The organism is Asaia prunellae JCM 25354, from assembly GCF_000613885.1.
Classification (GTDB): Bacteria; Pseudomonadota; Alphaproteobacteria; order Acetobacterales; family Acetobacteraceae; genus Asaia; species Asaia prunellae.
The window spans coordinates 115,344-173,014 of sequence record NZ_BAJV01000005.1 but is presented as its reverse complement, the minus strand read 5'-3'; the positions used below and the strand labels follow the sequence as shown (position 1 = coordinate 173,014).

The window sequence follows — 57,671 nt, the reverse complement described above, 5'->3', positions numbered from 1 at the left end:
CTTCAAGCAGATGCAAAACACTTTGACCGCAACCTCGCTCTGTCAAAAAAGCGGCAAGACGCGCCGGAGTTGTTTCATCTGCCGAAAGGACCAGAAGCCGCCCCCCGGGCTGTATGAGAGGAACCAGTCTGGAAAGTGGCCGTCCACACAAGGAGACAAGACTGATATCCTGTGCAGACCAACCGAGACGTGAGCAGGCGAGAGTGAGACAGGATCGCCCCGGCAGGACCATAAGAGCATCACGCCCGAAATGCGCCATGAGCTGTGTTCCTGCACCGAAGCAGAAGGGGTCGCCTGAGGCCAGAACGACCACTCTCTTTCCACGATAAGGCTCAAGCGCACGCATGGCCTGTGCATAAGGAGAAGGCCAGGGCTGAAAAACGGCAGCACTGTGACCTTCGATCAGCCCGAGATGGCGTGTGCCACCCATGATAAATTCAGCTTCATTGATTGCCCGTTGCGCCTGACGGGAAAGCGCCTCAAATCCGTCTTCGCCAAGGCCTATAACGGTCAGCCATGGTGAAGGCGCTGAGAAGGAAGCAAGGGAGGGCAAACGATGCGAATCCTCATACTGGGGGGGACAAGCGAAGCGCGTCAGCTTTGTAAGGCACTGGTAGCGCAACACGCGTACCATATCATCTTTTCTCTGGCGGGAGTTACACACTCGGCACTTCCCGTACCCACCGAAATGCGTATCGGCGGATTTGGAGGCGTAAACGGTCTTGTCGCCTATCTTGAAACCCACCGGATCGAGGCGGTAATTGATGCAACGCATCCGTTTGCAGCGCAAATGAGCCGCCATGCGTCGGACGCAACGCTGCGATGCCGTATTCCGCTCCTGCGCTTCACGAGACCGGCCTGGGAAGCCCCACCGGGAGCGCGATGGCACTTTGTATCCGATATTGAACAGGTTCCCCATGCTCTCGGCCAGATACCGCGCAGAGTCTTTCTGACGACCGGGCGCAAGGACCTTGCACCATTCATGACTACACCCCATTGCTATCTTCTTCGTAGCATCGATCCCCCTTGCCTTCCGCTTCCTCCCCGGACGATCGTGATCCTGGCGCGCGGTCCCTTTGCACTGGACGACGAAATCGCCATCATGCGTCAGCATGATATTGGATGCCTTGTGACGAAAAATGCCGGATCGGATGCGACCGCCGCAAAGCTCGAAGCCGCAAGACAGCTCGGCCTGGATGTCGTTATGGTCAACCGTCCTTCTCTGCCACCCGCTAGGGAATGCACGACAATCGAGCTGCAATGATCTGGGTTCAGGGAACACGCCGCAATGTATAGAGCCAGGGGTTCTGACCCTGACGCTCGATCACTCTCGTATGGGCACAGCCAATCAGCACGAGCGTACTCATATCGGCACTTTCTCCCCTTGCCCTGGCCAGCGTCGTAATCTCGACCTGTTCGGCCGGACGTCCGATCGCACGGGCAAACGCGACAGGCGTGCCGTCAGCAAGCACCTCACGCAAGGTAGCAAAACCGAGATCGAGCTGACCCGGTCGTGACCGTGAACGTGGATTGTAGAGGGCAATCACAAGCCCTGCCTCCGCAGCAAGGCGCAGGCGTCTCGCGACCAGATCCCAGGCTTGAGATTGTCTGACAGCGAAATGACGCAGAAATCTCCGCCTAATGGCGCACCCAGACGGGCCGCTACCGACAGAACCGCCGTCACCCCGGGAATGATCCGGATATCAATATCTCGCCAGACCTCAGGTCCGCCCGCAACTGCTTCGAATACGGCACTCGCCATGCCAAACACACCGGAATCGCCACCGGAAACGACCACTGGTATCCGCCCCTGCATTGCAAGTTCAAGCGCATGGCGGGCACGGTCGAGTTCCTCACGATTGTCTGTCATGTGGATCGTGGTCTTTTCGGGTATCCCCAGAGCGATTGCACGTGTCACATACAGATCATAACCAAGCACATCGGTGCCCTGGCCAGTGCGCCCTGAGCCTCCTGCGTGATTTGTTCCATTGCACCGGGACCAAGTCCCACGACATAGAGAACCGGGCTCATCGGACGCGCCTGCGCCCGGGTACCAGAACCATCGAGAAATAAGGGGCTTTTTCCGGCGCCTGGTCGAGAGGCAAACAGACCTGTCCGGCCTGGGTGCCACGCTCGACATAGATCGCTTTCTCATGCCGTCCACAGCGATGCAGCACTGTACGCACCTTGGCGAAATTACGTCCAAGTTTCATGATTACATGGGCATCACCCCGGCTGAGCCAATGGGAAAGACTTTCCTCATCAAGTGTGGCAGGCAGCACACTCAGGACGTCATCACCATGCACCATAGGCAAATGTGCAGCCGACCAGCAGCCGCTCATACCGGAAATACCCGGCACGATCTCGCAACGATGGCCCGGGCTCAGCCTGTCAAACAGATACATGGCCGAACCATAAAGAAACGGATCGCCCTCACATAGCAAAGCTACCTGCAGCCCTTGATCAAGCTCTTCTGCCAGACTTTGTGCACATCTGTCGTAAAAGGCGGTCATTTCAACGAGATAACGCGGATCATCAACCGATACCCCCGTTGTAAACGGGTAATCAAAACGCACTTCCCGTGCGGTTTCCGGGATATGGGCATCCGCAATAACACGGGCATGACCGGGTCGGCCGCAGGCAGCAAACCACGCCACCACATCGGCCTGGGCCAGAAGGCGGACCGCTTTCAGTGTTATGAGTTCAGGATCACCCGGCCCCATGCCGAGAATCCGGCACAGCCCGCTCATTCTGTCTCGCTTGAGAGAGCATTCACGCAGGCCGCCGCCATGGCACTGCCCCCGAGCCGTCCCCGGACGATCACCCAAGGGATTTCATTGAAAAGAGCCAGAGCCTCTTTCGATTCCGCAGCTCCTACAAATCCGACGGGCATACCGATAATGGCCGCAGGACGTTTTCCTCCACGCCGGATCAGTTCCAGCAGACGGAAGAGTGCCGTCGGCGCATTGCCAATGGCTACCAGAGCGCCATCCAGATCACTGCCCCAGAGATCGACCGCAGCTGCAGAACGCGTATTGCCTATAAAAGCCGCAACCTCAGGCGTACGCGGATTACGCAAGGTGCAAAGCACCTGGTTTTCAGCAGGCAGTCTCGCCCTTGTGACACCATGAGCCACCATTTCCGAATCACACAGAACCGGCTTGCCTGCGAGAAGCGAAGCGCGCGCCGTTCGGACAAAATCCGGAGAAAAAGCCAGATGTCGTGTCACCTCGACCATACCGCAGGCATGAATAACGCGCACGGCAACCCGCGCCTCATCCTGCGTCAATCCGGAGAGATCGGCCTCTTCCCGGATGGTCGCGAAAGACTGCGCGTATATTGCCGCCCCATCGCGAATATAGTCATAGCTCTCCTCGGTCATGGGCGGCTTTCTTCCTTCCAGTCTCTCCGGCCTGTTGCACCCGGCGCAGACGCATTCGCACGTCCTTGACATCAAGACCAGTCTCTACCGGCATATCTGCCGTGCTTCCCTGCCAGATGAGATCATATCCCGCCTCACGCGCAACCAGCGTCACATCGCTTTTACCGTGTGAAGCACATCCCTTGGCGCATCCGGACACGTGCAGGCTGCGTCCTGCCAGCACCGGCGCGAGAAACAGAGCATGCTGCCGGGTCCTGCTCAGGGCCTGATGACACCCCCCTTCACCAGGACACGCAACCAGAAGCCGACGGATATCCTGCGGATCTGTCATGAGGTCGGGAGCTTCTACCGGCCTCTCAAGCACAAGCCCGCGCCAGGGGGTTACACGCACGTAGCCGCCTGCATCAGCCAGCCCGGCACAGGTGGTAGCTTTGATCTCGCCCAATACTGCGGTTACGCCGAAACATCCGGGTAAAAAAGCGCCAGCAAGCAACGGGAGTGTTCCAGAAAAGGCTGGAGCCTTGTGAAGCGCCCGTTCAGCTCCGGAAGACGCCCCCCTGGTCAGGAGATCGAGCAGAAGCGCCACAAGCTTGGAGCGACCAGGCGTGTAAACCTGCGAACCGTGATGGATCCTCCATATACCCTCGTCATGACGAAGCATAAAATCAGCACGCAAGGCTCCTGCAGGAATCAGTCCACCCCCATCGATGGCAATTCCGAATTTCTCTGGTGGTTGCCAGTTCCGGAGAGGTGACGTGAGAGCGGTTTGGATTTCACGTGCCAAAGCCAGGGTATCTGAGGCACAGGCTGGATCCCGACCAGCCAGAGGAGACATGAAAATCAGGCGGCGACGGGATTCCTGTTCCGGGTTGGCCAGACCCAGCCCTATATCAGACGCCTCTGCTGCAAAATCACGAGCCGCCCTCTCCCCGAGGCCACGCAATTGCAGATTACCGCGCATCGTGAGTGTGATACGTCCATTCCCCTCTTCTGCCGCTTTCCGGGCGAGAAAAGAGAGATGTGCCGAAGTCAGACCTTCCAGATCAGGTGTCACACGCACAAGCCAGCCATCATGCGTCTGCATGGGGGCGTGGAGGCTCGGACACCAGCCTTTACGGAGTGGAACGCGCGTCATTCCCGCTCTGATAGCGCCACTTTGGCAGCCCGCCCCATAAAAAAGGCTGCATGCCTTGCGACATGCAGCCTTTTAAATTGATCCCGGATAAGATCAGGGCAGTTTAGCAGGTGCCGACGGCAAAGGCGGCGCGACAACCAGCCCCTGACTGCGCTGTACCAGTGTGCTGGGGCAAACGCCCAGCAGAATGGTGGCGCAAGCCAGAACCGTAATAAGCGCGGCGTTGACCGGTGTAGGCGCTGTTACCTCGGCATGGGTTTCGCGACCGGCCGGAGCGGGCGTCAGCATGATCAGGATCATACGCAGATAATAGAACAAGCCAATCGTGCTGCTCAGGATCAGAACAAGCAGAAGCAGCGTGTGATGTGCGGAAACACCTGCCGCCACGATATAGAATTTCGCAAAGAAACCCACAGCCGGTGGAATACCCGCAAGCGAAATCAGCATGACAGACATGGCCAGAGCAGCTGCAGGCTTGCGACGGAACAGACCATGCCATTCGCGGATATCCGTTCCCTGAGGCAGTACACCATTCATGATGGCGAACACCCCAAGAGTGGATATGGCATAGGCTGCCAGATAAAATGCCGCTGAAGCCACACCGAACGGACCGGGTGAGAGAAAAGCAACCAGCAGATAACCGACATGGGCGATCGACGAGCCCGCAAGCAAACGACGCAGATCGGTCTGCACGACTGCCAGCAGGTTACCCCCAACCATGCTGAGCACGGCCACGATCATGATCTCGTTCACCTGCGCACTGGGCAGATAGAGATTGACCGAGGAAAAATAGCGCAGCATGGCAGCAAACAGAGCGATTTTCGACGTTACGGCAACAAGGGCTGCCACTGGCACGGAAGTTCCTTCCAGTACGTCGGCGAGCCAGAGATGAAACGGTACAGCAGAAAGCTTGAAGAACATGCCGGTCAGGACAAGGATCACGCCCATGATGCCAATGATGGGTTCAGGCGCCTGTGTCAGATCCGGAGCAGCAAAACGCAGAGATCCCGTTTCCGCATAGATCAGGGCAAATCCGAAAACCATTGTGGCTGATGCTACACCGGATAGCAGCAGGTATTTCATCGCAGCTTCGCCGGCATCCAGACGCTTGTTCTGGAAGGCGATGAGACCAAGCAGGGCGAGACTGAGCGTCTCGAGACCAAGAAAGAATGAGACAAAATGCACGGCGCCAGTCATGGCGACACTGCCGAGCGCCGTCAGTGTCAGCAGCAGAAAATACTCGCTGTTGACGGTCGGATCGGCGCTGATCGCGCCATGGCGCGACATGAGAACAACGGCAAGAACCGAAAGAATGATCAGGGCGCCTGCAAATGAAGCCCAGGTATCAGGGGCGAAAAGCGGCATCGCCCCCGTCATGATCAGAACGGTTGGCATCATAATCGAGGCAAGCGCGGCCACGAGTACGATGACACACAGAATGGCGTCACGCGCCACATGACGCCGCCAGGAAATGGCGGCAAGCTGTACCAGGCATCCGAGACAGAGCACCAGCACAGCATTGGGGAGGAACGAGAAAGACATTACTGTGCCTGCTCCTGAGCGATGCTCACGACATGGGGGCTGGCCGGGACTGAAAGGTTCAGGACCGGCTGCGGATAGAGACCCAGCGCGAGAAGAAGAAGGGCTGCCACACCAAGCACGGCGATATGCGGCACTGAGGCTGCGCCAAGCGGAGCAACAGCATCGGTCTTTTTCGGACCATAGAATACGCGAAGCATCATGGTGAGCGAATAGACCGAAGACAGGACAAGCCCGGCAGCCGCGAAAAACGTCATGACATGGCTGACCCGCCAGGTGCCAAGCAGGACAAGGAACTCGCCAATAAAGTTCCCAAGTCCTGGCAGACCCAGCGACGCGGCTGCAAAAAACATGGCCAGCGCCGAGAACCGGGGCATGGCGGGCCATAGCCCCCCCATCTTCGACATGTCACGGGTCCCGAGGCGATCTTCGAGCAGGCCGGCAATGATGAACAGTGCCCCCGTGCTGAGACCATGGGCAACCATCTGGGCAATTGCACCCTCCATACCGATACGCGTACCCGAGAACACACCCAGAAGAATGAAGCCCAGATGACTGATAGACGAATAGGCAATCAGTCGCTTGATATCGTCCTGCGCCACAGCGAGCCAGGCACAATAAAGAATACCGACAACACCCATTGTCATAGCGAGGGGGGCAATATGCGCAGCGGCTCCCGGAAAGAGCATGACCACAAAGCGGATCAGACCATAACCACCTGTCTTGGCCAGCACACCCGAAAGCAGGATGCTGACTGCAGCGGGTGAGGAAGCATAGGTGTCAGGCAGCCAGGCATGGAATGGTACCATAGGCAGCTTTACTGCAAACGCGATGAAGAAACCCAGCATCAGGACCGGAGCGACCGGCGCAATCAGGGCCGTCTGCGACAGTGCAAAATAGTCGAAGGTAATCACGTTCGTGCGCTGCGCATTGACGATGACCAGCCCCAGAATGGCCAGAAGCATCAACAGGCCGCTGCCCTGCGTGAACAGGAAGAACTTCAGCACGGCACGCTGGCGACCGGCATCACCCCAGATCAGGATCAGCCGAAGAGCGGCAGCAGCATCAGCTCCCAGAAGAAGAAGAACAGGAACAGATCGGTCGCCATGAACACGCCATTGATTCCGGCCACAGTGGCCAGAAGCAGGCAGTGAAACAGTCCGGCGCGGTCTGTCACGTTACGCGAGCTCAGCAATGCGCAAGGCAGTGAGATCAGCGCATTGAGCCAGAGCATGACAAGGCTCAGCCCGTCGAGATCAAACCGCAGATTGATGCCGAGCATCGGCACCCAGGCCATCGAGAAATGGGCGAACCATCCCCCTGTTCCTGCGCCTGAACCAAGGCTGCTGATCGTAACCTGAGCAAGAAGAACGATCATCAGGACGAGGGTAATCAGTGATGATACCCAGGCAGCACGTGAAGCGCCACGCAGCCCGACCAGCCAGGCAGCGAGCCCCCCGATGAAGGGAATAAGAACGAGAGCGGGAAGTGCCAACATCATCATACCGCCAGACAAAGAGCTGCAACCGTTCCTGCTGCAATCCAGCCTGCATAACGACGCACCTGGCCGCTTTGCAGTTTCGCAACAGCCTGACCACTACCCTGTGTAAGGGCAGCAATCAGATCATAGAAACGATCGATGAAATCACGACGGTTCAGGTGAGCAAGCACCATGAACGGCCGCACGAAGACCCAGTCATACAGCGTATCGAAGCCCCAATCGGCGCGCAGCGTCGCAATCGCGGGGCTTTCGGCTGCCACCGGTGCTTCGCCTTTGGGGCGCCAAAGCGTCCAGGCGATAGTCACACCGGCAATCGGCACGAGTGAACCGAGAATGAGCAGGCTGGTATTATGCTCTTCAGGCAGGGCACCCAGAACCGGAGCCAGCAGGTTGGAGAAGATATGCACGTGTGCAATCGCATCCGGCATTTCCATCCAGCCGCCGCCGATGGCGAGGACCGACAAAATAGCCATTGGCAGCGCCATGGCCAGACCTGACTTGCCATGAGCATGGGTACGATGATCGCCCCAGAATACGATAAACACACAGCGGAAAATATAGATCGAGGTGAGGAAAGCACCAAACAGCGCCCCTGCCCAGAAGATCGGGCTGAGGTCATAGGCGCTGCCCAGAATAAGCTCTTTCGAGAAATACCCTGCTGTGATCAGCGGCAGACCCGCAAGAGCCGCCGAACCGGCAAGAAACGCGGCGAAGACCCAGGGCATATCCTTGCGCAGGCCACCCATCTTGAAGATGTCCTGCTCATGATGAACACGCAGGATGATTGAACCTGCTGCCATGAAGAGAAGCGCCTTGAAAAAGGCATGGGTCACCAGATGGAACATGGCCGCATGCCAGGCACCACAACCGAGCGCCAGATACATGTAACCAAGCTGACTCATGGTGGAATAGGCCAGAATGCGCTTGATATCGGTCTGAACCAGCGCGCTGCCTGCAGCGAGCAGAATGGTCACGAAGCCGACAATGGCGCAGGCCAGCATGGCCAGCGGCGTCAGAATGAACAATCCATGCAGGCGCGCCAGAAGATACACACCCGCCGTGACCATGGTCGCAGCATGGATCAGCGCCGAGACAGGCGTCGGGCCTGCCATGGCGTCAGGCAGCCAAGTCTGGAGCGGCACCTGCGCCGATTTGGCCATGGCGCCACCCAGAAGGAGGAACATGCCAAGCGTCAGGGTGCGCGGGGCGGCATGGGGCCCGACAGCCAGAAGTGTTGGAATATCCAGCGAGCCGACGGCGGTTGCCATCAGCAGCATGCCCAGCAGGAACAGCGCATCACCGACACGCGTGACCACAAAGGCCTTGCGCGCTGCGATGGCATTTGCCTGTTCACCATACCAGAAACCGATGAGGAGATAGGAGCACAGCCCCACGCCTTCCCATCCGATAAAGACGCCCAGCAGATCGGACGCCAGAACCAGCAGAAGCATGGAGGCGACGAAGAGCGTCATATAGGTAAAGAAGCGCGCGATATTCTCGTCGTCATACATATAGGCGCAGGCATAGACGAGAATGAGGAAGCCAACGCAGGAGACGACCAGCATCATGACCAGCGAAAGCCGGTCAAGCGTAAGGGCAATCTGGGCATTGAAGGAACCGACATTCATCCAGTTCCACAGCACGACGTGCAGCGAACCCAGGGAATCTGGTCCGGAAAGGAAGCTATAGGCGGATACCACTGCAAACAGGGCGCACAGCCCCATTCCCGCGCCAACGAGCAGCGTGGTAGCCCGTGCGGGCAGCTTGCCCCCGGTCAGCATCAGAATGATGGAGACCGCCAGGGGGCAGAGAATGACAAGCGGAAGAAGCGAAGCCACGAGACTAACCCCCCAGACGGTTGCCGGTATCGGCATCAAGCGTGGAGCGTCCGGCAGCATGCATGCGCAGGATGATGGCCAGACCGACTGCTGATTCCGCAGCAGCAAAGGCCACAACCATCATGAACATGACCTGGCCATCGGCCATATGCCATCGACTTCCCGCAGCGATGAATGCGAGGCACGCGGCATTGAGCATGATCTCGGTCGACATCAGCATGAAGAGCAGGTTGCGGCGCACAAGTACGCCCAACGCTCCGAGTGAAAAGAGTATAACGGCGACAATGAGCGCGCCATTCGGATCGGCAGCAGTCATATCAGGAATTCCCCCCAATCCGGCGGCCGATATGATAGGCGCTTACCAGCCCTGCAAGCAGCAGGAAGGAGGAAAGCTCGACGGTCAGGATATACGGGCCATAAAGCGTAAGGCCGACCGCCTTGGGGCCGATCACGGCACCGACCGTACCTACCGCCATGGTGTTGTGGTTCAGCCCGTAGACCAAAAGGCCCATCAGCAGGATCGAGATCACACTGGGGCCGATCCAGGCACCACCAGCGAACCAGCCTTTTTCACGAAGCTGGTCGGGCTGGCCGAGATTGATCATCATGACCACGAAAACGAACAGCACCATGATGGCACCGGCATAGACGATAATTTCCAGCATGGCGGCAAAAGGTGCACCAAGCTGTTCGAACATGCAGGCCAGAGCCAGAAGGGACACAACGAGATAAAGCAGGCCGTGCACCGGGATTGTGCGGGTAATTGCCAACGCGGTCGCGCCGATGGCAATCAACCCATAGAGTTCAAGCATGATATTCATGATCAGGGCATCAGTGCATGGATATCGATAGGCTTGGCTTCATTTTCGGCTTCACCTTTGTTCTTGCCCGGGATCTTGAGCCCCGACACATTATAGAAGCTGTAATCATGTACCTTGCCGGGTCCGCTGATCAGGAGGTCTTCCTTCTCGTAAACCAGGTTCTGGCGCACATATTCGCTCATCTCGAAATCCGGGGTGAGCTGAATGGCGTAGGTCGGGCAGGCCTCTTCACAGAAACCGCAGAAGATGCAGCGTGAAAAGTTGATCTGGAAGAACTCCGGATACCAGCGTCCTTCCTTTTCGCCCTTTTGCAGGCTGATGCAATCCACCGGACAGGCTGCCGCGCATAGATTACAGGCCACACAGCGCTCTTCGCCGCTGGGATCGCGGGTAAGAACGATACGACCGCGATAGCGGGGGGACAGGTACGGTTTGACGTCCGGGTACTGTACCGTTTCATTACGATGAAACATGTGCAGGAACGTCAACCATATAGTGCGGAGAATACCGAGCATGGCGCGCTCCCTCTCAGACGCCCGCGCGCAGCAGGATGACTGCGCCGGTGACCAGAATGTTAAGCAATGACAGCGGCAGCAGCACCTTCCAGCCGAAGGACATCAGCTGGTCGTAACGGGGGCGCGGCAGGGCTGCACGCAGAAGAATATAGAAGCAGATCAGCAGGAAGACCTTGATCGCAAACCACAGAAAGGGTGGCAGGAAAGGACCATGCCAGCCGCCGAGATAAAGCGTGGTGATCAGAGCCGAGCTCAGGGCAACGCCTGCATATTCCGCAAGATAGAACAGGCCGAACTTCATGCCCGAATATTCGGTATGGAAACCGGCGCCGATCTCGTTTTCGCCCTCGGGAAAGTCGAAAGGCAGACGATGCGTCTCGGCAATACCAGCCAGCAGGAAGATGACGGCCCCGAGACATTGCGGGATAATGAACCAGCAATTTGTCTGGGCTTCCACAATATCGCGAATGCTGAATGAGCCCGCAGCCATGACAACGCCCATGACCGACAAACCCATGAAAACCTCATAGGAGATCATCTGGGCGGCGGCACGCATGCCACCGAGCAGGGCATATTTGTTGTTGGACGACCAACCAGCGAGAACCACCGAATAGACACCAAGACCCAGCATGCCGAATACGAAGAGCAGGCCGACATTCAGCTCGCCAGCCACACCCCAGATAGGCGTGATCGGAACAACGCCAAAGCTGAGCAGAACAGCCAGAAACCCGATGATAGGGGCAATGAGAAAGACCCATTTGTCGGCAAAAGGCGGTATCCAGTCCTGCTTGAACAGCATCTTCATCGCATCGGCGATGATCTGGAAGAGACCGAAAGGTCCGACACGGTTAGGGCCCGGACGATCCTGGAAGACGCCAAGAAGGCGACGTTCCAGTGTTGTCGAAAGCGCAGCAACGCCGAGCACGCCAAAGACGGTCACGACGATGACAAGAATTGGCCACACTATGGGCATCATACCGCGCTCTCCGTTTCAACACGCTCGGCAGGCGCCGTCATTTCAAGCGACACCCAGCCCGGAGCGGACCAGGAGCGCGACACCATGTGGGGTGGGCAGGTGGCTACCCCTTCAGGCAGTGTCGGATCAGACACGGCATCAACCGTAAAGACCTCGCCATTCAGCGACAGACGCACCTGGCTGCCCTTGGCCACAGCACCGCCGATACGCACCACCGCGGGGGCGGCGCGATCAGCGATCGGCTGGGCCATCATGCTCATCTCATCCGTACCGAATACACGGGCTTCAGGCAGAAGCATGAACTGGCCGACGCGTGGTACAAAGGCAGAAGGTACATCCATGGCATAGGAAGCAGCCGCGTTAGCAACCCCCTCGACCAGACGCACGCCGCAGTCACCACCGCGCATCTTGCCACCGATCTCCTGCTGGAAACGGTTCAGGGACTGCTCGGAATTCCAGCCAGGCACCTGATAGAATGGTACGAGCGTACCCGGCATATCAGTGGAATACGAACCTTCCATGGTCGAGTGCAACGGAGTGTCCGGCGATGCGGGCGGCGGAATATCACGTACGCTGATATTGGCCCGGATAGCTGTGCGACCACTCACCCGGTGGGTCTGACTCCGCAGCGGCACGCCTTCAAGCGTGTAGTCCGAGGCAGGAGCAGCCTCGGGGATGCGTGCAAAGACCGGCATGATTGTCGCGATCTCGGCAATCAGGTCGTCCAGCTTGGCCCAGGGCTTTACATGGGATCGTCCGGCTGCCTGTGCCATGTCGGCGATCCACCGCCAGGCGGCCTGCAAGGGTGCATCAGGATAGACCACCTGGAAGAAACGCTGCGCGCGGCCTTCAGCACTGATCAGCGTACCATCTGTTTCAGTATAGGCAGCCGAAGGGAACGTCACCTGCGAGCGGATCGCGGTCGGAGTGACCGAATGATCCAGCACGACCAGATTGGCCGCATTGTCGATCAGCGTATTGAACCGCACGGTATCGAGACGGCGGCTCAGATCATTTTCAAGAACAATAAGCGTGGCATCTGCCGAGCGGGAGACGATCTCATCCAGAGAAAGCCCCCCCATGAGGGCCAGCCCCATGGAGTTTCCTTCAGGCAGCACAAAGCTGACGAGTGGCGTCTTGCCCTTGGCCGCAAGTGCGGATGCAATATTGGCGGTTGCCTGAAGCAGGGCTGCCGAAGCGTATTGCAGTCCGGAAACCAGAAGCGGCTTCTCGGCGGCGAGCAGGGCCTCTGCGATGCGTGAGGCAGAGGCAGTTTCTGCCTCTGTCAGGTCACTGGCATCGGGCGCAGAGGAATCAATGCGATGGGCAATGGCAAAGCCGAGACGGGCCGCGTTTTCGGGCATGGCGCGGATCGCATCCTGCGCGAACCCGTCCAGATCGGTGACAGTCGGGGAAACCACGAAGAGCGGCGAGACCGTATCCTGACCCAGCGTACGCACCGAAGCGTCCATCCAATGAGGGACACGAGCCTGATCAGCGGCCTTGTTGAAAGCCGTACGCTTGATCTGACGCAGGGCAAGGCTCATGCGCGGCGATGTCGCCGAGACGTCCTCACCAAGGATCAGCGCACCGTCAGAGGTTTCCATTTCATGCATGGTAGCAATACGTGCCGGACTTGAACCCAGCAGCGAGACCGCCAGCTTGACCAGACTATGCTCGGGCTCGGCCATGCCGGTCGAGAAATTCTCGGCGCCGACGAGCTTGCGTAGCGCATAGTTGGATTCGAGCGAGGCACGCGGCGAGCCGATACCGACGAGCTTGCCGGTCGCGGCAATCTTGCCGAAATGATCAAGTGCTGCCTGTGCCGGAACCGGCGTCATGTCCCCGTTGATCACATAGCCGGCCGAACGCAGACGCGTGGGAGCGTTGACCCAGCCATGCCCGAAACGCCCGCGGTCACACAGGAAATAGCGGTTCACTTCATCATTGTAACGGTTCAGCGTACGGCGGACCTTGCCTGCCCGTTCGTTGATGATGGTGTTGCACCCCGTTGCGCAATTCGAGCAGACGGACGGTGCACCCCGCATGTCCCATTTGCGGCTGTACATCTTCGAGAACGGCTTGTCGGTAAACACGCCTGTCGGGCAGACCTCGATCAGGTTACCAGAGTACGGGCTCTCGAGCGTGCCACTTTCGTGACGGCCGAAATAGACGTTGTTATGGGCCGAAAAAACACCCAGATCCTCGCCACCTGCATAATCACGATAGAAGCGCACGCAACGATAGCAGGAAATGCAGCGGTTCATCTCGTGCTTCACGAAAGGACCGAGTTCCTGGTTGTTATGGGTACGTTTGTCAAAGCGATAGCGACGCTCACGATGACCGGTCATGACGGTCATGTCCTGAAGATGGCATTCGCCGCCTTCTTCGCAGACCGGGCAGTCATGCGGATGATTTGTCATCAGCCACTCGACCACTTCGCCACGGAATTCCTTGGCTTCAGGGTCATCGACCGAGAAAATTGCGCCTTCGGTAACCGGTGTCATGCAGGCCATGACAATACGGCCACGCTTGTCATCAGCATTGGCATATTGCTTGACAGCACATTGGCGGCAGGCACCGACAGAGCCAAGCTCGGGATGCCAGCAGAAATAAGGCAGGTCTTTTCCTGCCTCGAGACAGGCCTGAAGAAGGTTCACGTCAGTGCGTGCTTCAACCTCGCGGCCGTCGATTACGATTTTTGCCATCGAGCCGTTCCTCCTACGCCGCCTGCCCTGCGGCACCGCTTTCCACGGTACCGGGGGTGGACTTGCTAACCATTCGCTGGAAATCCTCGGCGAACATCTTCAGACCGCTGGCCAGAGGCGCGATCGCACCGGGGGCATGAGCGCAGAACGTGCGCCCCATCGGGCCGATCAGACGGGCAGCGTCATGGAGGCGTTCGATATCCTCCGGCGTGCCACGCCCTTCTTCAATGGCGATCAGAAGACGCTCAACCCAGGGCAGGCCGTCACGACAGGGCGTGCACCAGCCGCAGGATTCCTGCGCAAAGAAATGCTCGAGATTGCGGATCATCCCGATCGGACTGGTCTTGTCATCAAGCAGAATAGCCAGACCTGTGCCAAGGCGACTGCCTGCCTTTTCCGGCGTCGGGTAGTCCATGATGATATCGGCGTGTTCAGCACCGAGAAACGCTGTTGAGGCGCCACCGGGCAGGAATGCACGGAGCTTGTAACCATCCTGCATGCCGCCTGCGCATTCATTGAGGATGACACCAAGCGACGTGCCCAGAGGCAGTTCGAACACACCGGGGCGCTTGGCGCGACCGCTGACACCGTAGAGCTTGGTACCGCCATCGACACAGGCGCTGAGGCCCAGGTACCATTCCGTGCCATTGGCCAGAATATGCGGGATATTGCTGAAGGTCTCGATGTTGTTCACGACCGTCGGCGCGCCCCACAGGCCACCGATCTGCGGGAAAGGCGGCTTGGCGCGGGGATTGGCGCGACGACCTTCAAGCGCTGTGATCAGAGCCGTTTCTTCACCGCAGATATAACGACCGGCGGAGGGATGGACATGCAGATCAAAATCAAAGCCAGAACCAAGAATGTTCTCGCCCAGGAATCCGGCCTCACGCGCTGGATGACCGCCTGCTGAAGACGCTCCAGACCCAGATGATATTCACCACGCAGGAAGATGATTCCGTGCCGTGCCTGGATGGCATAGGCCGAGATAATCATGCCCTCGATAAGCTGAAGCGGGTTGCCCTCGACAAGGATACGATCCTTGAAGGTGCCTGGCTCCATTTCATCACCATTGGCGACGATATATTTGAGTCGGTCCTTCGAGGATTCCTTGGGGACGAAGCTCCATTTCATGCCGGTGCTGAAACCGGCACCGCCGCGACCGCGCAGCTTGGAGTCCGTCACTTCAGTGATGATCTCGGCGGGGCTCATGCCCAGGGCACGACGCAGACCGCGCCAGCCGCCCTTCTTGTCATAACCTGCCGGGTCAAGCGGCGTCTCGCGATTGACAAGCGCCAGAAGCGGCTGCTTTTCGGGATTCAGACCTGTCATCACTTCTTCCTCGCCCGAATTTCATCAATGATGCCGTCAATGTCTTCCGGACGAACGGGACCAAACAGATCCCTGCCGATCAGCATCGCCGGGGCGTGATCGCAGTGACCAAGGCAGACGATCGGCAGTACGGTGAATTCACCATCCGGCGTCGTTTCGCCCATTTTCACGCCCAGCTTCTTGCACAGGCGTTCGCGTGTCTGTTCAGCCCCCATGATGTAGCAGGAAACGGAGTCACAGAGCATGACCACGTTCTTGCCGACAGGCTTGCGGAACAGAAGATTGAAAAAAGTGGCAATCCCGTCCAGATCGGCCTGGGACATGCCCAGAACCCGCGCCGTATGAGCAAGATGCGCGTCGTTGATCCAGCCGAAACGCTCCTGCACCAGACGCAGCGCTTCGATGGCAGCACCACGGGATGATGCTCGTGAGCGGCCATGTCGATGAACGTATCGACGAGATCCTGTGGGAGTTCGGCGTCCTGCGCCGTAAGTTCAGCGGTCGACATCGGCCATCACAAAATCGATGCTTCCGATAATGGCGATCAGATCGGCAATCATGGTGCCGCGTGACAGCATCGGAAGCTGTTGCAGATGAATAAACGAAGGGGTGCGGATACGCGTCCGGTAGGACATCGTGCCACCATCGCTCACGAGGTAATACTGGTTCAGCCCCTTGGTCGCCTCGATGCAGGAACGCACTTCGCCCTGCGGAATGACCGGCCCCCAGCTGACGCCCACGAAGTGATGGATGAGCGTCTCGATGTCATGCATCGTACGTGGCTTCGGCGGCGGCATGGCCAGCGGATGCTCGGCCTTGTAGGCCCCGCCCGGCATGTTATCGAGACAGTAGCGGATGATACGCAGGCTCTGGCGGATCTCTTCGATATGCACCGCAGCGCGGTCATAGCAATCGCCATTGACGGCGGTCGGGATGTCGAAATCGATCTGGTCATAGCCCGAATAGGGTGCCTTGCGACGATAATCCCACTCCAGACCCGTGGCACGCAGCCCCGGCCCGGTTACGCCCCAGTCCACCGCTTCTTCGGTGTTGTAAACGCCAACGCCCTTGGTACGGGCCTTGAAAATCGGGTTCTTCATGACGAGTTCGTTGTACTCGTCCAGACGCTTGGGCAGATAATCGAGGAAGGCTCGAACCTCGCCATCCCAGCCCTGCGGCAGATCCATCGCCACGCCACCGATGCGGAAGAAGGCCGGATGCATGCGGAAGCCGCAGATCTTTTCGATGATCTCGAAACGCGCTCGCGGTCGGTGAAGATGTAGAAGACCGGCGAGAGCTGACCCAGATCCTGCACCATGGTTCCGTAGAACACGAGATGGCTGGAGATACGGAAGAACTCGGCCAGCATGATGCGAATAAGCTGCGCGCGCGGCGGTACGGTGATACCCGCCAGCTTCTCGACACCCATCACATAAGGGAAGTTGTTCATCACCCCGCCGACATAATCGATACGGTCGGTATAGGGGATGTAGCTGTGCCAGGTCTGGCGCTCGGCCATTTTCTCGGCACCGCGATGATGGAAGCCGATATCGGGCACAGCATCGACGATGAATTCACCCTCAAGCTGCAGCACGACGCGGAACACGCCGTGAACCGAAGGATGGTTCGGACCGAGATTGAGGAACATGAAGTCACTGTTGTCGGAATGACGCTTCATGCCCCAGGATTCGGGGTCGAATTTCAGGGCTTCCTGCTCGTGGAAAACCTGATCTTCTGAAAGGGTATAAGGCGGGCGTTCGGTCGCGCGGGCGTAGTGATCCTTGCGCAGCGGATGACCGACCCAGGTGGGCGGGGTCAGAATGCGCGAGAGATGCGGATGCCCCTCGAACACGACACCGAACAGATCCCAGGCTTCACGCTCCAGCCAGTTTGCATTCGGCCAGATATCGGAGATGGTACCAATATTCGGATCATCAACCGAGAGCGGCACCTTGAAGCGCACTTCGTCTATCGGGCCATTGAACGACTGGATATGATAGACAACCGTGAAGTCCGACGCAGGCAGGCCATCGCGATGAATGCGCTGGCGCTCGTCCACGCAGGTCAGATCGAGCAGCATACGCAGCGTGCCACCTGACTTCACCGCCTGCAGTACGGCGCGGATCTGTCCACGCGATACCCAGAAGGTCGGCACACCATCGCGCGTCGACTCTTCCATGATGATCATATGCGGGGGGAAGGCAGCGACAGCTGCACCCATGACGCCGGAACGGGTTTTTTCGAAAACTTCGCTCATTGCTGTCTGCTCCTCAGATCGTGTCCGGGGTGCGCAGCTTGGTGACCGCCATACGTTCTTCACGCTTGAGGTCGCGCATACTGGCCGGAGTAACCTTGGTCACACCCTGATCACCCACCATCCAGCTGAGCGGACGGCGCTGCTTGCCGATAGAGTCCTGCAGCAGCATCAGTCCTTCGAGCAATGCATCGGGGCGCGGGGGACAACCAGGCACATACACATCAACAGGAAGGAAGCTGTCGACGCCCTGAACGACACTGTAGATGTCATACATACCGCCCGAATTGGCACAGGATCCCATGGAAATGACCCAGCGCGGCTCAAGCATCTGGTCGTAAAGATACTTCACGATAGGCGCCATCTTGCGAAATACCGTACCGGCAATCACGATCAGATCGGCTTCACGCGGGGTGGCACGCAGCACTTCGGAACCGAAGCGGGCAATATCATAGCGACTGGTAAAAGCTGTCGCCATTTCAACGTAACAGCAGGACAGACCGAAATTGAATGGCCAGACCGAGTTCTTCTGCCCCCAGGAAATGAAGTCCTGCAATTTACCAACCACAAGATTACGACGCACATCCTCATGTGCCAGCAATTCTTCAGGTGATTGCAGACGAGGCTCGCCGACGGCGGAGGTAAGAGTCCAAGTCATCGTTATACGACCTCGCGCGTGGGGATTTTGACAAGTTCAACAGGGGAATTGGGCGGCACCTTGACCGGCATGCGGCGGTGCTCGGGACCCCATTCGAGGGCGCCGCTGCGCCAGAGATAGATGAGAGCCAAGGTCAGAAAGACAACAAAGGTCACGACCGTGATGAAGGCGGCCCAGCCAGCCTCGACCACAACGGATGCCCATGAGTAGATGAACACGCTCTCAACGTCGAAAATCACGAAAAACACGGCCAGCAGATAGTACTGTACCGGAAGACGGATACGCGCCGAACCTGTGGAGAGAATTCCTGACTCGTAGGGGATGCTCATGGAGCGCCCGCGCGCGGCACCCACACGACGAGGCCCAAGAGCAGCAGAAAGCGCCACCACGATGCAGAGGAAAACGACCGTAAAGGCCACATAGATCGCTAAAGCATGATCTGCGAGAAACTGAGACACTGGCGCAACCACCTATTCCCGACGGGACCAGTGGCTTAAGCACCTCCTAGACGACAAACACCCAGGATGAACTAAAAAGCCAATGGTCGAGAGGTTTTTTCTGCGCCACTGCCTAGCATCACATCAAGTCCCTGCCTATCACCTGAACGAGAATACACGGAGCCGTGATCAAACAGGTATTGATATAGTCCTCTTTTTGTTGATATTAATTATCAACTTCTGTGCCAACTTTCGGAGATTGTTAGCACATAAGTTGATACTGATTCTCAACTAGGTCGTTTATCCGGATATATTACCTGATTGAGATACTGACCTGCCCTGATAAGGGCCAGATGCGTAAAGGCCTGCGGGAAGTTGCCCAGATGCTCCCCGGCCGGCCCGATTTCTTCCGAAAACAATCCGACATGGTTGGCATAGGAAAGCGTCTTGTCGAACAGAAAGCGCGCCATCCGCAGATCGCCGGAACGAGCGAGACACTCGATGTACCAGAAGGAGCACATGGTAAATGTCCCTTCGCGCCCCTCCAGCCCATCTTCATTATCGCCTTCTGCAACACGATATCTGAAGACATGACTGTCATCGAGCAGCTGCTCGCCGACAGCGCGCAGGGTTGACGCCCATCTCGGGTCATGGTCACCGATAAACCCCATGAGCGGCATCAGCAGGCAGGAAGCATCGATGGCCGTCCCGCCCTTGTACTGAACAAAATACTGCAGTTCCTCATTCCAGAAATTATTCTGTATATCCATGTATATGGCATTGCGTTCACGTATCCATATAGCGATCCGCGCCGGGAATCCACGTTCGTCAGAAAGACGTATGGCACGATCGAGTGCAACCCAGCACATGAGGCGTGAGAACAGGAAATGTTTTTTCCCGCCCCTTACTTCCCATATACTTTCATCCGGCTGATTCCAGTTGACACAAAGCCAGTCTATACCCTCGGCAACAGCTTCCCATGCCTTCCAGCTTAACCGCTCGCAGTGACGATCAGCATGGTAGACCGCGTCCATCATCTCGCCGATAATATCAAGCTGAAGCTGATCTTCCGCCCCATTGCCGATACGCACCGGACGCGAGTCTCTGAATCCCCTGAAATGGGTGAGATCGGTTTCGGGGACAAACGCCTTGCCATCAATCGCATACATTACCTTGAGGCGCGCCTCCCCTGGGCGCGCTTCGAGACGACGCTCATGCAGCCATCGTATGAAAGCAGTGGCCTCTTCGGTATGCCCGGTCTTCATGAACGCATAGACCATGAATGACGAGTCGCGTATCCAGCAATAGCGATAATCCCAGTTTCTCACGCCTCCAGGGTCTTCAGGCAGACCAAAGGTCGCAGCCGCCACCATCGATCCATGCTCTGCCGAGGTGAGAAGTTTGAGTGCCAGGGTCGACCGCGTGATCTGATCATGCCAGCGCCCATGGTAGCTGGCACGGGCTACCCAATCGATCCAGTAATTGGCTGTCGCTTGAACGCAGTCGAAGTCCAGTGATCCTCGAGGCACAGATTCAGATCCGTTGTCAGACTATCGAGCATGAATGTTGCTGTCTCATTGAGCTGCAACACAAACTCGGCACAGGCATCACCATCAACCACAGTCATCGGGATGGTTGAGCTGATCCGCAGTAGGCAGATCGTCACGCATGGGTTCGAACAGGATAACCCTGTCGTTCAGAACACGTGCCTTGTGACCTACACGGGCATAGTCGAAGCGTGGCGCACAATGCAGCCGGAAGCTGAGAGTACCCCGTATCGCCTTTACGCGCCTGATGACACGTTGCTCGGGATATTCCGGGGCCAGTGTCATGAAATCGGAGATTTCGCTTACCCCTTCGGGCGACAATACGCGGGTCAGAAGAACATTCGTATCCGGCACATAGAACTGCCTGAAACGTCCACCTTCCAGAACCGGTGCCAGCTCGAAAAATCCTGCACTTGGCTCCAGAAGAGACGCAAAGACACTCGGAGAGTCAAACCGTGGCCAGCACATGAAATCAATCGAACCATTAAGCGCCACCAGAGCCGTCGTGCGCAAATCGCCGATCACGGCATGATTTTCAATTGCCATACTCATTATCAGTTCTTTCGACCCAGCCCCTGTATGAGAGACTTGTTTCTGGAAACCAGCGCGTCATAGTTCTGATTACCAGTTCTTGAGGAATGTATTGTTGTGGCGCTCATCCGACAGGCAACCAGCTGCGCCCATCCCGTGCAAGGAGGGAAGCTGCTTCATCCGGACCTTCCGAACCCGCCCGGTAAAAGGCCGGGGCTCCCGGTCTCACGATCGCATCGATCGCCGTCCAGGCCGCTTCTATGGTCGCTGCGCTCTGGAACAACATCTGATTGCCACTCATGCAATCATATAGCAGAGCCTCATAACCGACATTCGGAGCTTTCCGGAAGAAGTCGTCATACAGAAACCGGCTGCTCACAGGTGCAATTACCTCTTCAAGACCGGGTTGCTTGGCGTCGAAGTTGATCGACACGCCGCGCACCGGGTCGAGCAGAAAGCGAATGACATTGCCATTACGTGGATCGTCCATATCCTGATTGAACAGGGCATAAGGTGGCTTTTTAAAGACAACATTGATTTCGGTACGTCTGCCCGACATGCGCTTGCCGGTACGAAGATAGAAAGGCACACCACCCCACCGCCAGTTATCGACGAAAAGCTTCATGGCGACGAAGGTTTCGGTCTGGCTGTCAGGCGCAACGCCCGACTCATCATGATAGGCAGGAACTGTCGCACCTTCTATTTCTCCGGCACCATATTGTCCCCGTACATAATCCTCTTCGCCTATGGGGCGTATGGCCTGCAACAGACGGGTCTTCTCCTGACGCACTGCTTCTGCCGAAAGCGATGAAGGCGGTTCCATGGCAATAAGACTGAGCAATACGAAAAGATGATTGGGCACCATGTCACGCAACGCGCCGGTATGTTCGTAAAACGCGCCACGCTGTTCGACGCCGATCGTTTCGGCAGCCGTGATCTGCACATGATCTATATATTCGCGCCGCCAGATGGGCTCGAACAATACATTTGAAAAACGGGCGATCATGATGCCCTGATTGGCTTCCTTACCCAGAAAATGATCGATCCGGTAAATCTGGCTCTCCTGCGCCTGAGCGCGCAGAACGTCATCCAGCTCACGCGCCGAGGCGAGGTCATGACCGAAAGGCTTCTCGATGATCAGGCGCCTGTAACCACGATCTTCCCTGAGAAGGCCATTCTTTCCGAGCGATGCTGCGATACCGGCAAAAAACCGGGCCGCAACGGCGAAATAGAAGATGACATTGTCCCCACCCAGCAGCTTTTGCAGCGTGGCATAGACATCATCCTGCGTGAAATCGCCCGAGAGATAACGGGCATTGGCTGTTACCTTGTCCCAGACCGCGCGATCGAGATGAGGACAGGAGAACTCGGCAGAAGGATCTTTTGCATCCTGCTCGGCAAGAGAGAAAAGACGTGCAGCCCAGCCCTGGCCGGTCTGCTCCGCACGATCGACAGCAATGATCTGAAAATCGGCAGGCAACGAGCCAGCAACAGCAAGATCATAAAGCGAGGGCAGAAGCAGACGGCGGGTCAGATCACCGCCTGCGCCAAAAATGACAAGTTTGCAGGGCGGTGGCTCAGCCGATTTTCCGAAAACATTGCCAGGCTTGTCAGTGGTGATCGACATGATGCTCCTCCCTCTTGCTCGATGAGCAAGAAAGAAAAGCCTATCAGGCCGGATAGATCATCCTATTATTTCCGGAAATTCAAACAATCACGTGATCAGGCATGACGAGGACTATCGCCACCAAGCTGCCTGATTGTCGAATCTTCCGGTTTGTCTTGTGGAAATTGTGTCTCCCAGCCGCCGCCAAGCGCATTGTACAGATGGGCCAGATTGCTCGCGATAGTCGTCGTACTATCAGCGAGTTGAAGCTGAGCCGAAAGCAGATCGCGCTGCGCTGAGAGAACATTCAGATAAGTTGTCAGGCCGCTGCGATACTGCTCCTGAGCCAGATGCAAGGCACGTTGACCCGCATCCACTGCAGCTTGCAGACCGTCACGCCGACGCTGCTCGTCACGATAGGCAATCAGGGCATTATCCACGTCACGCCAGGCCGTCAGCACCGTCTGACGATAGGTGATGGCTGCCGCCTTCTGGGCATAACGATTGAGCATCAACTGACCGCGAAGACGTCCCCCCTGAAAGATCGGCAACGAGATGGACGGACCAATGTTCCACGCCCTTGCATTCCAGAATCCGAGATCACGGAAAGAGAGCGACTGGAGGCCAAAATCGGCATTGAGTGTGATCTTGGGATAGAATTCGGCCTCTGCCTCGGCGACATTGGCTACAGCGGCATGAAGCTGTGCCTCAGCCTGCCGAATATCGGGGCGACGCTGGGCAAGTTCAGAGGGCACACCAACCGGCACACGCGGCGGCACAACCGGAATACCGGCCGTGCGTGTCAGCTCGTCATTGAGCGTTCCCGGAGGCGATCCCAGAAGCAGGCTGATGGCGTTGATCTGCTGCTCGACACGCTGCTCGATCTGGGCAATTTGCGCCGTGGTCGAATCCAGCTGACTCTCGGCACTTGTCACGTCGAGCTCGGTCACGAGACCGGTCTTCTGACGCTCCCTGCCAATGACAGCGTCTGGGCCTGGGTGTCACGATTGGCTCTTGTGATACGCAACTGCTCCTGGAGCCCGCGCAGGGTCAGGTAGTCATTGGCCATATCGGCCTGCTGGGCGATCAGAATACCACGACGCTCTTCATCTGTGGCCTGAAGATCCGCCTTGGCCGCTTCGTATTGCCGGGCCACACGGCCCCAGAGATCAACCTCGTACTGGGCGTCGATCGAATATTTCCACTGATTCAATAGCGGGACGGTTGCATCGCCGACGCTCTGATCAAGCAGCGTGGCACGCTCCTGCCCAAGGGCCGTTGCATTGTTCTTGGCCACGCCGGAAAGAATGCGCTGGAGCGATTTGGTACTGTATTGCGAGCGGGTATACGATCCGCTGGCCGAAAGTCCCGGAAAACGCTCGGCACCAGCCATCATCAGCTGGGCGCGGCTCTGGGCCAGCTGGGCAGTGGCGCGCTGGATATCGAGATTCTGTGAGGCGAGTCTGGTCTCGAGCGAAGTCAGGGTCGGATCATTGAAGATCTTCCACCAGCTCGGATCAGGAGCGTCCGTCGTTGTCTGGCTACCAGCCTGTCTTGAGCGCGCATGCATATCGTACTGGCTTGGTGACCACAGATCAGGCTTGTGATATTTGGGCCCGACACAGCCCGGCAGGGAAAGAACCACGGCAAGCGAGGCGCCGCCCAGCATCAGCGCGCGCGGGGAACGGCCTGTCTTCACGGCATGGCTCCAGAAGGTCAAGAAATGCGTCATTAATGGGCTCCTCCGGCCGGGCCCTTTTTGGCTACCGGGGACAGCAGGAAACAGAACGGTACAACACAGAATGCCATGATGCCGATCACCATAAAGGTCTGGTTATAGGCCACCATGGAGACCTGCTGCATGAAGCTCTGATAATAGCTGTGCACTGCATATTGCTGGGCGGCCGAAGAGGTCATACCGGCGTCCACAGCAACCTTATGCACCGTGTTCAGATAATCCTGTCCATTGGGCTGATAATCCGAAGTCCAGTGCGCCATGAGACTCTGACGCACCTGCTTGGTCTCGGTAATCGCTGCAGTTGCCAGAGAAATAGCCAAGGAGCCTATGTAATTGCGCGACATACTGAACATGGCCGAAGCATCCGAATTCAGCTCCTTCGGCAGTGTTGAATAGGCAATGGTCGAAATCGGCACGAAGAGAAAGGCCAGCGCCGAAGTCTGCAGGATACGATATTCAACCAGATGGGCGTAGCTCGTCGTCGGCACGAGCTGTGCCGAATAGAACATGGCCACCCCCATCAGGAAGAAACCAAAGGCAATCAGATTGCGTACCTGCACAAACCCCATCAGCTTGCCGACAATGGGAATCAGACAGATGATTACCGCGCCACCCGGTGCCAGAACCTCACCTGAAATCGTCGCAGTGTAGCCCAGAACCTGCTGCGCAAATTGCGGGACAATGATTGCCGAGGCGTAAAGCAACCCGCCAACCATTGCCATCAGGAAGGTTCCGACCGCGAAGTTGCGATCCTTGAAGATTGCGAGATTCAGCAACGGATTTTTGGCCTTGAGCAACCAGATCACCGCACCGACCACACCAGCCACACCCAACGCAGCCATGGTGATGATAAAGGGCGACCCGAACCAGTCATCATCTTCACCGCGATCGGCCATGATCTCGAGGCAGCCCAGACCGAGCGAGATCAGACAGATACCGATGACGTCGACCTTCTCACGCTTCTGCTTTTCCCATGGCGGATCTTCCACAAGAGCCGAGACGCCAATGAGTGTCAGAATACCAAAGGGTACGTTGACATAGAAAATCCAGCGCCAGGAATAATTATCGACCAGATACCCCCCGAGAAGCGGACCGAGAATTGGGGCCACGATGGTCGCAATGGCCGTAAGGCCGAAAGCGGCACCACGCTTTTCAGGCGGGAAGGTGTCGAGAATAATCGATTGCTGGTTTGGCTGAAGACCACCACCAAAAAAACCCTGCATCAGACGGAAAATGATCAGCATGGGAAGGCTCGTCGACAATCCGCAAAGGAAGGACGAGACGGTAAACATGGCAATACAGATCAGGAAGTATCGCTTGCGTCCCAGCAACTTGCCGAACCACGCAGAAATGGTCAGCACGATACCGTTCGCTACCAGATAGGAAGTAAGCGCCCAGGTCGCATCGTCATAGGAACTGCCGAGCGCGCCCGAGATATGCGGAAGCGCAACATTGATGATAGTGGTGTCGAGCACCTCCATGAAAGCGCCCAGCGTCACCACCACAGCAATCAGCCAGGGGTTCGCTTTGGGCTTCCAGCTGGAGTGGTCGGTCTCGTCGCTGGACGCGTCGCTCATGGGACAGTCACCGTTGGCACGACAGAAACACCAAGCGGCAGCGGCACATTGGGATCGAGACCGCTATCGATCAGGATCTTGACCGGCACACGCTGGACGATCTTCACGAAATTACCTGTCGCGTTTTCCGGCGGGAAAGCACTGAAAGCGGCACCGGCTCCGAGCTGGATAGAATCCACATGGCCATGCAATGCAAGGTTCGGATAGGCATCAACCTCGATTTCGACCTTCTGGCCCGGACGCATCTTCTTGATCTGCGTTTCCTTGTAGTTCGCAACCACCCAGACTTCCGGCTCCACAATCGAAAACAGCTTCTGCCCCGTCTGGACAAAATCACCCTGCTCGACATTGCGCTGTGAAATCCAGCCATCATGCGGCGCACGTACTTCCGTCCAGCCAAGATTGAGCTGGGCCTGTACCAGATCAGCCTCGGCAGCCTTGAGAGCTGCGTTCTGCTGCTTCATCGTGGCTTCCTGGTTTTCAATATTCGGCTGAACTGGGGTTGATTGCTGCAATTCACCTTCTGCGCGCAGAACTTCCGCGTGGGCCTGATCAAGCGCAGCTTTCGAATAATCGATATCCTGCTGCGTTGTCGCAGCACGAGAAACACTATGCTGACGACGGTAATCAGTTTCGGCCTTGAAAAGCTGAGCCTGAGCCGAGGCAAGCGCTCCCTTGGCCGCAATCAGGCGTCCTGGGAAATTCTGCCTGGCGACTGCGACCATCTGCGTGGCCGCGGCAAGATTGGCCTCGGCCTGCGCGACACTGGCCTCGGCCTTGTGCAACGAGGCGAGATAGTCCCGGTCGTCAATCTTGACCAGCAACTGACCAGCGTGAACAAACTGGTTATCATTCACCAGCAGCTGCGTCACATAACCGTTCACATGTGGCGCAACCGCCAGCTTGCGCCCGGTCGTATAGGCATCGTCGGTCTCGATCTGATTACGTGTCAGCAACCAATATCCCAACCAGGCAACCGCCACGACAACGACAACCAGAACCAGAATAATCCGTTTCAGGGGGCTGCTTTTCTTGCCTCCCTTCTTGTCATCCTGCTTTTTCTTCTGCTCGCCATCACCCTGTGATGCGCGATTATCCTGCTCGTCGCCCTGCGCCATGTGCATCCTCTCGGCGTCGCCCCTTTTCAATAGGTGCAACGTGGTTTCTGGGTCCGTAAACCCGGCTCTGTACAGCCTGGTCTGAAAAATGACCGTTCGGTTCGGTCATGAACTAGCATAGCTGTTTGGGGCCTACAATCGCCTGTTTCAGAGAATGTCCTGCCTTGTGATCACTGACTTTCGTCCCGGCGGAAACAGCCCTGGTTTCAACCTGCTCCAATCAGTCAGGTTGCGCGAAAATCCGCTCCTCCCCAACCATCTCCCCTGCTGTTACGGGAAAGCCACAATTCCCTGACCCGGTTCTGGACAGACCAGTAGAATTGCCTACCGGAATGAAAGCGCAAAATAGAGGTCACGCCAGAGAAGCACCTGTGTCAGACTGACATGCCGCATACCCGTCGATAAGCACCATTTCTTTAATCCGCTAGTGCTCCACTATTTTTCAAGGCCGTTCATGAGTGATCTTCTGACCGTCGAAGCCGCAGAAAGACTGATCAGCGAGGCCCTGACGCCTTTTCCTGGTGAGACCATTTCCCTTGAGCACGCAGCCGGACGCATTCTCTCCCAACCAGTCAGGGCAGAGCGGTCACTGCCCCCCTATGACCGCGTGATCCTCGACGGAATTGCTGTCCGCTGGCAGGCTGGGGTCACCAGATACAGACTGGAAGGAACCCAGCCAGCAGGCCAGCCTCCCCTTTCCCTGGGCAGCGATCATACCGCCGCCATTGCTGTGATGACTGGCTCAGCCCTGCCTGAAGGCGCCGATACGGTCATCCCCCGTGAGGATTTTACCATCCGGGACGACAGCATCACCCTGTTGCCGAACGGAACAGCAAAGAGAAACCAGCATATCCATCCCGAAGGAGCCGACTGCGCCGCCGGCACCCTTCTTCTTGACGCCGGCACAAGACTGACCCCTCCTGAAATGGCCATACTGGCGGCCAATGGCGTGGCGCACCCTTTCGTCTCCGTCATTCCATCCATTGCCATCATCTCAACCGGAGACGAGCTGGTCGCCCCTGATGCACCAGTGCAGAGCTGGCAGATCCGTCGTTCGAATGAATATGCTCTTTCCGCCTCGCTTGCGCGTGCCGGCCTCACGCGACAGGCATTATACGTTGTTCCTGACGATCTGACCGTACTGAGTGATAGCCTTGCAACCTTGTTGCATCAGCATGACGTTCTGGTTCTGAGCGGCGGAGTTTCCATGGGACAGTTCGACTTCGTTCCGCAGGCTCTGGCAGCACTAGGCGTAAAATGCCTCTTCCACAAAGTGGCCCAACGCCCCGGCAAACCTTTCTGGTTCGGTCTCTCGGCCAAAGGTCAGCCGGTTTTTGCTCTCCCGGGCAATCCCGTCTCGGCTCTTGCCTGCTGCAGCCGCCATGTCATTCCTGCGCTTCTTCGGGCACAGGGTCTCGATCATTCTCCCTGTCTGTCAGGCTTGCTGCCCCCCTTTCACCTCTCTCCACCATGACCCGCTTCATTCCGGTACGCCTCGTTCACGACAGGCAGGGCGTCACTCTCGCCACGCCGCATCCAATGCCAACTTCGGGAGACTTCAACCGGCTCGGCCTGACAAACGGGCTAATTTCTCTCCGTCCGGGTGATACGCCCCTCCCTCCCGATACGGTCGTGCCTTTTTATGAATGGTAAAAAGACAGAACCGCCAAAGCCACGCGATCTTCTGGCACGCCCCTGGCACGATCTGCGTATTTCCGTGATGGATCGCTGCAATTTTCGCTGCCCCTACTGCATGCCGCAATCAGTCTTTCACGATGACTTTGCCTTTCTTGAGTCCGGACAACGCCTCGAATTTTCCGCGATAGAGCGGGTCGCCCGCATCTCGGCACGACTTGGTGTCACCAAACTGCGTCTGACCGGTGGGGAGCCCCTGCTGCGACCTGATCTCACAGCGCTCATACATCGTCTCACGGCACTGCCTGGCATAGATGACGTTGCGCTCACAACGAATGGCGTATTGCTCGACCGCCATCTTAATACCCTGCATGATGCCGGTCTTTCCCGGTTGACGATCAGCCTCGACAGTCTTGATCCGGTGGTTTTTGAACACATGAGCGGTGGGCGCGATAAGCTGGGGGCCGTACTGACCGCAATCGACAATGCTGCAAAACGTGGTTTTCCCGGCGGAATAAAGATCAACGCCATGATCCAGCGCGACGTGAATGAAGGGGATATTCTTCCCCTCGTCTCACGTTTTCGGAATACCGGCATCACGCTACGCTTTATCGAATTCATGGATGTCGGTACGCGCAACCACTGGAGACAGAGCGCTGTTGTGCCCTCTGCAATCATCCTGCAGCGGATCAACGCTCTCTATCCGGTCGAACCCCTTGCTCCTCTCTATCGTGGCGAAGTGGCACAGCGTTACCGGTTTACCGATGGCGGAGGCGAGATCGGATTCATCTCATCAGTAACGGCACCGTTCTGCGGCGATTGCTCCCGCGCGCGTCTTTCCTCGGACGGGCAGATCTATACCTGCCTTTTTGCCACTACCGGCACCGATCTGCGCCCTGCCCTCACCTCACCCGACGACGAGGCGCTTGAAGCTCTCCTTCGCCGGATCTGGCAAGGCCGCGCGGATCGCTATAGTGAGATACGCAACCCGGAACCGCAGCCAGATTCAGGCGAGCGGATTGAAATGTATTATATCGGAGGCTGAAATGGTGTCGCTGACCCATGTGGATGAAACCGGACAACGCCCCCATATGGTCGAGATCGGCGACAAGAGCGTGACCCGTCGCGAAGCCCATGCCCGCGCCATCCTCCGCTTTCCACCCGAAGTTGCGCAAAGCCTCGCTGCGTCAGGCTACATGACCAGCAAGGGAGCCGTGCTGACCGTGGCTCAGCTTGCCGGCATCATGGGCACGAAAGCGACCTCCCAGCTTATTCCGCTCTGCCATCCGCTTTCGCTTACCGGTTGCAAGGTCGAAATTACGATCGAAGGCTGCGAGGCCCTGATCGACTGCCGAGTGAAATGCGAAGGCAGGACCGGTGTTGAGATGGAAGCCCTGACTGGCGCTACCGTAGCCGCACTGACTCTTTATGACATGTGCAAGGCGCTGAGCCATGACATGGTCATCCATGATGTACGTCTCATAGGAAAAAGCGGTGGCAAACGCGATTTTGGCACGCCCTGACATGGCCCACCTGACCCTTGAATATTTCGCCCTGCTCCGCGATGAAGCTGGCTGCGCGTGCGAAGAGATCGAAACCGCTGCTCTGAGCCTTGACGCGCTTTATGAAGAACTGAAAACGCGCCACAACTTCACCTTGCCTGCCTCCCGTCTGCGCGTCGCGGTCAATGCAGCCTTCGCCCGATGGGATCATAGCCCCACTGACGGCGATCATGTCGTGTTCATTCCCCCGGTATCCGGTGGATGAGCACTTTCCTCCTGACAGAAGATCCGATTGATCCTGCGGCCTTCACGCTGGCCCTGCGCCGTGATGAAGCAGGCGGCTACTGCAGTTTCGAAGGCTGGGTCCGCAATCACAGTGATGGACAGGCTGTACTTGGCCTTGATTATCAGGCCTATCTTCCTCTCGCCGAAACTGAGGCTCTTGCTGTGCTCTCTGAGGCAGAGACCCGCTTCGACATCCTTGCAGCATCGTGCATCCATCGCATTGGCACACTGGCCATCGGCGACATGGCCGTATGGATCGGCGTTTCAGCCCCACATCGCGACGCCGCTTTCACAGCCTGCCGCTTCGTCATCGACGAAATCAAACGACGTGTACCGATCTGGAAACGCGAACGCTATGCCAGTGGCCATTCGGAATGGATCGCCTGCCATGAGATCATGGACGGGTCCTGAAAATACGCGCGGGGCTCTTGCCCTGTAGCACGTCAGACCAGACGCCAGCCAACAATGAACAGAACGGCAGCGAGAACCGTACGCTGTATGCGCTCATTCACCATACCAACGCAGAGACTGCGAGAATAATCCCTGGAATGGAGCCGCAGAGCAATGAGACCAGCATGGGAATCTTGACGGCACCAAGATACCAGTGACCCATGCCTGCAATCAGCGTCAGCGGCACAGCGTGGGCGATATCCGAGCCAACAAGACGCGCAGTGCTGAGAGAGGGATAAAGCAATATCAGTACGGTCATGCCGATAGCGCCAGCACCCACTGAGGACAGCGTGACCATGACACCCAGAACGGAACCCAGTACAACGGTGAGAATGGTCGCACTGCGGGGAGAGAGTTCTCCGGCATGGCGATGCGACCAGGCCTGAAGCTCTTTCCGGAAGAACACGCTGGGTGCGGTGATCAGCAAAGCCACACCAAGAGCCGTCGAAACCAGTCTGGTCGTGTCGTGTGACGGACTGCCGTACCAGTGCAGGAACAACAGGGCAATCAACGTGGCTGGAAGACTGCCCGCCAGCATACGCAGCACTACACGCCATTCGACCGCACCTCGATGCCCGTGCACCAGCGTACCAACAGATTTGGTAATGGCCGCATAAAGCAGATCGGTTCCCACAGCCGCCTGAGGATGAACCTTGAACAGCAGAATCAGCAAAGGCGTCATCAGGGAGCCGCCACCGACTCCCGTCATGCCCACAAGAAACCCGACCCCAAGACCGGAGAGAACGAACAGCCAATTCAGTTCGGCAAGCAGTGACATGAGAGAGCCTTGATGCGCTTCTTGGAGAATGAAACGAGACTAGGCCACACTTCTTCTCTTTAATCAACGTTCATAGTTGTTTGAATTTAATGAACGATCTCTTGTCGTTGTTATAGCCACACCGCCTTGCCTTCTTCATGCGTCCTGACGATAGTAAGGCACCATAAGATTATTGACCGGAAAGATTATGCTCGACATCCAGATCCAGGCACCGTTTCCAATCCTGAAAGGTAAAGGGGCCCCGGAATCGGAGCAGACCCTTGTCCTGCTGACCGGGCCTGATTTTGATATTGCCAATGGACCTTTGCCCATCTTGACGCGGCAACCGGCGGGGCTCTGCGTCGCGCAGCGGCAATCTCACGCTTCAAGGGACAGCGCGATCAGAACTGCGTTCTGCTTGCACCCTGCGCGGCTTTTGCACGGATCGTCCTGATCGGCTGTGGGCCGGAAGATGAGCTGGATATTCCGACCATGGAAGCTGCCGGCGGTCAGGCAGCCAAAGCCGTGCGTGACACAACCCATGCCGATCTCGCCTTTGCCGGACGCTGCGCCGCTTTTGCCGCCCACGCTGCCTATGGTGCTGCGCTTGGTCGCTACAGCTTCGACCTGTATCACACAGATGAAGCTGAAAATGCTCCCCAGCTGCAGCGCCTGCACCTTGGTGTCGAGCACCCTGAAACGGTGCAGTTAGAATGGGAGAGTCTGCGCGCTGTAGCGCAGGGGGTTTTCAGTGCGCGCAATCTCGTCAGCGAACCGCCAAATGTGCTGACGCCGCCCGAATTCGCACGACGTATCGAGGGGCTGCGTGATCTGGGTGTCGAGGTCGAGATTCTCGATGCCGCAAAATTGGCTGAACTTGGTTTTGGTGCGCTTCTTGGCGTAGCGCAGGGCAGCGATCAGGAAGCCCGCGTGGCGATCATGCGCTATCGTGGCTCCGAAGACGCGCCGCTCGCGTTTATCGGCAAAGGAGTGACCTTCGACTCAGGCGGCATTTCCATCAAGCCTGCGGCAGGCATGGATGAAATGAAGACCGATATGGGTGGAGCCGCGGCGGTTGTGGGTGCGCTGGAAGCTGTGGCCCGCCGAAAAGCCAGAACCCACGTCATCGGTGTGGTCGGACTGGTCGAGAACATGCTCTCGGGCAATGCCCAGCGCCCCGGCGATGTGGTGCGCAGCTATGCCGGCAAGACAATTGAAGTTCTCAACACCGATGCCGAGGGACGTCTCGTTCTGGCTGATGTCTTGGCCTATGCCAACAAGCGTTTCCAGCCACGGCTGATGGTCGATCTGGCTACGCTGACGGGTGCCATTGTGGTTACCTTGGCCATGTGCGCGCGGGGCTTTTCAGCAATAATAATGCTCTTGCCGCCGCACTTTTCGAAGCGGGCGAACAGACGGGAGAAGCCGTATGGCGCATGCCCATGGGTAAAGCCTATGATCGCCAGCTTCGGTCTGACATCGCCGATATGAAGAATATCACGGGCCGCCCCGGAAGCTCGATCACGGCGGCGCAGTTTCTGGCGCGCTTCGTGGGTGACACGCCCTGGGCCCATCTGGATATCGCTGGTGTTGCCTGGCGTGCGGATGCCGCACCGCAATGTCCCAAGGGGGCAACCGGTTTTGGTGTTCGTCTGCTTGATGCGCTCGTGCGCCACCACGAGGCGGAAGCTGCACAGGGTTGATGAGCGATATCGGCTTCTATCATCTGACACGTTCCACGCTGGAAGACGCCCTGCCGGCGCTCCTAGGCAGAACACTCGACGCGGGGCAACGCGCGGTCATTCGCTGTCGCGATGCCGCACAGGTCAAGCAGCTCGACGAGGCATTATGGAAAGCCAAGGCCCCCCTCTGGCTCCCTCATGGCAGCCAGAGCATGGGGCATGGTCCGCGCCAGCCCATATGGCTGACCAAGGGTGATGATGTGCCCAATGAGGCCCGCTTCCTTTTTCTGCTCGATGGCGGCCCTGACCAGGGGCTGGAGCAGTTTGACCGGATCTTTACCCTGTTTGACGGCAACGACGCTCTGGCTGTTTCCCGCGCGCGCGCGCTCTGGACGCGTGTGAAACAGGCCGGGCATAGTCTCGCCTACTGGCAGCAGCAGGAACGCGGATGGCAGAAAGCCGGGTGAGATTCGTCACGGTTTGTCTTGTTCATCACAACCTGATCATCCGCGTGATCCGGCTCGTTGCTTCTTCGTTACCTGATCACCCATCCGGACTGCGCATCGTGACGATATGAGGTGCGGCCCTCAGAGAGGATAAGTGATCATGTCACTAGATGGAAAAGTCGTGCTCGTCACTGGTGCAGCCCAGGGCATCGGACGTGGTATCGCCCTGCGCCTGGCAAAAGATGGCGCCGATATCGCCCTTGTGGACCTCAAGACAGACAAGCTGCATGGCGTCAAAAGCGAAATCGAGGCGCTGGGCCGCAAGGCCAGTGTTTTCGCGGCCGATGTGAGCGATCGCGAAACGGTTTATGCCGCTATTGACCATACAGAAAACACGCTCGGTGGCTTCGACGTGATGATCAACAATGCCGGTATCGCCCAGGTCAACCCGATCGCCGAGGTCATGCCCGAAGAAGTTGAGCGCATCATGCGTATCAATGTTCAGGGGGTGCTCTGGGGCATTCAGGCCGCCGCAGCCAAATTCAAAGCGCGCAAGCAGAAAGGCAAGATCATCAATGCCTCTTCCATCGCAGGCCATGACGGTTTTGCGATGATCGGCGTGTACTCGGCCACCAAATTTGCCGTCCGCGCCCTGACACAGGCAGCTTCGAGGGAATATGCCAGCGCTGGCATTACCGTAAACGCCTACTGCCCCGGTATTGTCGGGACGGATATGTGGGTCGAGATCGATGAGCGTTTTGCCGCGCTGACCGGCACCCCAAAAGGCGAGACCTACAAGAAATTTGTTGACGGGATTTCTCTCGGTCGCGCCCAGACGCCAGACGATGTGGCTGCACTGGTCGCTTTTCTCGCAGGCCCTGACTCAGACTACATCACAGGTCAGTCCATTCTCACAGATGGTGGGGTCGTCTATCGGTAAGAGATGGTGCAAAGGCTTCGAAAAAGGTCTTTCAGCACTCCGGCAGATTGACGGCGAGACCACCAAGGGATGTTTCCTTGTAACGGTGATTCATATCACGCCCGGTTTCGGCCATAGTCCGAATGACCTGATCGAGCGAGACCATATGGGTGCCATCACCGTTCAGGGCGAGAGAAGCCGCATTGATCGCCTTGACCGCGCCGAACGCATTGCGCTCGATACAGGGAATCTGAACGAGACCCGCTACAGGGTCACAGGTCATACCCAGATGATGCTCCATGCCGATTTCCGCAGCATCCTCGACCTGTTCGGGCGTACCACCCAGAGCAGCGGCCAGCCCCCCCGCAGCCATGGACGACGCCACACCAACCTCACCCTGACAGCCGACTTCTGCCCCCGAAATCGATGCATTCAGCTTGAAAAGTCCGCCAATAGCAGAGGCTGTCAGCAGGAGATCGCGCATGCCCTGCTGTGTTGTTGAGGCAGGCAAGGGCAGACAGTAGTCGCGGTAGTAACGCAGTACGGACGGTATAATCCCCGCGGCCCCGTTCGTAGGGGCCGTGACAACGCGCCCACCCGATGCATTTTCCTCATTCACTGCAATAGCGAACAGGCTGATCCAGTCCATGATACCATGGGCCGAACGCATATTGGCACCCTCGCGCGCACGAAGTTTCTCGTACAGGGCGTTTGCCCGACGACGCACTTTCAGGCGCCCCGGCAAGATACCCGTTTGCGTAATGCCTCGGTCAATGCAGGCCATCATGACCGCAATGACTTCATCAATATAAGCCATCACCTCATCATGCGGACGCAAGGCGCATTCATTTGCCATGACAATAGCGGCGATGCTCATATCATGCGATCTTGCCTGACTGAGCAGTTCAGCACCGCTGCTGAACGGATACGGCACCTCAGGCAAAGTATAACCTGCCGTTTCGGTCACACTTTCCGATACGATAAAGCCACCGCCTACAGAGCAGAAACGGGCACAATCCGTAATCCTGCCGTCTTCATCCAGCGCCTCGAATTGCAGGGTGTTCGGATGAACCGGCGGGATCGTCTCCTTGTCGAGCACCAGATCGAATGCCGAATCAAAAGGCAGGAGATGCTCTCCGAAAAGCACATGCTTTCTCAACTCGACCCTGGCGACAATATCGTCTGCAGCATCAGGATCAACGGTGTTGGGCAGTTCTCCACACAGGCCAAGAATAACAGCCTTGTCGGTCGCATGGCCCTGAGCGGTCCAGGCCAGCGATCCGTAAAGCGTTACCCGCAGGCGGGCCACGCCGGAAGGATCGGCCAAAGACACCATAAAGCGCTGGGCCGCCCGCATGGGCCCTACCGTATGGGAGGAAGACGGACCAATACCGACTTTGAAAAGATCGAACAGGCTGATCATGATAGTCCCGTCCTGACGCGATCGCAGGGAATGAAAACCCCGCACAGATCCTGGCAGGGAGAAGAGAAGATTGCCTGAGAGCTCTGGAAGGTTTCTGCCTCGAAAGCAACTCCGATCCAATCAAGAACGGTCGAGTATTCTTTTCATAATGACATGGTCCCGTCTTTTCAGAGACGAGACAGACTGGTGATCATCGAGACATCAACGCAGAGATGAGTGGCAATCGCCTCAGGTGTGGAAGCCGCCAGCCACTGAGGCAAGGACAGATCATGATAATGATCGGATCTGAAGATTTCCAGAATGCGCAGGGGCCTGTCTCCGTCATTGCGAATGAAATACCCCTCGGCTCTGGGAACATGGCTGACCACTCCGCTACCCAGTCGCCTGACCTGCTGGACTTCCCCCGCCGGGACACAGGTCACAGCACCTCTGCCATCAAGACAGATCTGCCAGACAGACGTGTTCAGGTGCCAGTGCAGATCAGTGCAGCAACCGGAATCAATCTCAATGAACGCGGCGGAAAGCGCATCAGGATCGCAGAACGCATCAGCCTCGATTACCCTGATATTCCCCCAATGTTTCGCCTCCGCCGCCTGATCAAGAAGGTGATGACAGAAGACGTCCTGTGATCCACCGGTTTCATGATGGCACCAGTCCTGACCAGGTTCACAAAGTGCAGCCTCTCTCCCGCCAACAAACATGACAACGCTGGCCTTCTCATCATCAAGGCCATGCAGCCAGGCTGATGCAGAAGCCGGTACACTCCAGACATCACCTTCGCTCAGGACCATGCGGCAAGGCGCCACACTTTTTTCATTACGCATCTCAAGCATTGCACGACCGAAAATAACCATTCCCCAGCCTGTTGCATCGTAACGCTCAAGCGGATCTTTTCCACCCCCACCGAGATCATGGCGTCTGACCTCTCCATCACGCGCCTTGGCCGGTACATCTGTTTTCAATCGCCGATCATCACCAGAAAATACGCTACGCATGGGGACAAGACGCGATCCCATTGTCCAGACGGAAGCCGTGCTCCGATTTTCGGAGACCGGGGCGGGCCCGTTCGCTTCGCCTGCGGTGAAAAAGCGCTGGAAAATGCGATGATCTAAAGACATTCTTTTCAGCCTCCTCCCCTGAAGCAGAAGCTGCCCTGAACCCTTGGTATGGTCAGCCTAACGCTGCCTGATCCTGCAAGAGGCAAAATTCACGTATTCGTGATAATTTATACACTTACAAGAACGAACGCAGCTCATGATCTGACGCTTCGACCTTCGGAATGAAAAGGAAATTTTCATGAAAAAGGTCCGTTTTGGCGATAGCGCCTCTGTTCCGGCACTGGGAATGGGCAGCTGGAATCTTGGGGATTCAACAGCTTCACGTAACGAGGAAATCGCCAGCTTACATATGGGGCTGGATGCAGGTCTGAGCGTGATCGATACGGCAGAAATGTATGGCAGTGGCCGTTCAGAGCACCTTGTCGGCGAAGCAATACGCAACCGGCGCAAAGAGGTTTTCCTGATCAGCAAAGTGCTGCCTTCAAATGCCAGCTTCTCAAAAACCCTGCGTAGTTGCGAGGCCTCGCTCGACCGACTCGGCACCGATTATCTCGATCTCTATCTGCTACACTGGCGGGGAAGCATTCCTCTTGAAGAGACTATCGAGGCACTGACTACCCTTAAGGCAAAAGGAATGATCCGACGCTGGGGCGTCTCCAATTTCGACACAGACGATATGAGGGAGCTGGATCTTCTGAGTTCCGACTGTGCCGCAAACCAGATACTCTATAATCTTGAGGCGCGCGGCGCCGAGTTCGATCTTCTGACGCGGGACAGGAACGCCGGGATTGTTTCGATCGCTTACTCTCCTCTTGGCCAGGGAGGTGATCTACTAGATGATCCTGTCCTGACTGATATTGCCAGGCATCATGAAACCGCGACGGGCCCCGCCAGCCCTGCCCAGATCGCTCTCGCCTGGACGCTCCGGCATCCCAACATTCTGGCTATTCCCAAAGCAGGTACCCGCACTCACATGCGCGACAATATTGCTGCCCTTGATCTGGAGCTGACCGGAAAAGAGTGCGAGCAGCTGGATAAGCGTTTTTCACCACCGCAGTACAAGACTCCCCTGGAAATGATCTGAACACTTCCCTTTCAGCGGACGAAAAGGAGTTGGCCTTTTCCTCATAGCTTCGGGGGCAGGCTCACTGTCATCAACAAAGCCCGGATCACAGGAATTGGGTCGGGATCGAAACTGCGGTAAGAAAATCTTCTCCGCTTTCCGTCATGTCAGGATGACTCCCTGTTTTCAGCCCTGCCCCTTGTTCTGCTGTTGAGCTGTCTTGTGCTGCGTCTTGCGACATCAAGACTGCCAGGCCCCTCCATCCCCCTTCTCCGACAGGCTGTTCTGGGCATTCAGGGCGTGGCGGGTTGCTGGGGTGCTCTGGCTTTGCATAAGGCCCATCTTGGTCCTCTGGCCCTTGATCCTCTCAACGCCTGCTGGATTATGCTCTGGACGCTCACACTGATAACATGCCGCCGTCATGTCGGACCGATTGGTGAGACACTTGGGGGCCTCGGCCTTCTGTGTCATGACGCTGCGCTGGCCCTGTTCTGCTTTCTTCTTTGTCTTGCCGAAGCGGCACATCAGAAAAACAGGGCGAAAAACGAACAACCTTTTCAGAACTGGCGACTGGGACTTCTGGCTCCTGCAGGATGCCTTCTGGCCATCCTCCCTGACTTTCCCGCCCTTTCCTTTCTGGCTCCTGCCGCGGGGCTGGCAACACTGCCCGCCTTTGCGGAAATGCCTCTGCTCGCCTACGCTCTTTTTGTTCCGCCCCTGATACAGGAACAGAGTGCTTTCTGGCCTGTGGCCCTCATTCTGCTTGGCAGCGGGCTCTGTCTGTTTCAACGCGTCGAAAGAACACTGGAATACTGGCCTGTCCTGCTTCTCGGTCTGATGCTCTGCGCCAGGGAAAATGGCCTGGCTGACACGGCGCTCGCCGGAGGCGAGGCCATGATACTGGCTTTGGCCCTGCAAGGACTCGATAGCAGGAACAGTGTCTTTCAGACACCCTTACCGCCTCTGGCCGGTTTTCTGCCATTCTGGCTTGGGCTGCATGTTATCAACGGCCTGAGCAGCCTTTCTCCCGCCTGGACAGCAGGAGCCGTGATCCTGAGCCTTCTGCTTGGCCTTCTCATGGTGCGGGGCTGGCTCGCAATCTGGCGCCATTTCACACAGGCTGTGATCGTGCACGATCACAGATTGCTGACGACGGTCACTGCTGGACTGTGCCTGTCAATCTGTCCCGGCCTGCTGCTGGGTATTCTCCATGATACGGCTCTCGACCTAGCAGGAGCAGGCCCGGATGTCTGGAGGGCCTGGCCGATCTGGTCTGTCGCCGGAGGAGACGGCTGTTTCTGGTATCCTGCTCTCGTTTTTCTGATACCAGCCCTCATCGCCCCTGCTTTCGTGACCTACCTGCCTCCATGACCAGCGTCCTGCCGCACTGGCCCTCGCCGGAACTCAGGCCTCGCCTGCCCTGGGGGATGAAACGGTCCCTGACCCGTCTGCGCGCTCGCGGGCTTGCCCTGCGTCATGGCATGCAACGCCTGACGACTGCGGGCTTGCCTTTCGAACCGGCCCTTCCGCCACGTCAGGCCACTTCTCCCCTGCTGCGTCAGACCCTGGCACTCTGGCTGCTTCTTCTCGCCGGAGCGCTGGCCTGGCTGGGCTGGGCTGCATGATTGTTTCCCTTGCCATTACGCTGGCCATCACACTGGGCCAGATGCTTTGCCTGGCAATCATCGCCCCGTTTCTGACTGATCTCGAACAGGGACTGCAGGGCCTTGGTGCAGGCCGGAATGGCACAGCTCCCGGCTGGCGCTGGCGGCATCTGTATCGGGGCTGGCAACGATACAGCCGTATTCCTGCCCTGTCCTGGTTCGGCTTGTGCGCCGTATGGCTTGCCATGGCCGGGCTACCCCTTGCCAGCGCACATTCTCTTTTCTCCTTTCTCTCGGAACCTCTTGCCTGCGGGGTCTTGCTGATCCTTTCCTGTATTCCTGCCTGGATAATGGCGCTTCAGAGCGCGCCTACCCGTCTGATCGCCCTGCGCGTTCGTGCCTCAATGAGTTGGCTGGGGCGCGACCTGCTCTTCCTCGTCCCCCTTCTTGCCCTGACCGGCACCCTGATCTCGATCGGCCTCCCCGGGGCCGGCACATTGACCGGATTGTTGCAACAACGTGTTCTGCAGCCCGCACCGGCTCTGCTCGGCGGACTGGTTTTTGTTGCAGCAGCCCTTCTGCTTGTGCTCAGCTGGCGCTTCCTGTGCGATAACTGGCATGAAGAACTGATTGCCTCGACCACGGGGCGTCACCGCGCCCTGCTCCGCTACAGCCATGACCTTTCAGCCTGTTGCTGGTATCTGCTGATCGCCGATCTAGTCTGGCCGGACTCAGTTGACACAGGGACCCATCCACCGGGGGGGCTGATCATGCTCTGGTGCATTGCCGCTCCGGCGAAACTTGCCTTCATGGCTGCTCTTGCTACCGGATGGCGCGCCTGTCGCCCCCTGCCTGCCGCGCGTCTGGCTCTGGTACTGAGCGGCGCTGCGATCCTGCTGGTTCTGGCAGGAAGACTCGCGGCATGACGGTATTGCTTGGACTTACCCTGCTGATTGCGCTCGGGGCTATCGGTCGTGACAGTCGCATCCTGCCTTTTCATGGCACCTGCGCTGCGGCCTGCGTCTCGGTCATCGGTCATGGCGCCCCGGCCGTGGCCGCGCTCATTCTGCTTCCCCTCCTCAATGGAGCAGGGTGGATGGTGCTGCGTTCCCATATTGCCTGGCGATCGGGGGATCTGCGCGAAAGGCGGGCCATCCAGCAAGCTGCGGGGTTCGCCCTGTGCGCTGCCATAGGGCTCATGCTGCTTACCGCACTGGCAGCGATACCAGGTCTGCCAGTGCTGATCTGTATCGGCATCGTTCTTTCCGGCCTATGCGCGGCAGCGCTCCCGGCACCATTGCTTCAACTTGTCGGGCTGCTCTGTGCCCTGAATGGCCTGTTATTGCTTGGTGGCTACAGCCAGAGCTGGCCGCTTGTTCTCGGGACGACACTGGTCTGGACAGGATTACTGGCTCTGGGAGGCTGGCTCATGCCGAAACTTGCCTGGCTCCGTACCGAGGGGTCGCGAAATGGCTGAGACCCTGCATCAGATCGCCGTCTTCCTGATTCCGACCTGGCCGCTTCTGGCAGCATGTCTCCTTGCTCTCATGCCCGAGGCACAGGCCGGGCGCTCAGCACGGCTCTTCGCGCTGTCAGGGCTCTTGCTGACCGTGCTGCTCGATCCGTTTCTGGCAGGACAGGATCTTCTGTCGCGCTGGACTTGCCTTCTGGCAGGATCCGTCCCGTTTCTTTCCTGGCAGGAACATGAAAAGCGCCTCGCTCTCTGCCTCAATTTTATGGCCAGTTTCGCCATTATGCTGGCGCTCAGCGTGCATACGCTTCTGCCGGTTACCTGCCTCACTGCCTGCGCCGCGCTGATACTGGCCCTGCGTGAAACACTGGTTACGACACGCGCCAGACAGGCCTGGGAATCAATGCGTCTGCGTCTTGCGGGCGTTGTTCTGGCCCTGCTTGGTACGAGCCTGACCACCCTCATTCCTGATCCGGCCATACTCCGTCTTGGTGATCTGTTTCTTTCTGTTGGCCTCTGTCTCATGGCGGGACTTGGTCTGCCCGTCACCACGAGAGAACAGTCAGGAATCAATGAACGCGGTACAACCCTTCTGGATATGCTGCTCTGCCTGAGCGTCGTGGCACTGATGCTCCGTCTTCCTGAGCGTGAAACCACTCATATGGTGCTGGTTCTTGCAGGATTGGCGGGACTTTGGCTGTGCATCATGACACGGCAGGATGGCCCCCGTCCGCTCGTGGCATTATCCATCATTGCCGCAACCCTGCCCAATGGGGTCTTGCCTGCACTACTCCTTCTGAGCAGCGGACTTGTTCTCGCCGCGCATCCGGCAATCGACAGATCCATGCGATGCTGGATCCTGTCAGGTCTCCCCCCCTGGCCGGGCTTTGCCGCATGTTGTGCGATCGTGAGCGGTTTGTTTGACACAGGTGCAATCCCGGCACTGCTGTGCCTTCTGGCACTCGGCCTTCTGGCCAGCCGTGCCCGTCTGGGCATTACTATCCCTGCGACATGGCAGGACAGGGCCATACTGGGCAGTCTGTTTGTACTCGGGCTGGCCTCGCCTTTTCTGCTGATGCTGCCCGTTTCTTTCTGGTCCCTGCACTGGAGAGCCCCATGAGCATGGTGCGACATATCAGGCAGGGCGAACATCTGGCCCCGCATCATTACGGTCTGGACGAGCCTCAGTGGCGCGCCATGATTAACGCCACCCCCGGCTGGTTCATTGCCCACTGGTGTGATGACAGCCGGGCCCATGCGCTGTTTCTCGACCAGGAAACACCGCTGCTGGTCAGCACGCCCCTTATAGATGGGCGGTATTTTGCCCTTTCCGCCACTATTCCCGCAGCCTCATGGCCAGAACGTATGGCCCAGGATCTCTGGGGCTGCCTTCCCCTTGGGGCTGCCGAAACCGAACCAGCGCTCGATCATGGTGGCTGGGCCAGCATTTCCCCCCTGTCACAACGCTCCGTTCCCTCAGATCATACCCCTCCCGATACGGGATTCCGTGAAGGGCTGCACAGCGATATGGCGCCTCTGGCCTGGGGGGCCAGAAAGATTATGCCTGGCGGCGCTCATACCGGTCTCATGCAGCATGTTCATGGCAGAAAACCAGAAGAGGCTCTGAAGATCATCGGGCGTAGTACTTCAGCAGCCTTTGTGTCAGCCCCACTGGCCTACTCCCGTGCCGTGGAACAGGCTCTCGGACTTGTACCTTCAGACGCGGTGCGAGATGCACGTACCATTCTGGCAGAAATAGAACGTATTACCGTACACTGCCGCGATATAGCCCTGATGGCACGTCTGACGGGATTTTCACTTCTCGACACGCATGCTTCACTCGCTGAAGATCTCTGTGCCGAACTCTGTGCCCAGCATGGCGCCTCACGTCGCCTGATCGATGCCATCAGTCCTGAAGGCATCGCAGCCGGAATTGATATCTGCCCTCTTGCCCATGCAGTTCATGACGCGATGATGCCGCGTCTGCCGATACTGGAAGGATTGCACGGCCAAATGGCAGAAATGCTGGAAGGGCTCGGTGTGATTACTGCCTCCACGGCCGAACGCTTTTGTCTTGGCGGACTGATCGGACGCGCCTCGGGTCGTTCTTTCGACCTGCGTCAGCTTGAGGACGACCGGCGCCATGTGCCGGGGCGGGCAGGATCACGTCTCGCCGGGGATGGCTGGGCCCGCCAGTCCCTGCGCCTCGACGAGATAAGGGACTCTTTGCGTCGGATAGAACGTATTGCCAGCCAGTTCGCTTCTCCCCTTCCCCTGCCCCCCCCACCCCGACCGGCTCCGGCGAGGGCATAGGTGCCGCAGAAGGGCCACATGGTGATCTGTGGTGCTGGGTGCGCCTCCAGAACTCCCGCCTTGAGAGCATCATGCTGCGCGATCCGGCTCTGGCAACGCTGTCTGTTCTTCCTGCTCTCCTTCAGAATAGGTGGGAAGACAGGCTGGTTCTGGCATCTCTCGGCTATGATCCCGGCGGAGCCGAACAGTAAGTCACGTCTCGACCGCAAGTTCTCTTTCTGCTGGCTTGGCTATCTGTTCGACAGCCGCTGTCCCGCTGGTTTCTTTCATCGGACGAAGAGAACAGCTGATGGCACGCCAGAGGCGTGTCACGAACATGACAGAACTGCTGAATACCGTGGCATAACAGGCCCCCCTGAGAGACCAGGCCGCTGTCAGCCCGTAGAGAACCGGAAAATAGACAAGTGTAATCCAGGTACGATTCGCCATCAGGAACCCGATCTGCCCCATAACGGTCAGAAGTGGTTCGAGCGGTACAACAAGCAGGGTCAGAACAGCCGAAACAAGCATGACCGAGATGTAATAAGTCGTCCCATGCAGATGAATATGCAGCATAAGCGCAAAAATGCGTCCGCCGAAAAACGCGGAAACAATCAGCAGCGCCACAGAAACCCCGCAAAGCATGGCGAAGATTTTCCAGGTCAGCCGCTTCAGACCGGCCCAATCCTGGCGATCACGCATCTTGACCAGCTCGGGATAAAGAACAGGTGACAGCATCTGGGCAGGCGTCACGATGCCATCAGCAATCTGGCGACAGATACGAAATACGGCCGCTTCAGCAGAGCCCAGAAGCGAACCGACCACCAGCGTACTGATATGTCCTGATACAGCCCCCAGAGTCTGATTGATGCTCGTCGAACGGGTGAATGCCCACATACCCGGCAACTGCCAGCGCCACCCCGTCAGTACATCACGCCAGTGCAGACGCAGGCCGATTTTCTGACGCAATGTCGCCAGCGCAAAAAACAGGAAGAGCCCGTAATCCAGCAAGACTGCACCGGCCCAGATCAGGACAAAAAACCCTAGATGGAGATGAAGGGCAAAACCCAGCGCTGTTCCTGCCGTGCGGAAAACAGCGGTTATCGTATCGCTGACCGGCACAAGATGAAAACGGTCTGTCAGACGCAGAACCCCGTTGCTCCAGCCCGTATACATGAACGGACTGACAAACGCATAACCATAGGCCAGCGAGGTAACCCAAGGGGTCCAGTGAGCAATATGGCTGTAGAGTGCAACGCTGATGAGACCGATTGAAACGGCAGCGACCGCCGAGAGCAGATCCAGCCTTATGCAGAACCCCAGAATCTGACGCAACAGAGCGAGATCATGAGAGGCGTAGGGCTCATTACCGAATCGGATGAGCGTCTGCCATGACTGCATACGCGAGAATGTCGACGCCATGATGCCCAGGGAATGGATCAGGATCAGCAAGCCGAACTGCCCCAGCCCGAGCCCTCGAACGGCAAAGGCAATATAGGCAAAGCTGCAAAGCGCCGTGGCGATGCGTCCCAGTGTCAGAAAACTGACATTATGGACGATCCGTCTGGCAGCTGAGATATGTTTCGGCATGAAGGGGTTTTGAACGCCCTGTCCGGAAATGGAAAGGGATGGGGCGCAAAAACCTGCGTCGTTTCCGGTTCACCCGGACTTGTGACCGCCCGAGAGGACGCTATCTCTGACAGGAGCCGGTCTCTCTCGTTGTAGTGATCCTGACAAACTGCCTGCATCCTCGAGGTCTCATGAATCTTCCTCTCCACCGCGCGCCTTTCCCGGCCTCCATGGCTGTCGAGGTGGATCCTGCCCGTTTTGCATCGCCTCATCTTGTCGCCCTGAATGAGGCTCTTGCCACCGAACTCGGCTTCTCGCCTGACTGGTTGAGATCGCCCGAGGGCGTGGCCCTTCTCAGTGGCCAGACGCATATCAAGGGTGTGCCAGCCATGGCACAGGCCTATGCCGGACACCAGTTCGGGCAGTTCGTGCCCCAGCTCGGCGATGGCCGCGCGCATCTGCTCGGCATTGTAACCGATCATGCAGGGCAGGTTCACGACATGCAGCTCAAGGGTTCCGGACCGACACCATTCTCACGACGGGGCGACGGACTGGCGGCACTTGGTCCTGTACTGCGGGAATATCTGGTGAGTGAGGCCATGGCAGCACTGGGCGTACCAACAACACGCGCACTGGCTGCCGTCACGACCGGAGAAACGGTCTGGCGGGACAGGCCGCAGCCTGGTGCGGTTCTCACACGTATCGCGTCAAGCCATCTGCGCGTTGGAACATTCCAGTATTTTGCTGCACGCGAGGACCGTGAGTCGCTGGAGTTTCTCTGCGCTCTTGCCATAGAGCGCCATGTCCCTTCAGCACATGACTGCGAAAACCCGATCCGGGCACTCTACGAAAGCGTGGTGGCCAGACAGGCCCGCCTCATCGCGCACTGGATGAGCCTCGGTTTTGTACATGGGGTCATGAATACGGATAACATGACGTTGTCGGGAGAGACCATCGATTACGGTCCCTGCGCTTTTCTTGACATCTATCGTCATGACAAGGTGTTCAGCTCGATCGACCATAACGGGCGTTACGCTTATGTCAATCAGCCACGTCTTGCAGGATGGAACCTCGCCCGTCTGGCAGAAACACTCCTGCCTTTTTTTGATCCGGATGAAAACCGTGCCCTGACTTGGGCACAGGAAGCGCTTGGCCGTTTCCAGGATCTCTATCAGGAAGCCTGGCTGGCACGGATGCGCCCCAAACTGGGCCTGACCGCCAGTGAGACACAGGACAAGGCACTGATTGAGACGCTGTTGCAGATCATGGAAAAAGACAGAATGGACTGGACGCTCAGCTTCCGCCGTCTGGCCCGAAACGACTCACTGGTCGAGCCAACGTCATCCGAGGCACTGCTGGACTGGATGATGGAGTGGCAGGCACGTCGTGATCGGGAACCTGTTCCGGCGGAGAGGCAATATGCCCTGATGCGTCAGAGCAACCCTGCCGTGATCGCCCGCAATCATCGTGTAGCTGAAGCCATTACCTCAGCCGAGAACGGTGATTTTACTGTTTTCGAGAACCTTCTCCAGCGTCTGCGCCACCCATTCGCAGATGACAGCACCTATGAAATGCCTCCCCTGCCCGAACAGATCGTGCATGCAACATTCTGCGGCACCTGATCGAGTGTTCATTCACCCTGCTGGCGCCCCGTTCACGGTTCTTTGAATTTATAAGTAACAAACTAAATATAATAATAATTTATGATTCGACTCCAGAACGGAGTCAATTTATGAAAGTTTTTTGCAGTAATTGGTTCTATATATACGGGATATTATCATACCTTTTTCTTCTGTGCTGGTTTTCAGGTCTGGCCCTGAATCCTCCCGCACAGCCTGAACGCCTATGGTACGTCTGTTTATGGATTGGTACATTTTTAGTGGCATTTCTTACATGTTACCGCCCTTGCTCACCAAAAAGAACATTTCTCCGCTGCCTAACCCTTGGCGGTTCTGCGCTCTGGCTGGCACAAGCGACCTTGCCAGGTGTGTCTTCGGGACTACCAGCTCATACACGCTGGCTCAGGACTGCAGAGGTCTGCCTTGTATTAATCTGTGAAGGTACCATTCTGGTTGCCATTCTGCGCGTGAGCTTTGGCCGTGATTGCGATCCACGTTCTCTTGAAGCCCATGGTATCCCATCGGTCCTGGCTCGCCTCATGATTGCTGAAGCCCGTTTTTGGCGACATGTCCTGAGAAGACTGAACAGAAAATGATACCTATGCCTGCTTCGGTCAGGAAAAAAGGAATACGCCTGATTATGAGATATCGTCCCTTCGGCTTCATACTTGCATTCTGTGTGCTTTCCTCTTCTGAAGCCCATGCAGAAACACACATGACAGCCGCCCCAGCCACGCAGGCTTTTTCAATCATCATCGAAGGACACGGGCCGGATATCATTCTCATCCCGGGACTGGCATCGTCTCGTTCGGTCTGGCGTGATCTCGCAACTCGGCTCAAGGCGCATTACCGTCTACATCTTGTGCAACTGGCTGGCTTTGCAGGAGAACCCACACAAAAAGACGCTTCTGATCAGGTCATGATACCCGTTGCCTCTGCCCTGTCGCGTTATATCGCTACCCGGCATCTTCAGGCGCCGACAGTAATCGGCCATTCCCTCGGCGGAGCTCTGGCCCTGATGGTAGCCAGCGAACACCCGGATCAGATCGGCAAGGTCGTCATAGTCGATGCCCTGCCCTTCTACCCCCTGATCTATAATCCTCTGGCGACGAGGGAAACAATGCTGCCGCAAGCCGAAGCGTATAAACGCGCAATAGTGCAGGAACAGCCTGAAAGCCAGCGTGAGGCCATCGAGAAACAGACCATCGCGAGACTGGTCAAGACCGAAGCTGCCCGCCCGGCGCTGGTCGAGGCAGGGCTGAAATCAGACAAAAAAACCGTAGCCAACGCACTTTATGACGACATGACAACCGATCTGCGGCCTGCATTGTCGAAAATCACCGCGCCGGTAAGCGTGATTTATGCCTATGATTCGAGCTACGGAATCCCGTCTTCGATGGTTGATACGCTTTATCGCACGGCCTATGGCACAACGCCTCATGTCCATTTCGAACGCATTGATGGCAGCTATCATTTCGTCATGATCGACCAGCCGGAGAAATTTGGCCACGCCGTTGAGGCGGCTCTTCAGGCAACACCCTGAAAACCGCCTATTCCGAAACGATACAGACGGGTCAGGCGAGTCCGATCCGTTTGCGCAGTTTACGGATCTCACGTCCGGCCTCGATCATCAGGCCATGCGGCGACAGGACAGTTTTCTTGATGTCGAACAATGTCACGTCACCTGCCGCCGAGAGCGTGTGCATACCCTCGATATAAGGCGAAAAATGAGACGCTATCGGAAGTGCCGGGCCGGTATGGGTGACAACATGTTCGGGCGTCATGGCATCGAACCATAGCGGGCGGATGGCGCCGCCATAGGTCTTGGCGCAATCCTGTACCGGCAGCATCAGCCTGCCATCGATTTCGACAGGCGTTCCCCCGGCGCGCGCGCTTGAAGGGTCAAGCCGGATCGGATTCTGCGTATGTCGCGTCCATGGTCCTCGCAAACTTCTGGCATAGGCCAGATGCAGTCGGCTCGGCGCTTTCTTGGCTGCTTCAACCGGCGTGTAGATAAGCCACCACAGATTATCGCGAAAACACAACGTGGCATCCACGGCGATTTCTCCGCCCAGATCAATTTCGCAGTCAGGCACCCAACGATCGGGAAAACGCTCTGCGCGATAAAGGGTCTGTGTGCCGGAGCGATGTGCCTCAGGCAGCATCCAGAAAGAGCCCTCGGACTCCATGATCTGTGGATAGGAAAGATGCCAGGGCTCGCGTAGCACGATCTCGTTTCTGATCAGATGCCAGGCACGATCATAGACGAGGAGTTCGATCTCGCCGATGCGATTGCGATAATCGTAGATCTCAAGAAAAACATGGAGCTTGTCGTCGTGCCATACGCCGAACGGATCGGCACGGAACTGGAAGGCACGCGGCATGTCAGGCAGGAAATGGCAGGGGATCTGCGACCAGTCAGGCATTGCCAGCAGACTGGTCAGAGGCGCTTCGAGAATGCCTGTTCGCCAGATATCCTTGCGCAAACTCATGACTTTCTCCCTGTTTCAATGGGCCGTGGTTACACCACCTGCATCCGCTTTCCAAAACAGGGAGCACGACAAAGTCATATGACCTGGCAATCAGCGCAAATCGATACGAATCCTCCCTTTGGGAAAGGAAGGATCGGTTTTTGCCTCGAGCTGGACCTGACTGACTGGTGCACCGGAAGAGACAATCTGGTCTGCTACTGCCTGACCATCCTGCTCTGTGAGGGTCCCGAGTGCCTTGACCTGGGCGGCAGGACTACCTGCCTCCGGCGATAGAACAGAAACAACAAAAATAATGGTCGATTTACGCGACAAGGCCAGCTTGACGCTGCGTGTCACAGCGGGAGCCCATTCTGATTTCGGTGTCCCTGCAACAATCTGCAAAAAGGGCGCTGGCGGCGGTTTGGATGGTGGCGGCGGCGGAATATAGGGTTGGGGCGGTTTACCCGCATTGGGGTTGAACAAGCGCTGATCTGGCGGTGTACACCCCCCCAGGCGCCCGAAATCAGGCACAGGCCCGTAGCTGCCAGAAAGCGGAAATTCAGCGGACCACGATTTGTAGCATTCGTCATCGTCATGACCTTGAGACCTTGCAGGTAGAACTGACACACGCAAGAGAGCGGGAACAGAAAGAACAGTTTTCACGAAAATATCGGTAAGATTTTTGAGCGCCCCCCTCGTCTCTTCTTACAGGGATGCTATGGTTTCACCTCTTATAACGAAACCGCCTACTGGCCGGGAGACTACAATGGCTGTGAAAATCGCGATCAACGGTTTTGGACGTATCGGACGTCTGGTGCTGCGTGGTATCATCGAAAGCGGACGCACGGATGTCGTGCCGGTCGCCATCAATGACCTCGGCTCGGTTGAGGAAAGTGCCCATCTGCTGGCTTATGACAGTGTTCATGGACGCTTCCCCGGCACAATCCGCGTCGATGGCACCAACCTGATCATCGAAGCCAATGGCCGTACCTATGGCCCGATCCGTGTTTCTGCCGAACGCGACCCCACCAAGGTGCCTTTCGACGGCGTTGATGTGGCCATGGAATGCACGGGCCTCTTCACCAGCAAGGAAAAGGCAGCAGCCCTTATCACGGCTGGCGCACGCAAGGTGATCATTTCCGCTCCCGGCACCGATGTCGATGCAACCATCGTCTATGGCGTAAATAATGCCATGCTGACGAAGGACATGACCGTTATCTCCAATGCGTCCTGCACCACCAACTGTCTGGCACCTGTCGCCAAGGTGCTGGATGAGCCTTCGGCATCGATTGCGGCTACATGGTCACGATCCATTCCTACACAGGCGATCAGCGCACGGTTGACACGCATCACCGCGACCCCCGCCGTGCACGCGCTGCCGCGCTGAACATGATCCCGACCTCGACGGGTGCAGCCAAGGCGATCGGTCTGGTCCTGCCGCATCTCAAGGGTCGTCTCGACGGCACCTCGATCCGCGTCCCGACGCCCAATGTCTCGGTCGTCTCGCTTGATTTCATCCCTAACCGCGCTCCGGCTTCGGTTCAGGAAATCAATGACGCCGTGCGCGCTGCCGCAGAAGGCGCACTGAAGGGCGTGCTGGACTATAACGAAGCCCCGCTGGTCAGCACCGACTTCAACCATTCCTATGCCTCGTCCACGTTTGACGCCACACAGACCGCGCTGATCAATGGCGGCAAGATGGTGCGCATCTGCTCGTGGTACGACAATGAATGGGGCTTCTCGAACCGCATGTCCGACACGGCAGCTCTTTTCGGCAGCCTGTAAAAACCCCCAGTAACGGGAGAAAAGAGCATGGCCAGTTTCCATACGCTCGATGATCTGTCTCCTGAGGGAAAGCGCGTTCTTTTACGCGCTGACCTCAACGTGCCCGTGCGCGAAGGGGCCATTACCGATACGACACGTATCGACCGCGTGATTCCCACGATCTGCGAACTTGCCGACAAGGGCGCACGCGTGATCGTGCTGAGCCATTTTGACCGTCCAAAGGGGCAGGTCGTGCCCAGCATGTCGCTTGCTCCGGTGGCCGAAATGCTGGAATCCAAGATCCAGCACAAGGTTCACTTTGTTTCCGACTGCGTTGGGTCGAAGGCAGAAGAAGCGGTCGCCAATCTCAAGGATGGCGAGGTTTGCGTGCTTGAAAACACGCGCTTCTATGCCGGCGAAGAGAAGAACGACCCCGAATTCACCGCCATGCTCGCCCGTCTGGGCGACGTGTATGTGAATGATGCCTTCTCGGCAGCACATCGTGCCCATTCCTCAACCGAGGGTCTGGCCCGTCATCTGCCTGCCTATGCAGGTCGCCTGATGGAAGCCGAGCTGAACGCGCTTTCAGCCGCGCTCGAGCTGCCCGATCGTCCGGTCGGTGCGCTTATCGGCGGTGCCAAGATCTCGACCAAGCTCGACCTGATCGGCAACGTGCTTGGCAAGGTCGATGTATTGTTCATCGGCGGCGCCATGGCCAATACCTTTCTGGCGGCGCAGGGCGTTTCTGTCGGCAAGTCGCTGCAGGAAGCCGAGATGCATGAAACGGCACGCAGGATCATGGCACAGGCCAGTGATGGCAAATGCGAGATCATTCTGCCGATCGATGCCGTGATTGCCCGCGAATTCCGCGAAGGCGCGCCTTCGGAAGTCTGTGACATCAATGCTGTCCCGGCTGATGCATGATTCTCGATGCCGGTCCCAGAACAGTTGCGCTGATCGAGTCCAAGCTCGAAGAGCTCAAGACACTGGTCTGGAATGGCCCTCTGGGCGCATTCGAGATCAAGCCGTTCGACGCAGCCACTGTAGCCGTCGCCCAGAAAGCAGCAAAGCTGACCAAGGCTGGCGCTCTGAAGACCATTGCCGGTGGCGGTGACACGGTGTCCGCCCTGCGTCACGCTGGCGCAGCCGACCAGATGAGCTATGTCTCGACCGCTGGCGGTGCCTTCCTTGAATGGCTCGAAGGCAAGCTGCTTCCCGGGATTTCGGTACTGACCGACGCAGCCCACAACGCGTTCCCGCTCTGATCCTGCCAGACAGGCTGGTTGCATCACGTTTCATGTCTTCGTGATACAATCGGCCTGTTATGATTGCTTTCCTTTTTTCCGCACGGATACAGTATTTGCATCCGGAAACGTCCGGCCTGCGATAATTCCCGTTGAAACCGGAAAAAAGGAACGCTTTCTTGCGTGTTCTTCTTGCTATCGGTCTGCTTGCCAGTCTTGCATCTCCTGCTGCGCTGGCCGCAAGCGACGGGCCCTCATCACAAAGGTCCGCCGCCAGAAACTCCTGTTTTACCGCTCAGGGTCTCAAGTCGAATTCCTCATACTCGCTTGAGCCCGTCACAACCGAAGAGCCTCTCATCCGTCAGGCTTCCCTGACCGTCAGGGCCCCTGCCGCAGCAAGCAAGGATGGCTTCACCCAGGCCCCCCTTCCGGATGATGAAGTCGAGGCGCCCAGAATGCCCAATACAGATCGCGATACGAGCCTGAAGGCTGATTTTTTCCAGCGTAATCATCATCAGGTTGGCGATGCCCTTGCCGGGGGTGCTGCAGTCAACGATCAAAGGCGCGGCCACGGATCCATGGCGGCCGGCCTCGCCGTGGCTATTCCACTGGATTGACACGGCACTTTACGTCAGCGTCAAAACCCCGCAATCAGATTGAAATCACAGAAAATACCGCGACTCCCCCGACTGGCTGCCCGTCTCAGACGCCATCCTGCGTCGACCGTCGCATTCAGCGTGCGATTGATCTTGCTGTTCAGTTCCGCGCCCAGACTCGACAAGGTCACCACACGCGCCCTATCCCGGCAGGATGAACCTGCGAATTGTCGCCCCAATCCCAGAAAACGCCAGCTGTGTTGGTATCTTCCAGCTGACCTATGCCAAGCGTCTTGCCGAGCGAGAAACCCGGCGTCGTGATTTCCTCACTGAATGTCAGGGCGCGACTGCCGAAGGACGTATTGACGTAGTACCCACGCACCGTACCCATACCGCCAATCATGAGCTGCTCGCTGTACAGGAGATTGTGAGTCGCGCCCTGCCACGAGAATTTGGTGTTGGCCTTGAATTTGCCCGGCAAGGCGATGGCGCGGTTCAGCGCAAGGCGGTCATAGACATAGTTCGGCTTTGCATTCGGAAAGATCGTCTCGTACCAGCCACGCTTGTTGTAGGCGGAAATGCCGGGTGGCCCGTAGACGATCTGATTATTGATCTCGGTTTTTCCCCACGGGTCCTGTACGGAACCGATAAAGCCCAGAACGAACTGGTTGGTTTCGGCATTTGCCAGAATCAGGGGCACTGCTGCGCTGAACTGGTCGGAAATGGTCGATTTCCAGTCGAACCCGGCCTGTACGGTGCCATCAATGCCCAGACGTGGTCCGACAGCTAAATGAGGCAGCATATGCAGCCAGCGCAAGGAGGCCTGACCAGACACGCCCTTATTGGTCAGGGGCTGATCAGCAACGGGATAGGAGACGGAATAACTGCCATAGACGAGCAACGCATCGCGCGATGTAAGCGGAATTTCCCAACTGGCATTATGCCCTGTAAAACGGCCGGAAACACTTCGCTGCAGCTGATAGGTAAGAATATGCCCCAGATTGAAGGCATTTCCCCATGAAAGCCCGATATCCCAGTTCAGACGCCCAAGGGTTGGATCAAGCTGGTTGTTATACGCCCCATAGACATAAAGTGGCAGACGATCTGCCACTCTGAGATCGACATTGGTAAGACCGGGGGACCGGCCGGGCCGATAGACCATATCGACCGTGCGAAACGGATTGGTATTGAGCCAGCTCAGATCAGTCTGAAGGGTATTAAGCGAGAGCGTCTGCCCCGCCTCAAGACCACTCTGGTTACGTATGGTACGCGCCGAAAACCAGCGATTGCCTACAACCTGAATGCTGCCAACACGATATTCCATCACATCCAGATGCAGCACGCCTTCATGCACACGCTGCGGCGGGACCGTTACCGTCACGAAAGCATGGCCCTTTGTCCGGTAATATCCCGTAACCTGATTGATCAGTGTCTGCATCTGACCGAAATTCAGGGAATGCCCGATGAAGGGCATCATGAGACGGGTAAAATCCGGGGAGCTCAGCAAGGCCAGACCCTCGGTACTCAGCACGCGTGAGCCGGTCTGTGCGGCTGTCTTGCCAGCGGGTTGAATGATGATCGCACGAAGTAAGGGCAGAACCTGACCGGATGAACCGAAAGGCTGAGGCGCAAGGCCGGGCGATTTGATCGCCGGTGCCATACGAGCAGGTAAAGCCGCCTCTCCTTCATCCATTCCGGGCCGCAGAATGGTATGAGCCTGAACGCCCAGAGGCGCGAGCGCGAGAAACACAACAAGAGAAAGAAGCAGCCTCATCTGACTGCGCCCTGATGCGCCGTATCGATCTGAACGAGCCGTGGCGCTGCGTTGTCCGGCTGTGCTACAGAAAGCATGATATCGCCATCAGCAAGCGTCGTGGCCTGCGTCGCTTCCTTCATACCGTCGCGGTTACCCGCCAGCGCAAAAGCATTGCCTCCCGCCGAAGCCAGTGAAGCGGCTGCATCGTTGATCATTGCCTGTCTGTCCGAGCCGCTCTGGCGGCAGGGAACAGGCAGGACATAGACTCCTGCGGGCCCGAACGAAGCATTCATGGTCGCGGCGGGCTTTAACGGGACATGCGCCCCATTACCCGCTACGCCGGCAGGGCGCTGGTCCGTCACGCCTATCATGACGGTTTCACTTTTCCTGGAATTTGTCCCCGCGCCGCCATTGCCACGCAAAGCGGGCTCGGCTGGTGCACCACCTGCCACAAATTGCCCTTCGGCAAGAGTATCCGGTGCCGGGCAGCCGCCCGATATGGCCTTTCCGTCAGGACCGATCACTGTCGCCTGAGGGGTAACGCGATAAACGGCTCCTCCAAGGCTGACTTCTTTTTTCACAGGAGAAGGGCGATTGCCTACCACACTGTCGAGCGTCGCATTGGCCGAAGCCGAAGCACGCGCACCGGGCGAAAAACCGCCAGCCGCCTGGGCGTTTTCAGCCCGCTGGGCATGGGCGGCCTGTATTGCTGCGCAGAGCAGAAGAACACAGGACAGGGTACGAAGGGAGGCTCGACAAGCGGGAAATGTAGCAGACAGATTACGCATGGAATCCGGAAGGTTAAAGACAGTTCCGGACAAGATATCACACAACCGTGACCATCAGACCGCGTTTTCGTCTGCCCTGCGCCATTAACCTGATGTGAACAGGAAGGCGCATGATAGGGACATGGCGCCTTCCGCTGCACGCTGCGGAGAAGCGTGCAGGTAAAAGGATCTGACGATCAGAAGCTGACACCCGCCTGAAGGAAGGCATAACGACCGACAATCAGACTGCCATACTGATAGATATTGGTATTGGTCGCCGCATCCATGACGAAAGGCGGCTTCTTGTCGAACAGGTTGCTGACACCGGCTTCAAGATTCCAGCGATTCAGGCGATAGCCGAGCGTAATGTCATGGGTGAAGATACCAGGTGTCTTGTATTGTCCAGCCGTCTTGGCCGTCAGATCGGTCACGCCGTTATTCCAGACCATACCGCCGATGTAGCGCATCATATAGGTAAAGCTGAAATCGTCATGCTGCCATGTCGCCTGCGCGTAATCGCTCACGCGCGGCTGACCGCTACCCCCTGAATAGAACAGACGACCGGTATAGTTGTACCACTGACCATTCGGCACGTTCTGCTGCAGATAGCTGACAAGCTGCTGCATGTTGTTGGAGAGGTTGAGCGAGTCATGCGCAGTCACACGCACATGATAGTCGAGATCGAAATCGATACCGCTCGTACGGATCCCACCAAGATTCTGATAGAATGCATTGACCGACGTAAGCTGCTGCGACGAGGAGCGTGCGGCAATCGCACCGCAATTGCTGGTATCTGCACCTGTATAGCACTGGTCGAGAATATACTGCGTACCCAGCGTGCTGATCGTGTTGTTCAGCGAGTAATGCCAATAAGTCACCGAAGCCGACAGGCCCGGCACCCAGCGCGGCGTTACGACCGTACCGATCGTATAGGTGCGACCGCTTTCGGGCTGCAGCTTGGCGTTACCTCCTGAAATCGTCGGCACCTGTCCGGTATTCTGCGGCACGAAGGTCGCGGTGTTGATACCTTCACCCGCGCAACGTGCCTGCACAGCAGCCGCCTGCGCCCCATAGCTCGAAACCGCGCTGCAGGGATCGTAAGCCGAGGGATAACCGAGGCTCTGACCACCATAGAGTTCGTACACATTGGGCTGACGATAGGACGTGCCCAGCGTGGCGCGGAAGCGGATATCGCGCACCGGTGCCCAGTTGATCGACACCTTCCAGTTCTTGGTAGAACCGAACGTGTTGTAATCAGACCAGCGGCCCTGACCGTCGATTGTCAGATCTTTTGCAAGAAACGCGTTCTGCAGGAGCGGGATCTGTCCTTCGGCATAGACCTCGTTCACATTGAAGCCGCCGCCGCTATAGCTTGACGCGTTACCCGTCGAGTCACCGCTCACCACAATCGGATCAGGCTGCTGCTCAGCTGTTCGCTGCGATGCTCCATGCCGAAGCTACGCCGACATTGCCGCCATGCTCGTAGGGCATCTTGACCAGTTCGCTGTTATTGATGCGCAGGTTGAAGTCGCGCAGCTGGTATTCAGCGTGGTCATGCTGGGTGAATTTGCCATAGGCCGCAGCCTCGGGCGATAGCGGCGCCAGCGGATTGGACAGCACGCAGCCCGGCTGGCTGGTGCAGACCGTCGGATCATAAACGATCTTGCTGCCCGGATTGGTGGGATCGAGCTGGCGCACACCGGTCATCTGGAGCAGATGACGGTAATTGCCCATATTCTGCGTATTGGCTGTCCAGCGACTCTGACCATAGGTCATTGAGGCATCGTATTCCCAGCTGCGCCAGATCTTGCCCTTGGCGCCACCAATCACAGTCCAGGTATCGGTCGCGTAATCCATCTTGCGCGGGCCGAGATCGTTCATACGACGCGACATGACCGCGTCCTTGCCCCAGATATTATAGGGACTGCCTGCGGGAATGGTCCATGACGAGAGCAGAGGCGACGGCTTGATACCACCAGAGACCGGTGAAGCCGCCATCTGACGCGCCGTGGTCGTATGGCTGTAGCGCACATTGGCGTAAGGCTTGAAATGGCTGTCAACGTCGTAATGCGCATCACCTGACAGCGC

At 57.4% G+C, this 57,671-nt stretch carries 51 protein-coding genes and 8 pseudogenes (2 of these 59 cut by a window edge); 23 read left to right on the top strand and 36 right to left on the bottom strand.

Going from position 1 to position 57,671, the window contains the following annotated elements; translation table 11 throughout:
- On the bottom strand, nt 1-553 hold the start of the coding sequence (locus JCM25354_RS05830) for a bifunctional cobalt-precorrin-7 (C(5))-methyltransferase/cobalt-precorrin-6B (C(15))-methyltransferase (protein ID WP_025885321.1). 683 nt of this gene lie to the left of the window's left edge; only the first 553 of its 1,236 coding nucleotides appear in the window; its start codon is at nt 551-553; the stop codon falls past the left edge of the window.
- A gap of 3 nt (nt 554-556) precedes the next feature.
- Between JCM25354_RS05830 and JCM25354_RS05825 the strand changes: the two genes are divergently transcribed.
- Nucleotides 557-1,264: a cobalt-precorrin-6A reductase gene (locus JCM25354_RS05825; RefSeq protein ID WP_025885320.1), complete on the top strand. Its 708-nt coding sequence runs from the start codon at nt 557-559 to the stop codon at nt 1,262-1,264.
- 7 nt (nt 1,265-1,271) lie between these two features.
- Here the strand turns inward: JCM25354_RS05825 and cobJ are convergent.
- The 24 genes and pseudogenes from cobJ to JCM25354_RS05710 all read right to left on the bottom strand — a co-directional run bounded on the left by cobJ (nt 1,272) and on the right by JCM25354_RS05710 (nt 27,210).
- A pseudogene (gene cobJ, locus JCM25354_RS17015) lies at nt 1,272-2,031 on the bottom strand (precorrin-3B C(17)-methyltransferase).
- On the bottom strand, nt 2,028-2,750 hold the full coding sequence (locus tag JCM25354_RS05815; RefSeq protein ID WP_025885319.1) for a precorrin-2 C(20)-methyltransferase: 723 nt from the start codon (nt 2,748-2,750) through the stop codon (nt 2,028-2,030). The pseudogene cobJ and the gene JCM25354_RS05815 overlap by 4 nt, the downstream one beginning before the upstream one ends.
- Complete coding sequence (locus tag JCM25354_RS05810) at nt 2,747-3,382, bottom strand: precorrin-8X methylmutase (protein ID WP_025885318.1); 636 nt, start codon at nt 3,380-3,382, stop codon at nt 2,747-2,749. Before JCM25354_RS05810 ends, JCM25354_RS05815 begins: the two co-directional genes overlap by 4 nt.
- Nucleotides 3,363-4,517 carry a hypothetical protein gene (locus JCM25354_RS05805; protein WP_025885317.1) on the bottom strand — a complete coding sequence of 385 codons (1,155 nt, stop codon included), beginning with the start codon at nt 4,515-4,517 and terminating at the stop codon, nt 3,363-3,365. The genes JCM25354_RS05810 and JCM25354_RS05805 overlap by 20 nt, the downstream gene beginning before the upstream one ends.
- A gap of 93 nt (nt 4,518-4,610) precedes the next feature.
- The gene (locus tag JCM25354_RS05800) at nt 4,611-6,059 is read right to left on the bottom strand and encodes an NADH-quinone oxidoreductase subunit N (RefSeq protein ID WP_025885316.1); all 1,449 of its coding nucleotides are present in this window, start codon (nt 6,057-6,059) and stop codon (nt 4,611-4,613) included.
- Entirely contained in the window at nt 6,059-7,093 is a 1,035-nt protein-coding gene (locus JCM25354_RS17010) for a complex I subunit 4 family protein (RefSeq protein WP_369345734.1), read from the bottom strand. The genes JCM25354_RS05800 and JCM25354_RS17010 overlap by 1 nt, the downstream gene beginning before the upstream one ends.
- Nucleotides 7,094-7,098: 5 nt before the next feature.
- Nucleotides 7,099-7,572: a hypothetical protein gene (locus JCM25354_RS23350; RefSeq protein WP_369345732.1), complete on the bottom strand. Its 474-nt coding sequence runs from the start codon at nt 7,570-7,572 to the stop codon at nt 7,099-7,101.
- A complete protein-coding gene (gene nuoL, locus JCM25354_RS05790) occupies nt 7,557-9,395 on the bottom strand; it encodes an NADH-quinone oxidoreductase subunit L (protein ID WP_025885315.1) in 1,839 nt (612 codons plus the stop codon). The genes JCM25354_RS23350 and nuoL overlap by 16 nt, the downstream gene beginning before the upstream one ends.
- Before the next feature lie 4 nt (nt 9,396-9,399).
- Nucleotides 9,400-9,711 carry an NADH-quinone oxidoreductase subunit NuoK gene (nuoK, locus tag JCM25354_RS05785; protein ID WP_025885314.1) on the bottom strand — a complete coding sequence of 104 codons (312 nt, stop codon included), beginning with the start codon at nt 9,709-9,711 and terminating at the stop codon, nt 9,400-9,402.
- A 1-nt stretch (nt 9,712) separates the two neighbouring features.
- Nucleotides 9,713-10,216 carry an NADH-quinone oxidoreductase subunit J gene (gene nuoJ, locus JCM25354_RS05780; protein WP_025885313.1) on the bottom strand — a complete coding sequence of 168 codons (504 nt, stop codon included), beginning with the start codon at nt 10,214-10,216 and terminating at the stop codon, nt 9,713-9,715.
- Nucleotides 10,217-10,218: 2 nt separating this feature from the next.
- Nucleotides 10,219-10,731, bottom strand: a complete 513-nt coding sequence (gene nuoI / locus JCM25354_RS05775; protein ID WP_025840347.1) for an NADH-quinone oxidoreductase subunit NuoI — start codon at nt 10,729-10,731, stop codon at nt 10,219-10,221.
- A gap of 13 nt (nt 10,732-10,744) precedes the next feature.
- Nucleotides 10,745-11,707, bottom strand: a complete 963-nt coding sequence (nuoH, locus tag JCM25354_RS05770) for an NADH-quinone oxidoreductase subunit NuoH (protein WP_035446830.1) — start codon at nt 11,705-11,707, stop codon at nt 10,745-10,747.
- Nucleotides 11,704-14,415: an NADH-quinone oxidoreductase subunit NuoG gene (gene nuoG / locus JCM25354_RS05765; RefSeq protein WP_025885311.1), complete on the bottom strand. Its 2,712-nt coding sequence runs from the start codon at nt 14,413-14,415 to the stop codon at nt 11,704-11,706. The genes nuoH and nuoG overlap by 4 nt, the downstream gene beginning before the upstream one ends.
- Before the next feature lie 13 nt (nt 14,416-14,428).
- Nucleotides 14,429-15,744, bottom strand: a pseudogene (locus JCM25354_RS17005) (complex I 51 kDa subunit family protein).
- The gene (nuoE, locus tag JCM25354_RS05755; protein ID WP_243443931.1) at nt 15,744-16,133 is read right to left on the bottom strand and encodes an NADH-quinone oxidoreductase subunit NuoE; all 390 of its coding nucleotides are present in this window, start codon (nt 16,131-16,133) and stop codon (nt 15,744-15,746) included. Before nuoE ends, JCM25354_RS17005 begins: the two are co-directional and overlap by 1 nt.
- A 105-nt stretch (nt 16,134-16,238) precedes the next feature.
- Nucleotides 16,239-17,917, bottom strand: a pseudogene (nuoC, locus tag JCM25354_RS17000) (NADH-quinone oxidoreductase subunit C/D); the annotation flags it as partial.
- 97 nt (nt 17,918-18,014) lie between these two features.
- Nucleotides 18,015-18,656: an NADH-quinone oxidoreductase subunit B gene (locus JCM25354_RS05745; RefSeq protein ID WP_023979422.1), complete on the bottom strand. Its 642-nt coding sequence runs from the start codon at nt 18,654-18,656 to the stop codon at nt 18,015-18,017.
- 2 nt (nt 18,657-18,658) lie between these two features.
- Nucleotides 18,659-19,114, bottom strand: coding sequence for an NADH-quinone oxidoreductase subunit A (locus JCM25354_RS05740; RefSeq protein ID WP_025885309.1), 456 nt, complete (start codon nt 19,112-19,114; stop codon nt 18,659-18,661).
- A 266-nt stretch (nt 19,115-19,380) separates the two neighbouring features.
- Complete coding sequence (locus JCM25354_RS16995; protein ID WP_199899914.1) at nt 19,381-20,622, bottom strand: glycoside hydrolase family 15 protein; 1,242 nt, start codon at nt 20,620-20,622, stop codon at nt 19,381-19,383.
- A gap of 84 nt (nt 20,623-20,706) precedes the next feature.
- On the bottom strand, nt 20,707-21,192 hold the full coding sequence (locus JCM25354_RS21620) for a trehalase-like domain-containing protein (RefSeq protein ID WP_199899913.1): 486 nt from the start codon (nt 21,190-21,192) through the stop codon (nt 20,707-20,709).
- 103 nt (nt 21,193-21,295) lie between these two features.
- Nucleotides 21,296-22,798: a glucose-6-phosphate dehydrogenase gene (gene zwf, locus JCM25354_RS05725; protein ID WP_025885307.1), complete on the bottom strand. Its 1,503-nt coding sequence runs from the start codon at nt 22,796-22,798 to the stop codon at nt 21,296-21,298.
- Between the two features lie 95 nt (nt 22,799-22,893).
- Nucleotides 22,894-24,446 (bottom strand): annotated as a pseudogene (locus tag JCM25354_RS16990) (efflux transporter outer membrane subunit).
- 62 nt (nt 24,447-24,508) lie between these two features.
- Nucleotides 24,509-26,092, bottom strand: a complete 1,584-nt coding sequence (locus tag JCM25354_RS05715; RefSeq protein ID WP_025885306.1) for a DHA2 family efflux MFS transporter permease subunit — start codon at nt 26,090-26,092, stop codon at nt 24,509-24,511.
- Nucleotides 26,089-27,210: an HlyD family secretion protein gene (locus tag JCM25354_RS05710; RefSeq protein WP_025885305.1), complete on the bottom strand. Its 1,122-nt coding sequence runs from the start codon at nt 27,208-27,210 to the stop codon at nt 26,089-26,091. Before JCM25354_RS05710 ends, JCM25354_RS05715 begins: the two co-directional genes overlap by 4 nt.
- A 454-nt stretch (nt 27,211-27,664) precedes the next feature.
- Here JCM25354_RS05710 and JCM25354_RS16985 point away from each other — a divergent pair, with 454 nt between their 5' ends.
- Genes JCM25354_RS16985 through JCM25354_RS05685 form a run of 6 tightly spaced genes read left to right on the top strand, consistent with a single transcriptional unit; the run spans nt 27,665 to nt 31,043 of the window.
- Entirely contained in the window at nt 27,665-28,684 is a 1,020-nt protein-coding gene (locus tag JCM25354_RS16985; RefSeq protein WP_148301412.1) for a molybdopterin molybdotransferase MoeA, read from the top strand.
- Nucleotides 28,681-28,863 (top strand): hypothetical protein, encoded by a 183-nt coding sequence (locus JCM25354_RS21020; RefSeq protein ID WP_148301411.1) that lies wholly within the window; start codon nt 28,681-28,683, stop codon nt 28,861-28,863. The genes JCM25354_RS16985 and JCM25354_RS21020 overlap by 4 nt, the downstream gene beginning before the upstream one ends.
- Nucleotides 28,853-29,890: a GTP 3',8-cyclase MoaA gene (moaA, locus tag JCM25354_RS05700; protein WP_025885304.1), complete on the top strand. Its 1,038-nt coding sequence runs from the start codon at nt 28,853-28,855 to the stop codon at nt 29,888-29,890. The genes JCM25354_RS21020 and moaA overlap by 11 nt, the downstream gene beginning before the upstream one ends.
- 1 nt (nt 29,891) lies before the next feature.
- Nucleotides 29,892-30,368 carry a cyclic pyranopterin monophosphate synthase MoaC gene (gene moaC / locus JCM25354_RS05695; protein WP_025885303.1) on the top strand — a complete coding sequence of 159 codons (477 nt, stop codon included), beginning with the start codon at nt 29,892-29,894 and terminating at the stop codon, nt 30,366-30,368.
- Complete coding sequence (locus tag JCM25354_RS05690; RefSeq protein ID WP_243443923.1) at nt 30,340-30,612, top strand: MoaD/ThiS family protein; 273 nt, start codon at nt 30,340-30,342, stop codon at nt 30,610-30,612. The genes moaC and JCM25354_RS05690 overlap by 29 nt, the downstream gene beginning before the upstream one ends.
- A complete protein-coding gene (locus JCM25354_RS05685; protein WP_025885301.1) occupies nt 30,609-31,043 on the top strand; it encodes a molybdenum cofactor biosynthesis protein MoaE in 435 nt (144 codons plus the stop codon). The genes JCM25354_RS05690 and JCM25354_RS05685 overlap by 4 nt, the downstream gene beginning before the upstream one ends.
- Before the next feature lie 32 nt (nt 31,044-31,075).
- Here JCM25354_RS05685 and JCM25354_RS16980 read toward each other — a convergent pair.
- Nucleotides 31,076-31,860, bottom strand: a pseudogene (locus tag JCM25354_RS16980) (sulfite exporter TauE/SafE family protein).
- A gap of 303 nt (nt 31,861-32,163) precedes the next feature.
- On the opposite strand from JCM25354_RS16980, the pseudogene JCM25354_RS16975 reads away from it, so the two are divergent.
- The 3 genes and pseudogenes from JCM25354_RS16975 to JCM25354_RS05665 all read left to right on the top strand — a co-directional run.
- Nucleotides 32,164-33,542, top strand: a pseudogene (locus JCM25354_RS16975) (leucyl aminopeptidase); the annotation flags it as partial.
- Complete coding sequence (locus JCM25354_RS05670) at nt 33,542-33,988, top strand: DNA polymerase III subunit chi (RefSeq protein ID WP_025885300.1); 447 nt, start codon at nt 33,542-33,544, stop codon at nt 33,986-33,988. The pseudogene JCM25354_RS16975 and the gene JCM25354_RS05670, both read left to right, overlap by 1 nt.
- 139 nt (nt 33,989-34,127) lie before the next feature.
- Nucleotides 34,128-34,907 carry an acetoin reductase gene (locus JCM25354_RS05665; protein ID WP_035446828.1) on the top strand — a complete coding sequence of 260 codons (780 nt, stop codon included), beginning with the start codon at nt 34,128-34,130 and terminating at the stop codon, nt 34,905-34,907.
- Between the two features lie 31 nt (nt 34,908-34,938).
- Here the strand turns inward: JCM25354_RS05665 and JCM25354_RS05660 are convergent, their stop codons facing one another.
- Together JCM25354_RS05660 and JCM25354_RS05655 are read right to left on the bottom strand one after the other, a co-directional pair.
- Nucleotides 34,939-36,309: an L-serine ammonia-lyase gene (locus JCM25354_RS05660; RefSeq protein WP_025885298.1), complete on the bottom strand. Its 1,371-nt coding sequence runs from the start codon at nt 36,307-36,309 to the stop codon at nt 34,939-34,941.
- Nucleotides 36,310-36,476: 167 nt separating this feature from the next.
- Entirely contained in the window at nt 36,477-37,427 is a 951-nt protein-coding gene (locus tag JCM25354_RS05655) for a cupin domain-containing protein (protein WP_025885297.1), read from the bottom strand.
- 178 nt (nt 37,428-37,605) lie between these two features.
- Between JCM25354_RS05655 and JCM25354_RS05650 the strand changes: the two genes are divergently transcribed.
- The 8 genes from JCM25354_RS05650 to JCM25354_RS21335 all read left to right on the top strand — a co-directional run bounded on the left by JCM25354_RS05650 (nt 37,606) and on the right by JCM25354_RS21335 (nt 44,009).
- Nucleotides 37,606-38,451, top strand: coding sequence for an aldo/keto reductase (locus tag JCM25354_RS05650; RefSeq protein ID WP_025885296.1), 846 nt, complete (start codon nt 37,606-37,608; stop codon nt 38,449-38,451).
- Nucleotides 38,452-38,640: 189 nt separating this feature from the next.
- Nucleotides 38,641-39,801: a hypothetical protein gene (locus JCM25354_RS05645; protein WP_025885295.1), complete on the top strand. Its 1,161-nt coding sequence runs from the start codon at nt 38,641-38,643 to the stop codon at nt 39,799-39,801.
- Nucleotides 39,798-40,055 carry a hypothetical protein gene (locus tag JCM25354_RS05640; protein WP_148301410.1) on the top strand — a complete coding sequence of 86 codons (258 nt, stop codon included), beginning with the start codon at nt 39,798-39,800 and terminating at the stop codon, nt 40,053-40,055. The genes JCM25354_RS05645 and JCM25354_RS05640 overlap by 4 nt, the downstream gene beginning before the upstream one ends.
- Nucleotides 40,052-40,960, top strand: a complete 909-nt coding sequence (locus JCM25354_RS05635) for a hypothetical protein (RefSeq protein ID WP_025885293.1) — start codon at nt 40,052-40,054, stop codon at nt 40,958-40,960. Before JCM25354_RS05640 ends, JCM25354_RS05635 begins: the two co-directional genes overlap by 4 nt.
- Entirely contained in the window at nt 40,957-41,511 is a 555-nt protein-coding gene (locus JCM25354_RS05630; protein ID WP_025885292.1) for a hypothetical protein, read from the top strand. The genes JCM25354_RS05635 and JCM25354_RS05630 overlap by 4 nt, the downstream gene beginning before the upstream one ends.
- A complete protein-coding gene (locus tag JCM25354_RS05625; protein WP_025885291.1) occupies nt 41,504-42,625 on the top strand; it encodes a hypothetical protein in 1,122 nt (373 codons plus the stop codon). Before JCM25354_RS05630 ends, JCM25354_RS05625 begins: the two co-directional genes overlap by 8 nt.
- On the top strand, nt 42,622-43,818 hold the full coding sequence (locus JCM25354_RS16970) for an NADH-quinone oxidoreductase subunit D-related protein (RefSeq protein ID WP_051537242.1): 1,197 nt from the start codon (nt 42,622-42,624) through the stop codon (nt 43,816-43,818). The genes JCM25354_RS05625 and JCM25354_RS16970 overlap by 4 nt, the downstream gene beginning before the upstream one ends.
- Nucleotides 43,819-43,856: 38 nt before the next feature.
- Nucleotides 43,857-44,009 carry a hypothetical protein gene (locus tag JCM25354_RS21335; RefSeq protein WP_159103458.1) on the top strand — a complete coding sequence of 51 codons (153 nt, stop codon included), beginning with the start codon at nt 43,857-43,859 and terminating at the stop codon, nt 44,007-44,009.
- A gap of 1 nt (nt 44,010) precedes the next feature.
- Here JCM25354_RS21335 and JCM25354_RS05615 read toward each other — a convergent pair whose 3' ends face one another.
- Nucleotides 44,011-45,387 (bottom strand): lipopolysaccharide biosynthesis protein, encoded by a 1,377-nt coding sequence (locus JCM25354_RS05615; RefSeq protein ID WP_025885290.1) that lies wholly within the window; start codon nt 45,385-45,387, stop codon nt 44,011-44,013.
- A gap of 170 nt (nt 45,388-45,557) precedes the next feature.
- Here JCM25354_RS05615 and JCM25354_RS05610 point away from each other — a divergent pair, with 170 nt between their 5' ends.
- Nucleotides 45,558-46,988: a protein adenylyltransferase SelO gene (locus tag JCM25354_RS05610; RefSeq protein ID WP_035446874.1), complete on the top strand. Its 1,431-nt coding sequence runs from the start codon at nt 45,558-45,560 to the stop codon at nt 46,986-46,988.
- Between the two features lie 637 nt (nt 46,989-47,625).
- Nucleotides 47,626-48,528 (top strand): alpha/beta fold hydrolase, encoded by a 903-nt coding sequence (locus JCM25354_RS05600; protein ID WP_025885288.1) that lies wholly within the window; start codon nt 47,626-47,628, stop codon nt 48,526-48,528.
- 31 nt (nt 48,529-48,559) lie between these two features.
- On the opposite strand, the gene JCM25354_RS05595 is transcribed toward JCM25354_RS05600, so the two are convergent.
- Both JCM25354_RS05595 and JCM25354_RS16965 read right to left on the bottom strand, forming a co-directional pair.
- Nucleotides 48,560-49,477, bottom strand: coding sequence for a glucosamine inositolphosphorylceramide transferase family protein (locus JCM25354_RS05595; protein ID WP_025885287.1), 918 nt, complete (start codon nt 49,475-49,477; stop codon nt 48,560-48,562).
- 90 nt (nt 49,478-49,567) lie between these two features.
- Complete coding sequence (locus JCM25354_RS16965) at nt 49,568-50,119, bottom strand: hypothetical protein (protein ID WP_025885286.1); 552 nt, start codon at nt 50,117-50,119, stop codon at nt 49,568-49,570.
- Nucleotides 50,120-50,222: 103 nt separating this feature from the next.
- On the opposite strand from JCM25354_RS16965, the pseudogene gap reads away from it, so the two are divergent.
- The 3 genes and pseudogenes from gap (at nt 50,223) to JCM25354_RS19990 (ending at nt 53,081) form a co-directional block, all read left to right on the top strand.
- A pseudogene (gene gap, locus JCM25354_RS16960) lies at nt 50,223-51,241 on the top strand (type I glyceraldehyde-3-phosphate dehydrogenase).
- Between the two features lie 27 nt (nt 51,242-51,268).
- Nucleotides 51,269-52,485: pseudogene (locus JCM25354_RS16955) on the top strand (phosphoglycerate kinase).
- 158 nt (nt 52,486-52,643) lie between these two features.
- Nucleotides 52,644-53,081: a hypothetical protein gene (locus JCM25354_RS19990; protein ID WP_025885285.1), complete on the top strand. Its 438-nt coding sequence runs from the start codon at nt 52,644-52,646 to the stop codon at nt 53,079-53,081.
- Nucleotides 53,082-53,101: 20 nt separating this feature from the next.
- Here the strand turns inward: JCM25354_RS19990 and JCM25354_RS21330 are convergent, their stop codons facing one another.
- The 5 genes from JCM25354_RS21330 to JCM25354_RS22255 form a co-directional block, all read right to left on the bottom strand.
- Nucleotides 53,102-53,254, bottom strand: a complete 153-nt coding sequence (locus JCM25354_RS21330; RefSeq protein ID WP_159103457.1) for a hypothetical protein — start codon at nt 53,252-53,254, stop codon at nt 53,102-53,104.
- Nucleotides 53,248-54,834, bottom strand: a complete 1,587-nt coding sequence (locus JCM25354_RS05565) for a ShlB/FhaC/HecB family hemolysin secretion/activation protein (protein ID WP_025885284.1) — start codon at nt 54,832-54,834, stop codon at nt 53,248-53,250. Before JCM25354_RS05565 ends, JCM25354_RS21330 begins: the two co-directional genes overlap by 7 nt.
- Nucleotides 54,831-55,604: a hypothetical protein gene (locus JCM25354_RS05560; protein ID WP_025885283.1), complete on the bottom strand. Its 774-nt coding sequence runs from the start codon at nt 55,602-55,604 to the stop codon at nt 54,831-54,833. The genes JCM25354_RS05565 and JCM25354_RS05560 overlap by 4 nt, the downstream gene beginning before the upstream one ends.
- A gap of 176 nt (nt 55,605-55,780) precedes the next feature.
- Nucleotides 55,781-56,986 (bottom strand): TonB-dependent receptor domain-containing protein, encoded by a 1,206-nt coding sequence (locus JCM25354_RS22260; protein WP_051537241.1) that lies wholly within the window; start codon nt 56,984-56,986, stop codon nt 55,781-55,783.
- 22 nt (nt 56,987-57,008) lie between these two features.
- Nucleotides 57,009-57,671: the 3' portion of a TonB-dependent receptor plug domain-containing protein gene (locus JCM25354_RS22255; protein WP_243443922.1), read on the bottom strand. Its footprint extends 903 nt past the window's final position; 663 of the gene's 1,566 nt are visible here — the last part of the coding sequence; its start codon lies beyond the right edge, outside the window; the stop codon is at nt 57,009-57,011.

What these genes read in the sequence shown, in the direction of transcription:
- JCM25354_RS05650 (WP_025885296.1), top strand. Translation starts at nt 37,606, where the DNA reads ATGAAAAAGGTCCGTTTTGGCGATAGCGCCTCTGTTCCGGCACTGGGA.
- nuoH (WP_035446830.1), bottom strand. Translation starts at nt 11,707, where the DNA reads ATGATGCCCATAGTGTGGCCAATTCTTGTCATCGTCGTGACCGTCTTT.
- JCM25354_RS05660 (WP_025885298.1), bottom strand. Translation starts at nt 36,309, where the DNA reads ATGATCAGCCTGTTCGATCTTTTCAAAGTCGGTATTGGTCCGTCTTCC.
- JCM25354_RS05825 (WP_025885320.1), top strand. Translation starts at nt 557, where the DNA reads ATGCGAATCCTCATACTGGGGGGGACAAGCGAAGCGCGTCAGCTTTGT.
- JCM25354_RS05745 (WP_023979422.1), bottom strand. Translation starts at nt 18,656, where the DNA reads ATGACTTGGACTCTTACCTCCGCCGTCGGCGAGCCTCGTCTGCAATCA.
- nuoI (WP_025840347.1), bottom strand. Translation starts at nt 10,731, where the DNA reads ATGCTCGGTATTCTCCGCACTATATGGTTGACGTTCCTGCACATGTTT.
- JCM25354_RS05625 (WP_025885291.1), top strand. Translation starts at nt 41,504, where the DNA reads ATGGCTGAGACCCTGCATCAGATCGCCGTCTTCCTGATTCCGACCTGG.
- JCM25354_RS05610 (WP_035446874.1), top strand. Translation starts at nt 45,558, where the DNA reads ATGAATCTTCCTCTCCACCGCGCGCCTTTCCCGGCCTCCATGGCTGTC.
- JCM25354_RS05635 (WP_025885293.1), top strand. Translation starts at nt 40,052, where the DNA reads ATGATTGTTTCCCTTGCCATTACGCTGGCCATCACACTGGGCCAGATG.
- JCM25354_RS05670 (WP_025885300.1), top strand. Translation starts at nt 33,542, where the DNA reads ATGAGCGATATCGGCTTCTATCATCTGACACGTTCCACGCTGGAAGAC.
- JCM25354_RS05615 (WP_025885290.1), bottom strand. Translation starts at nt 45,387, where the DNA reads ATGCCGAAACATATCTCAGCTGCCAGACGGATCGTCCATAATGTCAGT.
- nuoJ (WP_025885313.1), bottom strand. Translation starts at nt 10,216, where the DNA reads ATGAATATCATGCTTGAACTCTATGGGTTGATTGCCATCGGCGCGACC.
- JCM25354_RS21620 (WP_199899913.1), bottom strand. Translation starts at nt 21,192, where the DNA reads ATGAGTATGGCAATTGAAAATCATGCCGTGATCGGCGATTTGCGCACG.
- JCM25354_RS05715 (WP_025885306.1), bottom strand. Translation starts at nt 26,092, where the DNA reads ATGAGCGACGCGTCCAGCGACGAGACCGACCACTCCAGCTGGAAGCCC.
- moaC (WP_025885303.1), top strand. Translation starts at nt 29,892, where the DNA reads ATGGTGTCGCTGACCCATGTGGATGAAACCGGACAACGCCCCCATATG.
- JCM25354_RS05685 (WP_025885301.1), top strand. Translation starts at nt 30,609, where the DNA reads ATGAGCACTTTCCTCCTGACAGAAGATCCGATTGATCCTGCGGCCTTC.
- JCM25354_RS05710 (WP_025885305.1), bottom strand. Translation starts at nt 27,210, where the DNA reads ATGGCGCAGGGCGACGAGCAGGATAATCGCGCATCACAGGGTGATGGC.
- JCM25354_RS05810 (WP_025885318.1), bottom strand. Translation starts at nt 3,382, where the DNA reads ATGACCGAGGAGAGCTATGACTATATTCGCGATGGGGCGGCAATATAC.
- JCM25354_RS16970 (WP_051537242.1), top strand. Translation starts at nt 42,622, where the DNA reads ATGAGCATGGTGCGACATATCAGGCAGGGCGAACATCTGGCCCCGCAT.
- JCM25354_RS05600 (WP_025885288.1), top strand. Translation starts at nt 47,626, where the DNA reads ATGAGATATCGTCCCTTCGGCTTCATACTTGCATTCTGTGTGCTTTCC.
- JCM25354_RS05640 (WP_148301410.1), top strand. Translation starts at nt 39,798, where the DNA reads ATGACCAGCGTCCTGCCGCACTGGCCCTCGCCGGAACTCAGGCCTCGC.
- moaA (WP_025885304.1), top strand. Translation starts at nt 28,853, where the DNA reads ATGAATGGTAAAAAGACAGAACCGCCAAAGCCACGCGATCTTCTGGCA.
- JCM25354_RS05655 (WP_025885297.1), bottom strand. Translation starts at nt 37,427, where the DNA reads ATGTCTTTAGATCATCGCATTTTCCAGCGCTTTTTCACCGCAGGCGAA.
- JCM25354_RS21020 (WP_148301411.1), top strand. Translation starts at nt 28,681, where the DNA reads ATGACCCGCTTCATTCCGGTACGCCTCGTTCACGACAGGCAGGGCGTC.
- JCM25354_RS05800 (WP_025885316.1), bottom strand. Translation starts at nt 6,059, where the DNA reads ATGTCTTTCTCGTTCCTCCCCAATGCTGTGCTGGTGCTCTGTCTCGGA.
- nuoK (WP_025885314.1), bottom strand. Translation starts at nt 9,711, where the DNA reads ATGACTGCTGCCGATCCGAATGGCGCGCTCATTGTCGCCGTTATACTC.
- zwf (WP_025885307.1), bottom strand. Translation starts at nt 22,798, where the DNA reads ATGTCGATCACCACTGACAAGCCTGGCAATGTTTTCGGAAAATCGGCT.
- JCM25354_RS05595 (WP_025885287.1), bottom strand. Translation starts at nt 49,477, where the DNA reads ATGAGTTTGCGCAAGGATATCTGGCGAACAGGCATTCTCGAAGCGCCT.
- JCM25354_RS05805 (WP_025885317.1), bottom strand. Translation starts at nt 4,517, where the DNA reads ATGACGCGCGTTCCACTCCGTAAAGGCTGGTGTCCGAGCCTCCACGCC.
- JCM25354_RS16985 (WP_148301412.1), top strand. Translation starts at nt 27,665, where the DNA reads ATGAGTGATCTTCTGACCGTCGAAGCCGCAGAAAGACTGATCAGCGAG.
- JCM25354_RS05665 (WP_035446828.1), top strand. Translation starts at nt 34,128, where the DNA reads ATGTCACTAGATGGAAAAGTCGTGCTCGTCACTGGTGCAGCCCAGGGC.
- JCM25354_RS05815 (WP_025885319.1), bottom strand. Translation starts at nt 2,750, where the DNA reads ATGAGCGGGCTGTGCCGGATTCTCGGCATGGGGCCGGGTGATCCTGAA.
- JCM25354_RS05630 (WP_025885292.1), top strand. Translation starts at nt 40,957, where the DNA reads ATGACGGTATTGCTTGGACTTACCCTGCTGATTGCGCTCGGGGCTATC.
- nuoG (WP_025885311.1), bottom strand. Translation starts at nt 14,415, where the DNA reads ATGGCAAAAATCGTAATCGACGGCCGCGAGGTTGAAGCACGCACTGAC.
- JCM25354_RS05565 (WP_025885284.1), bottom strand. Translation starts at nt 54,834, where the DNA reads ATGAGGCTGCTTCTTTCTCTTGTTGTGTTTCTCGCGCTCGCGCCTCTG.
- JCM25354_RS05560 (WP_025885283.1), bottom strand. Translation starts at nt 55,604, where the DNA reads ATGCGTAATCTGTCTGCTACATTTCCCGCTTGTCGAGCCTCCCTTCGT.